The organism is Fibrisoma montanum (assembly GCF_003583365.1).
Taxonomy (GTDB): domain Bacteria; phylum Bacteroidota; class Bacteroidia; order Cytophagales; family Spirosomataceae; genus Fibrisoma; species Fibrisoma montanum.
The window spans coordinates 1,153,238-1,210,908 of record NZ_QXED01000001.1 but is presented as its reverse complement, the minus strand read 5'-3'; the positions used below and the strand labels follow the sequence as shown (position 1 = coordinate 1,210,908).

At 52.3% G+C, this 57,671-nt stretch carries 54 protein-coding genes and 1 tRNA gene (1 of these 55 cut by a window edge); 32 read left to right on the top strand and 23 right to left on the bottom strand.

Going from position 1 to position 57,671, the window contains the following annotated elements; genetic code table 11:
- Positions 1–197, bottom strand: partial view of an MlaE family ABC transporter permease gene (locus DYU11_RS05235; RefSeq protein WP_119666544.1) — the beginning only. 532 nt of this gene lie to the left of the window's left edge; only the first 197 of its 729 coding nucleotides appear in the window; it begins with the start codon at positions 195–197; the stop codon falls past the left edge of the window.
- Between the two features lie 153 nt (positions 198–350).
- Here DYU11_RS05235 and DYU11_RS05230 point away from each other — a divergent pair, with 153 nt between their 5' ends.
- Positions 351–1,025 (top strand): SDR family oxidoreductase, encoded by a 675-nt coding sequence (locus DYU11_RS05230; RefSeq protein WP_119666718.1) that lies wholly within the window; start codon positions 351–353, stop codon positions 1,023–1,025.
- Between the two features lie 128 nt (positions 1,026–1,153).
- Positions 1,154–2,068, top strand: a complete 915-nt coding sequence (locus DYU11_RS05225) for an ROK family protein (RefSeq protein ID WP_119666543.1) — start codon at positions 1,154–1,156, stop codon at positions 2,066–2,068.
- Positions 2,069–2,141: 73 nt separating this feature from the next.
- Here DYU11_RS05225 and murB read toward each other — a convergent pair whose 3' ends face one another.
- A complete protein-coding gene (gene murB / locus DYU11_RS05220) occupies positions 2,142–3,167 on the bottom strand; it encodes a UDP-N-acetylmuramate dehydrogenase (RefSeq protein WP_119666542.1) in 1,026 nt (341 codons plus the stop codon).
- A 111-nt stretch (positions 3,168–3,278) separates the two neighbouring features.
- Here murB and DYU11_RS33440 point away from each other — a divergent pair, with 111 nt between their 5' ends.
- Together DYU11_RS33440 and gmd are read left to right on the top strand one after the other, a co-directional pair.
- Entirely contained in the window at positions 3,279–3,851 is a 573-nt protein-coding gene (locus DYU11_RS33440) for an SPOR domain-containing protein (protein ID WP_199736667.1), read from the top strand.
- A gap of 88 nt (positions 3,852–3,939) precedes the next feature.
- A complete protein-coding gene (gene gmd / locus DYU11_RS05210; RefSeq protein ID WP_119666541.1) occupies positions 3,940–5,052 on the top strand; it encodes a GDP-mannose 4,6-dehydratase in 1,113 nt (370 codons plus the stop codon).
- A gap of 106 nt (positions 5,053–5,158) precedes the next feature.
- Here gmd and DYU11_RS05205 read toward each other — a convergent pair whose 3' ends face one another.
- From DYU11_RS05205 to DYU11_RS05185, 5 genes are all read right to left on the bottom strand, one after another.
- On the bottom strand, positions 5,159–6,685 hold the full coding sequence (locus tag DYU11_RS05205) for a Do family serine endopeptidase (RefSeq protein WP_119666540.1): 1,527 nt from the start codon (positions 6,683–6,685) through the stop codon (positions 5,159–5,161).
- A gap of 204 nt (positions 6,686–6,889) precedes the next feature.
- Positions 6,890–7,336: an Hsp20/alpha crystallin family protein gene (locus tag DYU11_RS05200; RefSeq protein ID WP_119666539.1), complete on the bottom strand. Its 447-nt coding sequence runs from the start codon at positions 7,334–7,336 to the stop codon at positions 6,890–6,892.
- A gap of 260 nt (positions 7,337–7,596) precedes the next feature.
- Positions 7,597–8,361 (bottom strand): ribonuclease III, encoded by a 765-nt coding sequence (gene rnc, locus DYU11_RS05195; RefSeq protein ID WP_199736666.1) that lies wholly within the window; start codon positions 8,359–8,361, stop codon positions 7,597–7,599.
- 3 nt (positions 8,362–8,364) lie between these two features.
- Positions 8,365–9,618 (bottom strand): beta-ketoacyl-ACP synthase II, encoded by a 1,254-nt coding sequence (gene fabF, locus DYU11_RS05190; protein WP_119666537.1) that lies wholly within the window; start codon positions 9,616–9,618, stop codon positions 8,365–8,367.
- A 57-nt stretch (positions 9,619–9,675) separates the two neighbouring features.
- The gene (locus tag DYU11_RS05185) at positions 9,676–9,915 is read right to left on the bottom strand and encodes an acyl carrier protein (protein ID WP_009284998.1); all 240 of its coding nucleotides are present in this window, start codon (positions 9,913–9,915) and stop codon (positions 9,676–9,678) included.
- A 452-nt stretch (positions 9,916–10,367) separates the two neighbouring features.
- Between DYU11_RS05185 and DYU11_RS05180 the strand changes: the two genes are divergently transcribed.
- The 4 genes from DYU11_RS05180 (at position 10,368) to DYU11_RS05165 (ending at position 13,424) form a co-directional block, all read left to right on the top strand.
- Positions 10,368–10,652, top strand: coding sequence for a hypothetical protein (locus DYU11_RS05180; RefSeq protein WP_119666536.1), 285 nt, complete (start codon positions 10,368–10,370; stop codon positions 10,650–10,652).
- Positions 10,653–10,709: 57 nt separating this feature from the next.
- A complete protein-coding gene (locus DYU11_RS05175; RefSeq protein ID WP_119666535.1) occupies positions 10,710–11,462 on the top strand; it encodes a hypothetical protein in 753 nt (250 codons plus the stop codon).
- A gap of 74 nt (positions 11,463–11,536) precedes the next feature.
- A complete protein-coding gene (locus DYU11_RS05170; protein ID WP_158600213.1) occupies positions 11,537–12,661 on the top strand; it encodes a sensor histidine kinase in 1,125 nt (374 codons plus the stop codon).
- Positions 12,662–12,740: 79 nt separating this feature from the next.
- The gene (locus DYU11_RS05165; protein ID WP_119666533.1) at positions 12,741–13,424 is read left to right on the top strand and encodes a LytR/AlgR family response regulator transcription factor; all 684 of its coding nucleotides are present in this window, start codon (positions 12,741–12,743) and stop codon (positions 13,422–13,424) included.
- Between the two features lie 9 nt (positions 13,425–13,433).
- Here DYU11_RS05165 and nadB read toward each other — a convergent pair whose 3' ends face one another.
- From nadB to nadA, 4 genes are read right to left on the bottom strand one after another with little or no spacing between them, the layout of a single operon-like run.
- Entirely contained in the window at positions 13,434–15,020 is a 1,587-nt protein-coding gene (nadB, locus tag DYU11_RS05160; RefSeq protein WP_119666532.1) for an L-aspartate oxidase, read from the bottom strand.
- A 3-nt stretch (positions 15,021–15,023) separates the two neighbouring features.
- The gene (locus DYU11_RS05155; protein ID WP_119666531.1) at positions 15,024–15,395 is read right to left on the bottom strand and encodes a type II toxin-antitoxin system VapC family toxin; all 372 of its coding nucleotides are present in this window, start codon (positions 15,393–15,395) and stop codon (positions 15,024–15,026) included.
- On the bottom strand, positions 15,389–15,613 hold the full coding sequence (locus DYU11_RS05150; RefSeq protein WP_119666530.1) for a DUF2281 domain-containing protein: 225 nt from the start codon (positions 15,611–15,613) through the stop codon (positions 15,389–15,391). The genes DYU11_RS05155 and DYU11_RS05150 overlap by 7 nt, the downstream gene beginning before the upstream one ends.
- A 10-nt stretch (positions 15,614–15,623) precedes the next feature.
- Positions 15,624–16,619 carry a quinolinate synthase NadA gene (gene nadA / locus DYU11_RS05145; protein WP_119666529.1) on the bottom strand — a complete coding sequence of 332 codons (996 nt, stop codon included), beginning with the start codon at positions 16,617–16,619 and terminating at the stop codon, positions 15,624–15,626.
- A 139-nt stretch (positions 16,620–16,758) separates the two neighbouring features.
- Between nadA and DYU11_RS05140 the strand changes: the two genes are divergently transcribed.
- Positions 16,759–17,802 carry a 2Fe-2S iron-sulfur cluster-binding protein gene (locus DYU11_RS05140; RefSeq protein WP_119666528.1) on the top strand — a complete coding sequence of 348 codons (1,044 nt, stop codon included), beginning with the start codon at positions 16,759–16,761 and terminating at the stop codon, positions 17,800–17,802.
- A gap of 126 nt (positions 17,803–17,928) precedes the next feature.
- Here DYU11_RS05140 and udk read toward each other — a convergent pair whose 3' ends face one another.
- Complete coding sequence (gene udk, locus DYU11_RS05135) at positions 17,929–18,549, bottom strand: uridine kinase (protein ID WP_119666527.1); 621 nt, start codon at positions 18,547–18,549, stop codon at positions 17,929–17,931.
- A gap of 360 nt (positions 18,550–18,909) precedes the next feature.
- On the opposite strand from udk, the gene DYU11_RS05130 reads away from it, so the two are divergent.
- The 9 genes from DYU11_RS05130 (at position 18,910) to DYU11_RS05090 (ending at position 31,027) form a co-directional block, all read left to right on the top strand.
- A complete protein-coding gene (locus DYU11_RS05130) occupies positions 18,910–20,892 on the top strand; it encodes a CHU_0125 family OmpA-like outer membrane integrity protein (protein WP_199736665.1) in 1,983 nt (660 codons plus the stop codon).
- Between the two features lie 71 nt (positions 20,893–20,963).
- On the top strand, positions 20,964–21,788 hold the full coding sequence (locus DYU11_RS05125; RefSeq protein WP_119666526.1) for a TspO/MBR family protein: 825 nt from the start codon (positions 20,964–20,966) through the stop codon (positions 21,786–21,788).
- A 117-nt stretch (positions 21,789–21,905) separates the two neighbouring features.
- Positions 21,906–22,832 carry an AraC family transcriptional regulator gene (locus DYU11_RS05120; RefSeq protein WP_119666525.1) on the top strand — a complete coding sequence of 309 codons (927 nt, stop codon included), beginning with the start codon at positions 21,906–21,908 and terminating at the stop codon, positions 22,830–22,832.
- A gap of 207 nt (positions 22,833–23,039) precedes the next feature.
- Positions 23,040–26,225, top strand: a complete 3,186-nt coding sequence (locus tag DYU11_RS05115) for an efflux RND transporter permease subunit (protein WP_119666524.1) — start codon at positions 23,040–23,042, stop codon at positions 26,223–26,225.
- 5 nt (positions 26,226–26,230) lie between these two features.
- On the top strand, positions 26,231–26,536 hold the full coding sequence (locus DYU11_RS05110; RefSeq protein ID WP_119666523.1) for a DUF952 domain-containing protein: 306 nt from the start codon (positions 26,231–26,233) through the stop codon (positions 26,534–26,536).
- 19 nt (positions 26,537–26,555) lie between these two features.
- On the top strand, positions 26,556–27,656 hold the full coding sequence (locus tag DYU11_RS05105) for an efflux RND transporter periplasmic adaptor subunit (protein WP_119666522.1): 1,101 nt from the start codon (positions 26,556–26,558) through the stop codon (positions 27,654–27,656).
- 102 nt (positions 27,657–27,758) lie between these two features.
- Positions 27,759–29,174 (top strand): TolC family protein, encoded by a 1,416-nt coding sequence (locus DYU11_RS05100; RefSeq protein ID WP_119666521.1) that lies wholly within the window; start codon positions 27,759–27,761, stop codon positions 29,172–29,174.
- A 182-nt stretch (positions 29,175–29,356) separates the two neighbouring features.
- Positions 29,357–30,427 (top strand): mannose-1-phosphate guanylyltransferase, encoded by a 1,071-nt coding sequence (locus DYU11_RS05095; RefSeq protein ID WP_119666520.1) that lies wholly within the window; start codon positions 29,357–29,359, stop codon positions 30,425–30,427.
- A 102-nt stretch (positions 30,428–30,529) separates the two neighbouring features.
- Positions 30,530–31,027 carry a hypothetical protein gene (locus DYU11_RS05090; protein ID WP_229365698.1) on the top strand — a complete coding sequence of 166 codons (498 nt, stop codon included), beginning with the start codon at positions 30,530–30,532 and terminating at the stop codon, positions 31,025–31,027.
- A 9-nt stretch (positions 31,028–31,036) separates the two neighbouring features.
- Here the strand turns inward: DYU11_RS05090 and thiL are convergent, their stop codons facing one another.
- Together thiL and DYU11_RS05080 are read right to left on the bottom strand one after the other, a co-directional pair.
- Positions 31,037–32,059 (bottom strand): thiamine-phosphate kinase, encoded by a 1,023-nt coding sequence (thiL, locus tag DYU11_RS05085; RefSeq protein WP_119666519.1) that lies wholly within the window; start codon positions 32,057–32,059, stop codon positions 31,037–31,039.
- Between the two features lie 126 nt (positions 32,060–32,185).
- Positions 32,186–32,638, bottom strand: coding sequence for a hypothetical protein (locus tag DYU11_RS05080; protein WP_119666518.1), 453 nt, complete (start codon positions 32,636–32,638; stop codon positions 32,186–32,188).
- A 104-nt stretch (positions 32,639–32,742) separates the two neighbouring features.
- Between DYU11_RS05080 and DYU11_RS05075 the strand changes: the two genes are divergently transcribed.
- From DYU11_RS05075 to DYU11_RS05065, 3 genes are all read left to right on the top strand, one after another.
- The gene (locus DYU11_RS05075; protein WP_199736663.1) at positions 32,743–32,994 is read left to right on the top strand and encodes a cytochrome b5 domain-containing protein; all 252 of its coding nucleotides are present in this window, start codon (positions 32,743–32,745) and stop codon (positions 32,992–32,994) included.
- Between the two features lie 63 nt (positions 32,995–33,057).
- Positions 33,058–33,900: an N-acetylglucosamine kinase gene (locus tag DYU11_RS05070; RefSeq protein ID WP_119666517.1), complete on the top strand. Its 843-nt coding sequence runs from the start codon at positions 33,058–33,060 to the stop codon at positions 33,898–33,900.
- A gap of 109 nt (positions 33,901–34,009) precedes the next feature.
- Positions 34,010–35,092 (top strand): ferredoxin--NADP reductase, encoded by a 1,083-nt coding sequence (locus DYU11_RS05065; RefSeq protein ID WP_119666516.1) that lies wholly within the window; start codon positions 34,010–34,012, stop codon positions 35,090–35,092.
- 67 nt (positions 35,093–35,159) lie between these two features.
- On the opposite strand, the gene DYU11_RS05060 is transcribed toward DYU11_RS05065, so the two are convergent.
- The gene (locus DYU11_RS05060) at positions 35,160–37,634 is read right to left on the bottom strand and encodes a M56 family metallopeptidase (RefSeq protein ID WP_119666515.1); all 2,475 of its coding nucleotides are present in this window, start codon (positions 37,632–37,634) and stop codon (positions 35,160–35,162) included.
- Positions 37,635–37,672: 38 nt separating this feature from the next.
- A complete protein-coding gene (locus DYU11_RS05055) occupies positions 37,673–38,056 on the bottom strand; it encodes a BlaI/MecI/CopY family transcriptional regulator (protein ID WP_119666514.1) in 384 nt (127 codons plus the stop codon).
- A 151-nt stretch (positions 38,057–38,207) separates the two neighbouring features.
- Here DYU11_RS05055 and DYU11_RS05050 point away from each other — a divergent pair, with 151 nt between their 5' ends.
- The 9 genes from DYU11_RS05050 (at position 38,208) to DYU11_RS05010 (ending at position 47,880) form a co-directional block, all read left to right on the top strand.
- A complete protein-coding gene (locus tag DYU11_RS05050; RefSeq protein WP_119666513.1) occupies positions 38,208–39,944 on the top strand; it encodes a M3 family oligoendopeptidase in 1,737 nt (578 codons plus the stop codon).
- Between the two features lie 98 nt (positions 39,945–40,042).
- Positions 40,043–40,294 (top strand): hypothetical protein, encoded by a 252-nt coding sequence (locus DYU11_RS05045; RefSeq protein WP_119666512.1) that lies wholly within the window; start codon positions 40,043–40,045, stop codon positions 40,292–40,294.
- 208 nt (positions 40,295–40,502) lie between these two features.
- The gene (locus tag DYU11_RS05040) at positions 40,503–41,576 is read left to right on the top strand and encodes an NAD-dependent epimerase/dehydratase family protein (protein WP_119666511.1); all 1,074 of its coding nucleotides are present in this window, start codon (positions 40,503–40,505) and stop codon (positions 41,574–41,576) included.
- A gap of 179 nt (positions 41,577–41,755) precedes the next feature.
- Complete coding sequence (locus DYU11_RS05035) at positions 41,756–43,315, top strand: hypothetical protein (RefSeq protein ID WP_229365697.1); 1,560 nt, start codon at positions 41,756–41,758, stop codon at positions 43,313–43,315.
- 21 nt (positions 43,316–43,336) lie between these two features.
- A complete protein-coding gene (locus tag DYU11_RS05030) occupies positions 43,337–44,005 on the top strand; it encodes a class I SAM-dependent methyltransferase (RefSeq protein ID WP_119666509.1) in 669 nt (222 codons plus the stop codon).
- Between the two features lie 66 nt (positions 44,006–44,071).
- Entirely contained in the window at positions 44,072–45,004 is a 933-nt protein-coding gene (locus DYU11_RS05025; protein WP_119666508.1) for a glycoside hydrolase family protein, read from the top strand.
- 143 nt (positions 45,005–45,147) lie between these two features.
- Positions 45,148–45,972, top strand: coding sequence for a hypothetical protein (locus DYU11_RS05020; protein ID WP_119666507.1), 825 nt, complete (start codon positions 45,148–45,150; stop codon positions 45,970–45,972).
- 105 nt (positions 45,973–46,077) lie between these two features.
- The gene (locus tag DYU11_RS05015; protein WP_119666506.1) at positions 46,078–47,037 is read left to right on the top strand and encodes a glycosyltransferase family 2 protein; all 960 of its coding nucleotides are present in this window, start codon (positions 46,078–46,080) and stop codon (positions 47,035–47,037) included.
- A gap of 72 nt (positions 47,038–47,109) precedes the next feature.
- Positions 47,110–47,880 (top strand): glycosyltransferase family 2 protein, encoded by a 771-nt coding sequence (locus DYU11_RS05010; protein WP_119666505.1) that lies wholly within the window; start codon positions 47,110–47,112, stop codon positions 47,878–47,880.
- 7 nt (positions 47,881–47,887) lie between these two features.
- On the opposite strand, the gene DYU11_RS05005 is transcribed toward DYU11_RS05010, so the two are convergent.
- Positions 47,888–48,331, bottom strand: coding sequence for a hypothetical protein (locus DYU11_RS05005; protein ID WP_119666504.1), 444 nt, complete (start codon positions 48,329–48,331; stop codon positions 47,888–47,890).
- 111 nt (positions 48,332–48,442) lie between these two features.
- On the opposite strand from DYU11_RS05005, the gene DYU11_RS05000 reads away from it, so the two are divergent.
- Both DYU11_RS05000 and DYU11_RS04995 read left to right on the top strand, forming a co-directional pair.
- Positions 48,443–49,411: a YheT family hydrolase gene (locus DYU11_RS05000; protein ID WP_119666503.1), complete on the top strand. Its 969-nt coding sequence runs from the start codon at positions 48,443–48,445 to the stop codon at positions 49,409–49,411.
- A gap of 54 nt (positions 49,412–49,465) precedes the next feature.
- Complete coding sequence (locus tag DYU11_RS04995) at positions 49,466–50,419, top strand: D-2-hydroxyacid dehydrogenase (RefSeq protein WP_119666502.1); 954 nt, start codon at positions 49,466–49,468, stop codon at positions 50,417–50,419.
- Positions 50,420–50,437: 18 nt separating this feature from the next.
- On the opposite strand, the gene DYU11_RS04990 is transcribed toward DYU11_RS04995, so the two are convergent.
- The 6 genes from DYU11_RS04990 to DYU11_RS04965 form a co-directional block, all read right to left on the bottom strand.
- Entirely contained in the window at positions 50,438–51,316 is an 879-nt protein-coding gene (locus DYU11_RS04990) for a MerR family transcriptional regulator (RefSeq protein ID WP_119666501.1), read from the bottom strand.
- Between the two features lie 205 nt (positions 51,317–51,521).
- The gene (locus tag DYU11_RS04985; RefSeq protein ID WP_119666500.1) at positions 51,522–52,184 is read right to left on the bottom strand and encodes a carotenoid biosynthesis protein; all 663 of its coding nucleotides are present in this window, start codon (positions 52,182–52,184) and stop codon (positions 51,522–51,524) included.
- Between the two features lie 79 nt (positions 52,185–52,263).
- A tRNA-His gene (locus tag DYU11_RS04980) sits at positions 52,264–52,337 on the bottom strand.
- Positions 52,338–52,448: 111 nt separating this feature from the next.
- Complete coding sequence (locus DYU11_RS04975) at positions 52,449–53,063, bottom strand: superoxide dismutase (RefSeq protein ID WP_119666499.1); 615 nt, start codon at positions 53,061–53,063, stop codon at positions 52,449–52,451.
- Between the two features lie 58 nt (positions 53,064–53,121).
- Entirely contained in the window at positions 53,122–53,559 is a 438-nt protein-coding gene (locus tag DYU11_RS04970; protein ID WP_119666498.1) for a nucleoside deaminase, read from the bottom strand.
- Positions 53,559–57,488 (bottom strand): T9SS type A sorting domain-containing protein, encoded by a 3,930-nt coding sequence (locus DYU11_RS04965; protein ID WP_119666497.1) that lies wholly within the window; start codon positions 57,486–57,488, stop codon positions 53,559–53,561. Before DYU11_RS04965 ends, DYU11_RS04970 begins: the two co-directional genes overlap by 1 nt.
- Positions 57,489–57,671 lie beyond the last annotated feature (183 nt).

Here is a 57,671-nt window from a genome sequence, read left to right as displayed (position 1 = left end):
AGCGGGCTAACGAGGTTGTAGGCCGTCTGTACGCAGGTTACCGCACCGATAAAGGTCGAAACAATGGAAACGATAAAGATTGACCGGATGCCAATGGATATACATTCGTCCATAACCAGTCGGTAATAAACACCCGCTTTTTCCCGGTTGGTAAAAAGCGTACCCAGAAAAATGAAGTACTTGCCAATATGTGACATAAGCATGAAGCAGACCGAAATGCCGACGTACGGTCTTAAGCGGCACCGCTGGGCTGATAAAAACCCACCCGCACCAGTCAAAACCCAGGTAAAGGTAGAATGGTTCGGGGCGTAAACGTTGGCAAAAATCAAAACTTTGGCAAAGTTTGCCGGATGAATCCATTAATCGTAGTGACAGGTGGTACAAAAGGCATAGGCCAGGCCATCGTGGACAAGTTTGTTGATGAGGGTTTCGACGCCGTTGTGTGCGCCCGGTCGGTTGATGGCGTCTCCGGCCCGAATCGATTACCGTTTGCCGCCGATCTGTCGACCCGCGCCGGGGTCGACGCGCTGGTGGCTTACATCCGGTCGCTGAACCGGCCTGTTGACGTACTGGTCAACAACACGGGTATTTTTCTGCCGGGGCAGATCCACAACGAAGCCGAGGGTACGTTCGAAGCGATGATGAACACCAACGTAGCGAGCGCTTATCACCTGACGCGCGGGCTGGTGGGCGAGATGATTGCCCGGCGGCAGGGACACATTTTCATGATGTGCTCAACGGCCAGTATTACTCCCTACACCAATGGCGGTTCGTATTGTATCTCCAAGTTCGCTTTACTGGGCATGAGCCGGGTGCTTCGCGAAGAACTTAAGCCGCATGGCGTAAAAGTGACGGCTATTCTGCCCGGCGCTACGCTGACGGCCAGTTGGGAGGGCACTGACCTGCCCGACGACCGCTTTATGCAGGCTGCCGATGTTGCTGCCAGTGCCTGGACCGCGTATACCTTGTCGAAAAGCGCCGTTGTCGAAGAGATTCTGCTACGGCCGCAACTGGGCGATATTTAACAGGAGCGATCCGATAAAAAACGGCCGAGTTGTTCACCGACAAGGTCGACTGCATTCTCTTTCGTATCTTGCGGCCACTTCATCCTAAGCAGCCGAGAACTAATCACTGTAAACTCTAAACTGATAGAATGTCTTCTGTTGAGTATCTGGGCATCGACGTTGGCGGTACGAACGTCAAAATGGGTATCGTTGAAGCCGACACTGGTAAAATTTCAAACTTCTATAGCCACGACACCATAAGCTGGCGGCAATCCGGTCATTTTGTTGAACGCTTCGGCGATGCTATTGCGCTTCAGCTATACGCAAACAAAAGCGTTAAGAAAGTAGGTATCGGCCTGCCGGGTATGTTGAATCGCGCACGTACTGTGCCGCTGGAAATCACGGCCATCCCCGAAATCAACAACGTACCGATGGTCGATATGCTGACCAAACGCTTTCCGGGCGTTGACTTCTTTCTGGAAAATGACGCCAACGCAGCGGCACTCGGCGAGTATTACTTCGCGGAAGAAAAAATCACGGAGAACTATATCTTCATTACGCTCGGGACGGGGGTTGGCGGAGCCGCGATCATCAACAAAAAGATTTTTACCGGGGGGGATGGCAATGCCATGGAGCCAGGACACATTCCGTCTAGAAATGGCCGGGTGCTTGAGCGAAACATCGGGAAAAAAGAACTGCTCGAACTGGCTACCGAACGGCGTGCCGAATACACGGGCGAAACACAGCTTCCCAGCGACGACAGTATGTCGACCACCGGCCTGGTAGCCGCAGCGGCTGAAGGCGACGAACTGGCGCTTCAAATCTGGAATGAGGTCGGCGAGATGCTGGGCGAAGGCCTGGCCGCGCTGATTAAAATTCTGGACATCAAGCAGGTACTGATCGGCGGAGGGCTATCGGCTTCGTATGACTACATTTTGCCGGCCGTAAACAAAACGCTGGATTACTGGCTCAATCCGTATTATAAAAACGGCCTGCTCATTAAACGCGCAACGCTCGGGAACGATGCCGGGCTGCTGGGAGCCGCGTCGCTTTGCTTTGATTAAACAGAAGGGAGGAGAGGAGAAAAGAGATAGCAAGTTTTCCTTTTCTCCTTTCTTCCCTTTCTCCTTTCCTCCTCTAAATCACATTCACTTCCGGGGTTATCGAAACGCCAAATTTCTCGGCGACAGATGCCTGCACCCGGTGGGCAAGGCTCAGTATCTGGTCACCCGTAGCGTTTCCGTAATTGACCAGCACCAGCGCCTGTCTGGCATGAACACCGGCATCGCCTTCCCGATAGCCTTTCCAGCCGGCCTGCTCAATCAGCCATCCCGCCGGAAGTTTTACGGTCGTGTCGCCAATCGGATAGCCGGGCATAGCCGGATACTGTTCTTTCAGGTTTTCAAATTGTGTTTTCGGAATCTCCGGGTTCTTAAAGAAACTGCCGGCATTTCCGATCTCAGCCGGGTCAGGTAGTTTACTCCGTCGGATTTTGATGACGGCGTCGCTGACTGCCTTGATAGACAAACTGTTTTCGTCAACACCCATGTCGGACAGAGTCTCCTGGATGGCTCCGTAGCTCGTATGAAACGTCGGCTGCTTATCGAGCCGAAACGTAACGCTGGTAATGATGTATTGCCCTTTGCACTCCCGCTTGAAAACGCTTTCGCGGTAGCCGAAACCACAGTCGGCGTGGGTGAATGTCCGGGTTTCGCCCGTGGGCATATGTACCGCTGTCAGGGAGTCAAATACCTGCTCAATCTCAACGCCATAAGCACCAATGTTCTGCATGGGAGCAGCCCCAACCGTTCCCGGAATGAGCGACAGGTTTTCGAGCCCGGCGAAGCCATGATTGACACTATACATAACCAGTTCGTGCCAATTAACGCCGGCTCCTGCTTTTACGTATACGTGCCGGTCGTCCTCTCTGATTACGTCGATACCCTGGATACTAATTTTGACAACCAGCCCGTCGAAGCTACGTGTGAGCAGCAGATTACTGCCTCCGCCCAGGATCAATTTCGGAAAACCGGTGTAGTCGGTTAATTGGAGCAGCGTCTGTAAATCGTCTTCCGCATTAATTTCAACCCAGTACCGCGCGTTAGCCTCAATCCCAAATGTATTGTACGGCTTGAGCGACACGTGGCTTTGTATGTTCAGCATGTTATCGCAAAATGGAAGCGTAAAATTAACCAAATTCCAGCATGGGGTGTTACCCTACGGTCGTGTTTCCGTCTGGATAATTACCTAATTTTGCCTGTTGATTTTTTGGTTATGCGCTTTACCGACGGTTGGATTTGTTTCGTTGTAAGTCTTTTGATAGCCGGCTGTGCATCGCGTCGCCCGGCTACCAACCGTACTGTATCGTCGGATTATAACGCCTACAATGATGATCTGGCAGTCACCAGGCCATCCTACGCACCCGCTACGTCTGCGCCGACAGCCCGCCCGGCAGCACCTTCACCGGCAAACCCAACTACGCGCCCTGAAACCCGTCGGCCGTCGAAGCCAGTGGAAGCAATGCATGTAAACCGCCAGCTGGATTTAGTCCTCGATACGATTGCGGCTACCAACCGGTCGGTACGGTATGCGCCCGGTTTTCGTATCCAGGTGTACGTGGGAAATCAGCGGCAGCAGGCTGAATCGGCAAAATTGTTGATTTACCAGAATTTTCCCGAACTTAGTGCATACCTAACTTATAACCAGCCAACCTACCGACTTAAAGTAGGTGATTTTATGCGTCGTCTGGATGCCGAACGGTACTACTCATCAATTCGGCAACTGATTCCTTCGGCTCAACTACAGTCCGACAAGGTAGAAATCCGAAGAAGCCTATTAATAAAATAATGAAATTAGTAACAATTTTTGTCAACTATGCTGTAGCTTTGATAAGCTTTAAGCGATTTATGCTCAGCCTTTTCCAATTATAAGCAATATGAAGAAAGCGTTGATTACCGGTATTACCGGCCAGGACGGTGCCTACTTGGCGGAACTTCTTTTAGAAAAAGGATACGAAGTTCATGGCATTAAGCGCCGGAGTTCGTTGTTTAACACGCAGCGGATCGACCACATGTATGAAGACCCGCACGAAAAAAATGTGCGCTTCAAACTTCACTACGGAGACCTCTCAGATTCAACCAATATCATTCGTATTATCCAGGAAGTACAGCCTGACGAAATTTATAACCTCGGAGCCATGTCGCACGTTCGTGTGAGCTTCGATGAACCGGAATATACGGCGCAGGTTGACGGGATCGGTACGCTCCGCATTCTGGAAGCTGTTCGGCTGCTGGGCATGACGGAAAAAACCCGGATTTATCAGGCGTCAACGTCTGAATTATACGGTGGGGTTCAGGGTCACGCTCAGTCGGAAACGACTCCGTTCTACCCACGCTCACCGTATGCGGTTGCCAAGTTATATGGGTACTGGATTACGGTTAACTATCGCGAAGCGTACAACATGTATGCCTGCAACGGCATTCTTTTCAACCACGAGTCACCGCTACGTGGCGAAACGTTCGTTACCCGCAAGATTACCCGCGCAGTAGCCCGGATTGCATTAGGCCTCCAGGATAAAATATACCTCGGCAATCTTGATGCACAACGCGACTGGGGTCATGCTAAAGATTACGTAGAAGCCATGTGGCTGATTCTGCAGCAGGAGCAGGCCGAAGATTTCGTGATTGCGACCGGCACTACAACCCGCATCCGCGATTTTGTTCGTATGTCATTTGCCGAGGTGGGCGTTGAGCTGGAATTCAAAGGCGAAGGTGTAAAGGAAACCGGTTTCGTTGTTAGTTCATCAAACCCTGATTTCCCGGTACCGGTAGGTAAGGAAGTTGTTTGTATTGATGAGCGGTATTTCCGCCCGACTGAAGTTGATTTGCTGTTGGGCGACCCAACCAAGGCTATGACCAAACTCGGCTGGAAGCCTAAGTATGATCTGCAGGCACTGGTGAAAGACATGATGACGGCCGATATTGATCTGTTCCGTCGCGATCAATTCCTGGCGCAGAGTGGCCATCAGGTATTAAACTACTTTGAATAAAGCCTGCATCACCGGTTGCACAAACCGCTCCGTGATAGAAGTAAACAAGAAGGGCCGGATCATTGATCCGGCCCTTCTTGTTTACTTCTATCACTACTACAACCCCTTATACAGGAACAGCGTAGTAATACATCCGTGAACTATTCGGATACATGCCGATGAGCAGGAGACCTTCGCCTTCTTTCACATCGTTCATGATCGTTTGCAACTCTTTTGTTGACTTGATGTTCTTACCGTTGGCTTTTACAATAATAAAGCCTTCTTCGATGTCGGTTTCGGCCAGTTTACCATCGTATACTTTCTTCACCCGAACACCACCGCTGATACCGAGTTGTTTGGCATCGGCTGTGCTGATATCTTCGAAGTCAGCGCCCAGGGTTTTCAGCGACGTATTCGCTGTTGTTACGTCCGACTTCTTGATCACATCGCGGCCACCATTACGGTTGCGCAATTCAATTTTGAAATCGCGTTCGCTACCGCCACGGTTCACCGTTACAGTAATGGCATCACCCGGACGACGGCGACCGATGATCTCACGCATTTGCGCATCAGAGTCAATAGGCTGACCTTCCATTTTCACAATTACGTCGCCTTTTTGCAGACCGGCCGCTTTAGCAGCACCGTTATCAACAATATCATCGACGTAGATACCACGGCCAACTTTAGCGTTCTTCTCTTTGGCAACGGTGCTGTTCAGCTCAATCGGGATGATACCGAGGTAGCCACGCTGTACGTTGCCATATTTGAGAATGTCGGCAGTTACTTTCTTCACCAACGACACCGGCACGGCAAATCCATAGCCACTGTAGTAGCCCGTTGCCGAAGCAATAGCAGAGTTGATACCTACCAGTTCGCCCCGCAGATTGACGAGCGCACCACCTGAGTTACCCGGGTTGATAGCAGCATCCGTTTGAATGAAGGCCTCAATCGGTGTATCGGCTTTCGGATTGTTACGGTCAACATTCTGGTTCAGAATACCAATACCACGACCTTTTGCGCTCACGATACCAGCAGTTACGGTCGATTCAAGATCGAGAGGGTAACCTACTGCCAGAACCCATTCTCCCAGCTTCAGGGCGTCGGAGTCGCCGAGGGTAATGGCCGGCAGGTTGTTGGCTTCGATCTTAACAACGGCCAGGTCAGTCAGTGGATCAGTACCAATAACTTTAGCTTTCAGGCTGCGCTTGTCGGTTAAAATTACCTCTACCTCGTCAGCATCCTGTACTACGTGGTTGTTGGTAACAATGTAACCATCTTTGCTGATGATCACTCCTGAGCCAGACGCTTGGCCTTGCTGACGGCGCGGACGGCCGCTGCCACCACCACCAAACTCATCACCAAAGAAATCCCGGAAGATATCAGGGACCTGCTGTTGGCGTACGGTCCGGGTAATGGTAGTCCGGATGTGTACAACGGTAGGCGTTACCGACTCGGCCGCATACGAGAAATCGCCCGGGGCACCTGCGCCGTCATTGCCAGTTAAAGCTGCCAGCCGACCCGTAATGGTTGGAGCCGGAGCCGATTCGTTAAAAATTACGTCCCGCTTATTAAATCCTAAAATATTGTAAGCGGCTAACGTTACCGCGCTCGAAAGGAGGGCAATCAACGCTAAAATTTTCCAGTTGCTTTTCATGTTCAAATGGGATAATCTGATTGCTGTCTTGTGTGTTAGACGGGTAAATTGTGTTCACTAATATAACGGAAAGACACTGCTGAAAAATTCGGTATTGTATGGTGCTTAACAAATTTTAACAGGGCTTTGTTAAGTCTTGCAAAAAAAGTAAAAAACCCGCGGGAAATGGTCCCGCGGGCCACTTTTAGTCACATTGCAAAGGGGTTAACCGCCAATCTCAATCTGACGGGGCGGTTTTACTTTGGCTTCTTCCCGCTTAGGTATTTCAATCTTCAACACGCCATCTGTATAAGTTGCCTGAATCGAGTCGGCATCCACTGAATTGGGTAACATGAATGTACGCTGAAAAGAGGAATAGCTGAATTCCCGACGCGTATATTTTTCGTTTTCGTTCCCCTTGTCTTCTTTCTGAGTTTCCTGATAGGACGAGATCGTCAGGTTGTTGTGGTTTAAGTGAAGCTTGAAGTCTTCTTTCTTTAGACCCGGAGCAGCCACCTCAATGCGAAATCCGTCATTGTGCTCAACTACGTTAACAGCTGGTACGCTGTTCATAGAAGGCATGCCAGCACCAAAGAAGTCGTTCATGTCACGACCAAAAAAATTCTCGATCAAAGATGGAAAACTGTTGTTCGAACGCATTAACGAATTCATACTCGTTTTTGGTTTAAGATTACTAGTATCTGAGTGCTATCTGTCTAGTACAAACCTTGTACCATAGAGTTAATGACCGGTTTTGTGAACAATTTGTCAGTAAATTACGTCTAAAAAGGCGTTGCAGCTGACAAATTGGCCTACCTAAACAGTAGAAAAGGCATTAACGTACTAGCCAGCTACGTATTAATACAAGAAAGTAAGCCCTACAATTGTTTGGGTATGGTAAAGAAAAAGTCTATAAAAGTAGTAGGAGAAAATTAGGTGGACTGCAGTAGCTCAAGGGCTTTTTCGGCCGCCGATTGCTCGGCTTTCTTTTTACTGTAGCCGCTGCCGGTCGCGAAGGGCTCTTCATTGACAATCACCTGCGCAATGAATTCGCGATAATGGCTATTCCCTTTTTCGGAAATGATTTCGAACCGAATCTCCTTGCCCTCCCGCTGAGCCCATTCGATGAGCCGGCTTTTGAAGTTTGCATTGTTCTGGACTACCAGATCAATATCGTAATGGGAGAGAAGCTTCTTTAAAATAAAACGCCGGGTAAACGGAAACCCTTTGTCCAGATAAACGGCGCCTACCAATGCTTCCAGAGCATCGCCGTACATAGACGTACGGGCTGGCAGACTACGGGTCCGGCTACCGTCGAACTCAATGAGCCGGTCAAGACCAATTTTGCGTGAAATGCCGTTCAGCGTTTCGCGGTTGACAATCCGGGAGCGGATTTCGGTCAGGAAGCCTTCGTCTTTGTAAGGATATCGCTTGAAAAGGTACTCGGCAATCACCATCCCCAGCACTGCATCACCTAAATACTCCAGCCGTTCGTTCGATTCACGAAACCCTTCAATGGCTGTTGCTTTAGATGCAGACGTATGGCGAAGGGCTAACTGATACAAGCCTACGTTCAATGGGCGAGCTCCAATTATATGGCCAATAGAACGCCTGAGATTCTTCCGCGGATCGGCGTCGCCGGGGCGGAACAAACTCAAAATAGGACTTAATACATTGCGAGGCAAAGCGAGTTGCACGACTTATGCGTCCAGTTTCCTGAATATTACCGAAACATTGTGCCCACCAAAACCGAACGTGTTGCTTAAAGCCACATTGACCGGTCGTTGCTGAGCCGTATTAAAGGTAAAATTTAATTGCGGATTAAATTCCTCGTCGTCCGTAAAATGATTAATTGTCGGCGGAACAGTATCGTGCTGCATCGCCATGAGGCAGGCAATGGCCTCAACGGCCCCCGCAGCACCCAGCAAGTGACCAGTCATCGATTTAGTTGAGCTGATGTTCAACTTGTAAGCATGGTCGCCGAAAACCTTCTCAATGGCCATCGCTTCACTAACATCACCCAGCGGGGTCGAAGTTCCGTGTACATTGATGTAGTCTACCGATTCAGGGGAGATTCCAGCATCATCCAGCGCATCTTTCATTACGCTGATAGCACCGGCTCCCTCCGGATGAGGGGCTGTGATGTGGTAAGCATCGGACGACATGCCGCCACCAATGAGTTCGGCGTAAATTTTAGCACCACGGGCTTTGGCATGCTCGTATTCTTCAAGAATAATAGCGCCGGCTCCTTCGCCAAGCACAAAGCCATCGCGGTCCTTGTCAAATGGACGGGAGGCTGTTTCGGGCGAGTCGTTCCGTTCAGAAAGCGCCCGGAGGGCGTTAAAGCCGCCAATACCAGCTTCTGTTACGGCGGCTTCCGACCCGCCCGTAATAGCGAGTTTCAGGCGACCAAGACGGATGTAGTTAAACGCATCGACCATTGCGTTGGTTGCCGACGCGCAGGCGGATACCGTCACGTAGTTGACCCCTCGGAAACCATAGCGAATCGAGAGTATTCCCGATGCGCTGTCAGCAATCATCTTCGGAATAAAGAATGGATTGATGCGGGGGGTACCATCGCCACGGGCGTAATTTTTAACCTCGTCTTCAAATGTTTTGAGACCCCCGATACCTGACCCCCAGATGACTCCGGCCCGGTCCAGGTCGATTGATTCGAGGTTCAACCCGGAATCTTTGATGGCTTCGTCGGCTACGACAACGGCGTACTGCGCGAAGGGGTCCATCTTGCGGGCTTCCTGACGGGGAATGAATTCATTGACATCCAAGCCCTTAACCTCACAGGCAAACTGTGTACGGAATTTTGAGGCATCGAACTTCGTGATAGGACCGGCACCACTCACACCGGCGGCTAAGTTGGTCCAATAGGTAGATACGTTATTACCGATCGGTGTCAGGGCACCGAGGCCTGTCACTACTACTCGTTTGAATGTCATACAGATGAACTGCGGGGTAATAAAAGAAGGGAAGCGGTAAACGCTAAGGCGTTGCTGTTATTTGCCGGCGTTTTCTTCCAGATAGGTAATTGCCTGACCTACCGTACCAATGTTTTCGGCCTGATCGTCCGGAATAGAAATGTTAAACTCTTTTTCAAACTCCATGATGAGTTCAACGGTGTCTAGTGAGTCGGCGCCCAGGTCGTTCGTGAAGCTGGCCTCCGGAGTAACCTCTGACTCTTCTACACCCAGTTTCTCAACAATGATGTTTTTGACCTTTTGTGCAATTTCTGACATTTTAGTAGCCCTTTGTAGTTAAAAAACTGCGCAAAGAAACGGATTTCCCATTGCATTGTCAAACAATTTTTTGAGAGCACTTTCGTTACTTTTATTGCGTTTTTTGTAAATAACTTACAGATAATCAGTTTTTTATAAGTGGTTTGAAGGCTTGTTCATTTAAGTTGGCAGAATTGCTGCTGGCTGCAACGTGGCCTGATCCGCTAAACGAGCTGCGTGGGCTGCTGTGTCAACCGTGATGCGTTTAACGCAGAAGTCAGCCTTGGACAAGGCTTTTTTAAAGGCAAAGCTTTCCTCTGATCGAATCCCGAAAAATCACAAACTTCCGGCGTTTGATCCCAGATACTGGTCACTTCGTCCCATCAATTTTAAAGCTAGTCGGCGAGGTGTTTGTTTTGAATCGTTCATCACGCAGATCCGCTGCTGAACAGTAACCAACAACATACATCGCCATGAAAGCTATCAACCGCATTGCTGCTTTTTTTCTGACTGCTCTAGTCTTTACCGCCTGTACCGGCAACGACATCAAGCCTGCCAAAGCTGTGCTGACAGACACGTCGGTTCGTTCTGATACGTTGGTTGAGCCGACCCGCACCATCGATGGTTTTGAGCCCACTACTGATCAGCCGGTCAGGCCCACCAGTGAAAACCCTGCCAGGGGGAAACACCAGCCCGCTGCAACTGATGGCGCAGCGCCGGATGTGCTGTCGCGGCCTGCGGATGTAACGGCTTTTTGACAAGGATTGTATCTGTCAGCGTTTTCAAAAACCAATTCCCAAACTGACTACGTACCCATGAAACCGATCTCACTTCATACAGCCGACTTCCGAAAATTTGTCTGGCAACCGGCATACATTTGGCCACAGGATGGAACGCTGAGCCAACGTAAACAGGAGCCTGCCGGCTTGCTCCGGTCTGAGCTTCCGCTGTTTCTAAGCATTACGGCGCTTACGATCGTTCTGTTACAGCTGGTTAGCTACCTGACTGGCCAGCAGGTGGGGTGGCTTTTAACCCGATCGCATTCGAATCCGTTGGCCATAGTCATTACGGTATGTGTATTGGTTCCACTGGTGTCGGAAACGATCTTTCGGTCGGTGCTGAAGATTACCCCCGGTCGACTGGCTAATCTGGTGGCTTTTCTGCTGCTTCTGCTCCTGGGTAACTACTACAACGACATCAAAGCCATAGCGCATGTTTATACCGGCCTGTGGCTTTTTCTGCTCTGGGTTGGCCTGGCCCATGTTGTCAGGCAATTTCTGAAGCGGCCGAGAATATTTGCGCAGGTTGAGTTATTTTGGCGCGTTAATTTCCGGGGTATATTCTACGCACTTGTCGTAGCTTATGCCTTATTCTGGGCCGACGGAATTTTGTCGTTGACAACAACAAAGGGCTTTGGGTTAATAGTCCTGCTGGCGCCTGGTATATTGTTGGGAACGTACTTAGGGTATATTCGAATAAAATACGGGTTCTGGGCCGCCGTACGTGCTCACATCCTGATGATGAGCCTGCCAATGGGTTTTGAACTTATACGATTCCTGTATTTTTAATGGTGGTTCTAGACAGCACTTTGAAAAAGGATACGGCAGTGACCGGCACCAGACCACAACCGGCAAGACGACTGTTGCCCAGGCTGACAATTTCACCGTTGTGGCAGCGTGTTGCCTTGTGGGCCGCTATCGCCGGAAGTGCAGCTCTGTTGGGTTGGTTTACTGATTTCAGTGCGATTGAGAAAGGCTTCAACGACGGCTATGCCGATGGCCGGGGGATACCGCAGAAGACCACTGGTTTGCCCTTAAGCATTTACGTCGGGGTGGTGCTGGTTGCCGCAATCATTGTTGGCGTATTGACTGGCGTTGCGCATTTGTATTACGTCATCTTTCATAAGCGGGTTTTTAAAAGCAACCAGATTGCCTACATCGTCCTGTACGTTATCTGGCTTTTCATCCTGTACATAGGCATGTCCAAACTGTTTACTGACGCGTTTGGGTTTGACGGCAATACGTATCGGATGCACCAGGCGACCAATGGGACAATCAAAGTGAGCGACTACCACCGGGAGGTTTCCTCAACTATGGCCCTGATTATACTGATCTATATGGTGGTATATGGCTTCATTACGGATTATCGTAAAGGGCATAAAGTTCAGCTTGCGCTTATCCAGCAAAAAGCGCAGGCTGAACTCGATGCGCTGAAGGCGCAGGTTAATCCACATTTCCTGTTCAATTCGCTGAACAACATCTACGGCACAGCCCTCATGGAGCAAAGCCCGCGTACGGCCGAAAGTATTCAGCAGCTCTCGGGTATTGTGCGCTACGTAATGGAAGAGTCCAGGTTGCAGACGACCACAATTCAGCGGGAGCTTCGGTTTATTGATGATTACGTAGAACTGCAGCGCATTCGAATTCCTGATAAGGCGCATATCCGGATTGAGGTCGACATGGACTGGGATGAGAAACCGGCCCAGATCGTACCTCTGCTGCTGAATCCATTGATCGAGAATGCCTTTAAATACGGTATTAGTATTCAAAACCCCTGTTTTGTGCGGATTCAGTTACGGGTGCAGGATGGTACGCTTTATCTGCTGACCGAAAACAGTATTCTGCCCCGGACCGATCTGGAGAAGGGGACTGGACTGGGCCTGGCCAATGTTCGCAAGCGGCTTGAACTGGCTTATCCTGATCGGCATCTGCTGGTCGCTGGCGAGGACGGTGACGTATTCAGGGTCTCATTAACGATCAGGTTGTAGCTCCGATGATTTATGCAGAACTAGTCAGCGCTGACACGTACCGCCTTATTGCTTTTGAACGTAACTGCCCTGAAATCGTATGCCCACCACCCTCCGTTGCATCGCCATTGACGACGAGCCGATTGCGCTCGATGTAATTAGTGCGCACGCCGGTAAAGTGCCGTTTTTGGACCTTCGTCGCACGTTTGTCAACGCCATTGAAGCACTGGCTTTTTTGAGGACTGAGCCGGTTGATTTGATCTTCCTCGACATTAACATGCCTGATCTGACCGGGCTGGATTTTGCGCAGGTAGTGGGAAATAAATCGCTGGTGATCTTCACAACGGCCTATCCGGAATATGCTTTGCAGGGCTTTGAATTAAGTGCGCTGGATTATCTGCTCAAACCAATTGCATTCGGGCGCTTCCTGCAGGCGGCTAACAAGGCCTTTGAGCGACTGGCCGGATCCGATAAGAAGTCGCCCTACGTATTTGTTAAAGATGGCTACGACTGGGTACGTATCAATCTGGATGAGTTGCTCTTCGTGGAGTCAGAAGGAAACTACCTGACGTTTCAGGAGATCGGTAAGAAAACCCTGACACGGATGACCATCGGCGAAGCAGTGGAGATGCTGCCCGCCGATGAATTCATGCGGATTCATAAGTCGTATATCGTTGCGCTGAACCGGATTGAAAAAATTGAGCGGCACCAGCTAACCATTGGTAAAGTGCAGGTGCCGCTCAGCGGAAGCTACCGCGACGAGTTGCTCGAACGGGTGAAGTAGCCGGATAAGTTATTTGAGGTTATCCAGGTTAAAATGCAGCCCCCGGTTGTCGCGCCGGGACATGGCCGCTTTGATAACCAGATAAGCGATCTCAATCATATTGCGTAGTTCACAGATTCGTACCGATACCTTCGACTGCCGATACAGTTCTTCGTGCTCCAGGTACAGCAGTTCGAGCCGATCCATTGCCCGCTTTAGTCGCCGGTTCGAGCGCACGATACCGACGTAGTTGGACATAATCGCTTCGAGTTCGCGTTGGATTTCTGTTACCAGAATGAGTTCTTCGGGATGTGATGTACCAGCATCGTTCCAGTCGGGAATCTCGGTGGGCACTACAACCTGATCGAAATCTTCGAGCGTTTTCAGATACGCCCGGTGACCAAATACAACCGCTTCGAGCAGGGAGTTGGAAGCCAGCCGGTTGGCTCCGTGCAGGCCGGTGCAGGCGCATTCGCCGACGGCGTAGAGGTAGTTGATATTGGTCTGCCCCCACTCGTTGACCCGGATACCCCCGCACATGTAATGCTGGGCCGGCACAACCGGAATGTAATCCTTTCGCAGGTCAAGCCCATAATTGTCGCGGCAATAGGCCGTGATGTTGGGGAAGTGTTCGACGAACCGCTCGTAGTCGACGTGGGTCACATCAATATAGACGTGCGGATCGCCGGTCTTTTTCATTTCGGAGTCAATGGCCCGGGCCACAATGTCGCGGGGAGCCAGCGAAAGCCGGGAGTCATAATGCTCCATAAAGGTTTCTCCCTTCATGTTTTTCAACACTCCCCCAAAGCCTCGTACAGCCTCCGAAATCAGAAAATTTGGTTTCTTTTCGGGCTCATATAGCGCCGTGGGGTGGAATTGGATAAACTCCATGTCCTTGCAGATGCCCTTGGCGCGGTAGGCCATGGCAATACCGTCGCCGGTCGCAATGCTGGGATTCGTTGTGTTTTGATACACATTCCCAATTCCGCCGGTAGCCAGCAAGGTGGTTTTAGCCAGAAATTTCTCGACCTGGCCGGTCTGGGTGTTCAGCACGTAAGCACCAAAGCACACATTGTCGGTATCGTAGCGATGAACCGTTTCGCCAAGGTGGTGGCGGGTAATCAGTTCGACGGCGTAGTAGTGCGTGAAAATTTCAATGCTCGACAGCGAATGGGCTTTTTCCAGCAGGGCCCGCTCAATTTCCGCGCCGGTAATGTCCTTGAAATGTAGAATCCGGTAGTCGGAGTGGCCGCCTTCCTTGGCCAGATCATAGTCGGTGCCGTTATGTTCCTTGTCAAATCGGGTGCCGTAGCTGATCAGTTCACGGATTCGTTCCGGTGCTTCTCGTACCACCGTTTCAACGATATGCCGGTCGCTGAGGTAGTCCCCGGCAATCATTGTATCTTCAATGTGCTTCTCAAAGGAATCCTCTTCCGACCACACGGCCGCGATACCGCCCTGGGCGTATTTGGTATTGGTCTCGTCGGCCTGCACCTTCGTAATAACGGCGATGCGGATGGGAGTCTGCGTCTGTTCGTAATGCAGGGCCAGTTTGGTGGCGTAGCTCAGCCCGGCAATTCCGGAACCGATGACTAAGAAATCATATTGGTGGGGCATATTTTATAAAATAATAAGCCCGTCAACCCGTCCGAAGTGACTTATGTTGAGCGTCTTAACGGGCAGATTATGAACCAGTGCCGTGGCCGCAATCAGAATATCAAGCGGGCCAACCAATTGGTTCCGGCGCTTTAGATTAATGAACAATTCCGCGGCCTTTATGGCTACTAATCGGTCAAATGATAACTCAACGAAATCACTTAACAGGACAGCTAACTCTGCCGCTTTTCCAGCTGAAGTAGCGCCACAGTACAACTCGTATATGGTTGCCGACGACACATATTTATCTTGTACAGAGGCTATTGAAGTAAGGCTTGTACTGGCTTTGTCTTTCGCACGAATATGCTCTATAAATACACTAGTGTCGACTACCATTCCAAGGCTTTCCAGTTATTGAAGTGTTGCTGAGCTTCTTCAATTGGTTTAATGTCTTGATCAGACCATACGGAAATACTCTGCAATTTTCTCTTGTACTCTTCCGGATCGTAAGGTTTCCGGCGCCCTTTTTTTTCCAGCAGGAAGTCTACAAAATCGACAACTTCCTGTTGAGCCTGCTCATCAAGCGCCTGGAATTTTGCGATAAGTTCGCTCATAATCGATTAGTTATAAACTCTTGCTCATTTCCAGCATCCGCAGTACCGAGGCTTCGGCCTTAACCCGTACCTCTTCCGGTACCAGAATCTCCGGCTGCTCGTACAGCATGCAATTATAAAGCTTTTCCAGCGTGTTCATCTTCATGTACGGGCACTCCGAGCAGGCGCAGGTGTTGTTCTCATTGGCCGGTGCCGGAATGATTTTCTTATGCGGAGCCGCCTGCCGCATCTTGTGCAGAATTCCCGCTTCGGTTCCAACGATGAAGGTCTGTTCCGGACTGTCCACTACGTACTTCAGCAGCGCCGTTGTTGACCCAACATAGTCGGCGTGGACCAGAATATGCTCCTGGCATTCGGGGTGGGCGATGAACTTGGCATCGGGGTACTTCTCGCGCAAAGCCTGCAGTTTCTCCAGCGAAATATCGATATGGACAATGCAGGCACCATCCCACAGCACCATGTCGCGGCCCGTCTTCTTCTCAATAAAGCGGCCCAGGTTCGCGTCGGGCGCAAAAATGATTTTTTGATCCTTCGGCAGGCTCTCAACAATCTTGAGCGCATTCGACGACGTAACGATGATGTCGGACAGTGCCTTGATATCGGCCGAGCAGTTGATGTACGACAGCACAATGTGGTCGGGGTACTGCGCTTTGAAGGCCGCAAACTTATCGGCAGGAGCCGAATCAGCCAGTGAGCAACCGGCGTTCAGATCCGGAATGACCACTTTCTTGTCCGGCGACAGAATTTTGGCGGTTTCACCCATGAAGTGCACCCCGCAGAACACGATCATATCTGCGTCGGTGCTGGCGGCCTGCTGCGACAGGCCCAGGCTATCGCCGATGTAGTCGGCCAGGTCCTGAATGGCGCCGTCTACGTAGTAATGAGCCAGAATAACTGCGTTTTTCTCTTTCCTGAGCCGGTTGATTTCGGCTACTAAATCTATATTGTCGGCCACGGGCTCGTTCACATAACCCACGCGCTTTACTTCTTCCAGAATTGCTTCCATGTGGTTGGCTGTTTGTAACATCTAAACAATCAGACGCCAAAAAATGTCTCAACCGGCGAATTTGCGCAAAGGTTTTCGGCTTTCAAACATCTAACCCTATTTACCCGGTTGTAGCAAAAACAGCAGGCCTGTGCTCACTATGAACGACGAGTTTCTGTTCTTACGGATCACCGAGATAAAATCTGAAACCCTGGATGCGAGAAGCTACTGGCTCGAACCGGTTGACGGTCGGCCGGTTTCGTACCGGGCCGGGCAGTTTCTGACCCTGATTATCGAGCATGGGGGCCATGAGGTTCGGCGGTCCTATTCGCTCAGTTCGGCGCCCGGCGTTGACCAGCAGCTACGCCTGACCATCAAGCGAATTACCAACGGCGAAATATCACGCTACCTGCTGGATACGCTTGAGGTGGGGGATGTACTGACGTGTTTACCTCCTGCCGGGCGGTTTACCCTCGACCCCGACCATTCGGGCGACGTGTTGCTGCTTGGCGCTGGCAGCGGTATCACGCCTTTGTTTTCGATTCTGAAACATACCTTACAAACAGAGCCCGACCGACGCATAACGTTGCTGTACAGCAGCTCCAATGAACGTGATATCATCTTCCGCGACGAACTGGACCATCTGCAGGGGCTATTCTCCGATCGCTTTCGGCTCCTGTATCTGCTTAGTAGCCCATCCGACAACTGGCAGGGGCTGATCGGGCGGTTGAACAACATGATGCTGGAGCGCCTGCTGCCAACTTTGATCGGGTCCGATTTCAATACGGTTCGGTGCTACGTGTGTGGACCCGCTGATTATATGCGGATGGTACGGTTTACACTGGTTTTCAGCGGCCTCGGTCCGGAGCAGATCCGGCAGGAAAACTTTGTAATCAATCCGGTCGTCCGAACCCCGCCCCCGGCGCTGGCCGTCGATCGAACGGTGCTGCTCCGGTTTCGGGGGCGGGAGATCAACATTCAGGTTCCGGCTTACAAGTCCATCCTGCAGGCGGCTTTGGACGAAGGGGTTTCCCTGCCGTATAGTTGCAAAGGCGGGCGGTGTTCGACCTGCACGGCCCGATGCCTGTCTGGAAGTGTTCACATGACTATCAACGACGTACTAACTGATAAAGACCTCCGCGACGGCTGGGTGCTGACCTGCACCGGCTACCCGGAAAGCGACGGGGTTGTGCTGGAAATTTAGGAGGAAAGGAGAAAGGGAAACGCCAATTGCCGACAAGGTCTGACGGTACGTCTGACCGTTTGTATATTACCAGTGCGGTCAGACGTACCGTCAGACCTTATTCCTCCATCTCCTCTTCCATTCCTCTTACACTATCTTCGTTTTCAGGAACGCGATGACTACATCCAGGCCTTTCTGGTACTGAACGTTATTGGGAATCACAATGTCCGCTTCGGCGCGGTAGGGTTTGATATACCGCTTGTAAGTTGGCTTAACGTGGTATTTCCACCGGTACATTACGTCGTCGAGGTCATAACCACGTTCTTCGGCATCCCGCTTGACGCGCCGTTCGAGCTTGATGCTGTTCTTGGCATCGATGAAGATTTTCAAATCCATCTGATCGGCCAGCTCGCGGAAGTGAAACACGAAAATCCCCTCTACAACAATGATTGGGGCAGGGTGAAAGGTCAGAATCTCGGGAACAACATTCGGATTATTGAACGTGTATTCGATCTGTTCCACAACGTGGCCTTCCCGCAACTGACGAATGTGTTCGGCGTAGCGATGATGGTCAATCGTTTCGGGTAAATCAAAATTATGTATACCCTGATCATCGACAGCGATCTCGTGAAGCGGGCGGTAATAGTTATCCTGAGAAATCAAGCAAACGTCGTTGGCCGAAAACGCACTGAGCAACCCACGCAGGAACGACGTTTTGCCGGAGGCACTGCCGCCGGTGATGCCGACGATAAATGGTTTTATGGTCATAATGAGTGCGAATTTACGGCAAAAAGACGGTTGGAAAGGAAAACCCAGGCCGCGGATGCGTTTATTCGTGCGATTGGTGAAGTGGAGGCTTTTTACGACTTTACCTGCTGAAGGCACCACACCCGCAGCACCTGAAGCCCCGGCGAAATTCAGACCAGATTACAACCCTTTCGGGCCATAGCCGGTCGATTATAAAATGTTGGCGTTATGGAGGAATGGGTGGTGTCGAAAAAGCAGGTACATTGATCGATTACGCCCAAACATTCACCAATAAAATTAGATTGTATTCGTTAAAAGTAAGACCCGTCAGGATTTGCTTATCTTGCCGGCAAAGTACTGTTTACCCTTCACGCAAGTTATATGAGGATCAATACGTCGTCTGTGCTGCTGGTGGCGTTAGGCTTAGCCACCGGGCTGTCGGGCTGTAACTCAGCCATGCAGGCGTATAAAAAAGGTGTCCGGCACTATGACGCCGGGGAGTATAACCTGGCAATTCCGCAGTTTGAAAAGGCCCGCAAGGGAAACATTGATGCGGCCAAGCTGAATTACTACGAAGCCGAAGCCTACCGCCAGTCGAACCGTTTTGCCGAAGCCGCTCCGTTTTACCAGAAAGCCATCGAAGCCGGGACGCAGGAGCCAAACGCCCGGTTCAACTACGCCTACGCCCTGAAAACGCAGGGAAATTATGCCGGTGCGCTGGAGCAACTCCAGCAGTTTGTGGCAAAAGCGCCCAAAACAATCGGTAAAGCCACGCTCGAAAAAGCCAAACGGGAGGTCGAAACCTTGCGGGCTATGGATATTCTCGCCCGGAAAAAGACCCAGATCAATCTGAAGAATATGGGCAACCTCAACTCGCCGGGGGCAGAGTTTGCGCCCATTGTGCGGGGTGAAGAGCTGATTTTTACGGCTTCTCGAAAAGACAAAGTCTATAAAAACAACGGCCAGCAGATGCTGGGCCTGTACAAGACTAAACTCAACCAGAAGCTTGACGAAACGGGTAACGCTCCTGAACGGTTCAGCGCCAATATTTTCAAGGAAGACGTTAACGAAGGAACGCCTGCTTTTTCGAAAGACGGCAAGACCATGATTCTGGCGCGGGGAAACAACGGTAAGCGGAAGGGTGGTCTGGACGTAGATCTGTTCATTAGCCGACTGGGCGAAGGAAACACCTGGAGCGAACCGCAGCGGCTGCCGATCAGCGACTCAACGGCCTGGGACGGCTCACCGGCTTTCTCCGTCGACGGTAAAACGCTGTACTTTGCCTCTAACCGGGCCGGTGGACAGGGCGGAATTGACCTGTACCGCACCAGCATCGATGCATCGGGCCGCTTCAGCCGTCCGGTAAACATGGGTCGGGATATTAATACCCCCGGCGACGAAATGTTCCCGTACGTCAGCGCTGATGCTAAATTATACTTTGCTTCGGATGGGCATCCGGGCCTTGGCAAGCTCGACGTTTTTGTAGCAACCCGATCGGGGGGCGTAACGCGGGTTGAAAACATGGGACAGCCCATCAATTCGCCCGCCGATGATTTTGGTTTGATCTTCACCGAGCCGGAAAAAGGGTTCCTGGCCTCGAACCGGGAAGGCGGCAAGGGCGACGATGATATTTATTTCTTCGAGGAAGGTACAACAACCACCGAAGCTCCGCCGACCATTGCCCAGAATGCGCCCAAGACCGTTCGCTACTTCCTGGCCGGAACTGTGTCGGCTAATGAGCAACCCGTAGCGCCACTTGATTCGGCGCGGGTTCGCATCATCGACGATGCCACGGGTCAGCCGATCGCCGAGGTGGTGACGGGTCAGCCGGGTACGTTCGGTAAGTATCCACTGCAGGAAGGTAAGGATTATACCATTCTGGCCGAGCGCAAAGGGTATCTGACCCGCCGGGAGCCGTTCACGATGCAAGGCAAGAGCATTCCGGAGGTGTTTTTGACCAAGCCGCAGACCGATACGACCTTTAACGTAGCGATCCTGCTGGATAAGGCAACCCTAAACCGGACGTTCGTACTGGAGAATATCTATTATGACCTCGACAAGTTTAATATCCGTCCGGATGCGGCCGAAGAACTCGATAAGCTGGTTACGATCCTGAAAGACAACCCGACGCTGAAAATTGAATTGAGCTCACATACGGACGTACGGGCTCCGGATGCCTACAACATGCGCCTGTCGCAGAACCGGGCTAAATCGGCTGTCGACTACATCGTATCAAAAGGCGTGGACGCCGACCGTATGGTAGCCAAAGGCTATGGTGAAACGCAGTTGGTGGTGAAAAACGCCAAGACTGAGGAGGAACATCAGCGAAACCGCCGGACTGAGTTCAAGATTCTGTCGCTGTAAGGCCGATACCATCGGCAGCAAACATTACCTGAAACCCGTTTGTTGATAACGTATCAATAAACGGGTTTTTTATGGGTAATGATCGACTCAGACAGTTCCTCGTCGTCTTCAGCATCGTGTCGCTGATTGTGATGAACTACCTGTCCAACGCCGGGGTATTTGGTGGCCAGACCAACGGCGAGGTATCCGATAAGTACCATACACTAATTACTCCCGCCGGTTATGCTTTTGCCATCTGGGGGCTTATCTTCCTAGGTTTACTGGCCTTCGCGGTGTACCAGGCGTTGCCGTCGCAGCGAACAAACCCGCGTTTTCGGGCCGTCGGACCGTGGGTGATCCTGAATGCCTTCTGCAACGCTATCTGGAGCCCTTTGTTCAACAACGAGCAGATTGGCCTTGCACTGCTGGTTATTCTGGTTATGCTAGTATCGCTCATCATCATTGAGCAGAAACTCCTGGCTCGCCACCACGTACCGGTTGTCGCACCGGACCTGGATGCATCGCTGCCCGAGTCATACGTATCAGCCACGGAAACCTGGCTGGCGCGGGTTCCTTTTTCGATTTACTTTGGCTGGCTTACCGTAGCAACCATCCTGAACGTAGCGGTGTATCTGGAAGCAACCGAGTTTGATCTGTTCGGACTCAACGAAGCCGAATGGGCAATAGGTATTCTGATCGTAGGGCTGGTTATTGGCGCGTTTGTGTTTAACCGGTTCCGCAGCCTGTCCTACATACTCGTGTTTGCCTGGGCTTATGTGGCTATTGCAGTAGAGCAGGAAGGCAACGAACGTGTGCCGTTGTTCGCCGTAGCGGGGGCCGTCGGAGCCGTGCTGCTGGCCATCTCCGGCATCATCACCCGCAAACCGCCGGTGATGGAACTGGAAGTTCGGCATTGACAAGGCGAGCTATCAGCTCTCTTTGCCAAACATCTTACTGGCTTTCGTGCGCACATAAGCAAATTGTTTGGTAACTTTCACGGTTGTATTGGTATTCATTGCCTGTGCTCAATCGCCGTGGAGACTCAAGCCATCCCGTATTACGACAGCCTGCCCGATTTTCTGAAGGTAGTTAAGTCCATTGACGCTACAAACCGTTGCTTTGTCATCTACCCGTTCGAGCAGTTTGGCGGGCCGGGAGAAGTGATACCGCCGTTTCGTAGCAATACGTACGTAGCGGCTTTGGTCACCGAAGGCAACGGAACCATTCATCTGGATGGGCTGCCTTACGCCGTTTCTTCGAGCACATTGTACTTTCTGCGGCCCTGGACCCTCCGGTCGCTGCGCAAAGATGACCAGTGGCATGGCTACATCCTGATGTTTACCCCCGAGTTCGTGGCCAGGCGGTCGGTGCTGAGCGATCCTATGCGAGAACACCCGTTCTACCGGCGAGGGGCACATCCGCTCATTCAGATCAGTCAGGTCGATACGCACCAGTTAGCCCTTCTATTCGAACAGCTCCGTACGGAATTCACCAATCCTGATCTGCAAAAAACGGAACGCCATGAGCTGCTATATCACCTGCTTCAGGTGCTGTTGATCAAGAGCCGTGCAATCTACCAGCAGGCTCTTTCGGCTACCAGCCATACGCACCCGGTATCATTAGTCGAAAGCTTCCAGACACTGATTCAGACGTATTATATGGAGAATGGCTGTACGTTGCCTACGGTACACACCATAGCGCAGCAGCTCCATATTCATCCGCATTATCTGAGCGACATTTTAAAAAAGTACACTGGTAAAACGGCCCTGCAGCATATTCGCGAACGAACGGTTCTGGAAGCCCAGACCCTGTTACGTAACACGAACCTGACTGTGGCCGAAATTGGCTACCAGCTCCAGTTCGATGATCCTTCCAACTTTACCAAATTCTTTAAACACCTGACGGGTGTAACGCCCCGGGCGTACCGGGAGCAGGAGCAAGGCGTTTTCGTAACCCAGTGAGGTTGAGCTGATGAGCACAACTTTATCTACCAATAATGGTATTTTTAATCACGGGTAAGTGAGGCATCTGCATTTTTTACCAGTGAAACTGCGAAACGTACCTGTTTTGGCGGTTGGCGTCCGGTTATTTTTGTTTGTTAAATACGGCATTGTCTGACGTCGCCCTAACTGGTCAGCCTCGGCTTTGCTGAAACGCTTTCGGCGAGTATGTGGATAGTACGTTTAGCTCTTGAGAAGAAATACACCATTGCGGTAATGGCCCTGCTGATCCTGATCATGGGGGGCGTGTCGGTTACGCAGATGCCGACCGACATTTTTCCGCGGATTAATATTCCGGTTGTTTCGGTCCTCTGGGGGTATAACGGCTTGTCGACCAACGAGATGGAGAAGATGGTTACCAACTTCTCCGAAACGTCGCTGATCAACAACGTTGCCGATATTCAGCGGGTTGAATCCCAAACGTACAACGGTACGGCTTCCATCCGGATTTACTTTCATCCGACCGTTCGGATTGAGGAGGCCATTGCCCAGGTAACCGCCATCTCGCAGACCATTCTGGTGCGGATGCCACCCGGAACGCAGCCTCCCCTGATCGTTCGCTACAACGCTACCGACGTACCCGTGCTTCAATTGGGCCTTTCGTCCGACAGCCTGACCGAACCACAGATCACCGACTACGCTACTACGCGCATCCGGCCTCAGATCTCGACCGTACCCGGCAGCCGGCTGTCGCAGGCATTTGGGGGAAAAACCCGCCAGATCATGGTCGACCTGGAGCCGGATCAGTTGGTGGCTTATGGCGTAACGCCGGAAGAAGTCCTCAATGCTGTGTCGGCCCAGAACCTGACCCTGCCCACTGGTAGCCTGCGCGTAGCCGAACGGGAATACAACGTCCGGCTGAACAGCAAACCCGACGTCATCACGACGTTGAACGACATTCCCATTAAAAACGTAGGAGGGACCGTTGTCCACATGCGCGACGTAGCCAATGTGCACGATGGAGCCGCCGTGCAGGCCAATGTGGTGAAGCAGGACGGCAGCCGTGGTGTTCTGCTGAGTATCGTAAAAACCGGAAGTGCGTCTACGACTCAGATTGTTGATAAAATCCGTAATCAGATCTTACCGACCATCCGGGCGGCTGCTCCCTCGAATCTCCGGATTCAGGAGTTGTTCGACCAGTCGGTGTTTGTGCGGGCGTCGATTCAGGGCGTACTGGTCGAAGGCCTGATTGCAGCCCTGCTTACAGCCGCCATGATTCTGCTTTTTCTGGGCAGCTGGCGTAGTACGGTGATTGTTGCCGTTTCCATTCCGCTGTCGATCCTGACGTCGATCTGTGTCCTGTATTTTATGGGCGAAACGCTCAACATCATGACTTTGGGCGGACTGGCGCTGGCCATTGGAATTCTGGTCGACGATGCAACGGTAACCATCGAAAACATTCACCGGAATGAGGAGCTGGGCATGCCGCTGCGGACGGCTATTCTGGAAGGTGCTCACCAGATCGCTACGCCTACGCTGGTGTCGACGCTGACCATTTGTATTGTGTTTACGTCGGTCTTGTTCCTCGAAGGCCCTGCCCGTTTCCTGTTTGGGCCACTGGCGCTGTCGGTGGTATTTGCCATGCTGGCGTCGTATGTGCTGTCGCGGACGCTGGTGCCGATGATGGCCGACCTGATGCTTCGTAATGAAGGGCATGGGGCAAAGAGCGGGGGGAACAATGCCCTTCATCAAACCCCGCGTCCTACGTTTTATGATCGGTTCAACGCCGGATTTGAGCGTTTCCAGGCCCGATACATGCGGGCGCTTCACTGGACTTTAGCCAACCGGAAGCTCGTTTTTGTCATTTTTATCGGCGTACTGGCATTCACGAGCGCCATGCTGCCGTTTATTGGCCGCGATTTTTTCCCGAAAGTCGATGCTGGTCAGATTAAGCTGCATCTGCGGGCACCGGCCGGATCGCGTCTGGAAGAAACCGAACGCATCGCGGCCTTGACGTCGGAGGTCGTTCGGAATGTGATTCCGGTCGAGGAAGTCGGTTCGGTGATCAGTAACATCGGTCTTACGTCGGAGCGATACAACTTCATCTTTACGGACAACTCCACTGCGGGTGTGGCGGATGCTGAATTGTTGATCTCTCTGACCGAAGAACGTTCGCGCCCCACCAACGACTACATTCGGGAACTGCGCAGTCGGCTACAGGAAGAAATGCCCGAAGTAACGTACTTCTTTCTGCCTGCCGACATCGTCAGCCAGATTCTGAATTTTGGCCTGACTTCGTCCATCGACGTGCAAGTCAGCGGTTTCGATCGGGCCAATAATCTGCGGGTAGCACGGGAACTGCGGCAGCGGATTGCCCAGATACCGGGCGCGGTCGACGTACACCTGCATCAGGTACTCGATGCGCCGGAACTTTTTCTGGACGTCGACCGGGAGCGGGCGAATCAGTTTGGCCTGACCGAACAGCGCGTCGCGACGAACATGAACATTTCGCTCAGCGGAACCGGACAAACACGGCCGAACTTCTGGCCCGATCCGGTAACGGGCTTCCCGTATCTGATCGTTGTGCAGACGCCACCGTACAAGCTAGACTCGTATGATAAGCTGCTGCGTATACCCGTAGCGGCCAACCAACAGGCGGTGCCGCAACTGCTGAGCAACGTAACAACCATCAAGCGCACCACCGCGCCGGTGATCATTAACCGAGTGAATACGCAACCGGCCTACGATGTGTACGCAGCCGTTGAGGGCACGGACCTGGGCTCGGTGGCTAATGAACTGAACAAACTGGTTAAAGAATACGAAAGCCAATTGAAGCCCGGTAACAAAATCGCCATTCGGGGGCAGGTCGAAAGCATGGAAAGCGCCTTCAGCCGACTGGGTATCGGTATTGTCTTTGCGGCCGTGCTGGTGTATCTGCTGATGGTGGTCAACTTTCAGTCGTTCCGCTATCCATTCATAATCATCACGGCGTTGCCCGGTGCCCTCTGCGGCATGGTCTGGATGCTGTTCCTGACGCATACTACGTTCAGCATTCCATCGTTGATGGGAGCTATCATGAGCGTAGGGGTTGCTACGGCCAACAGCATTCTGATGGTAAGTTTTGCCAAGGATCACCTGCCCGAGGTAGGCGGAAATGCCATGGAAGCCGCTCTGGAGGCAGGACGTACCCGCCTGCGGCCCATTCTGATGACGGCAATCGCGATGGTGATTGGTATGCTGCCGATGTCGCTGGGTCTGGGCGAAGGAGGGGAGCAGAACGCGCCCCTGGGTCGGGCGGTGATCGGTGGGTTGCTCCTGGCTACCTTCACAACTCTGTTGTTTGTACCGGTAGTATTCAGTTACCTGGCTAAGTATAAAGGAGAGCAGCCAACAAACCGGTCGGCAAACGCATAAGAGCTATGTCAAACGAGTTCGTGTACCACGTCGTTACGGCGACCGATTGGGCCCGCTGGCAAGACAAGCCGACGTACGAAGCGGGAAGTCTGGCGTCAGAAGGGTTCATTCACCTGTCGACGGAGGAGCAGGTAGCCGGCGTACTGGAACGGTATTATCAGGGTGTTCCTGACTTATTACTGGTGCAGATTGACCCGGCCCGGCTGACGCATGAACTGAAATACGACGTATCGACAAACAACGACCGATTTCCACACCTCTACGGCCCATTGAACAAAGATGCCGTCGTAAGCGTGGCAACTATACGATAACTGGTTATCAAGCACCTGTATGAAATCGCTTAGAATACTTATTCCGGTAGCCCTGCTCATTGCGCTGTTTGTTTTTGTGGGCGTACTGCCCCGGATCAAAAACACGCAGGAGTTGAAGGCAGCCGCCGATCGCGAAGCCAACCGGGAGCCGGTGGTCAATGCCATACCCTTAAAGCAGGCTTCGGATACGACCGCGCTGACCCTGCCGGGCCAGATTCGACCGTACCGCGAAACGCCATTATATGCCCGTACCCAGGGGTTCCTGCGCCGGTGGTACGTAGACATTGGCACGAACGTTCGACAAGGGCAACTGCTGGCCACCATCGACGTACCGGAGCTTGACCAGGATATTGCCCGGGCACAGGCCGATCAGCAATTGGCCGAAGCCAACCTGAACCGGTTAGAAAGCGTTACGCTGCCGGGCGCGGTGGCCAAACAGGACATCGATACGCGCCGGTCGGCTGTGGCCGTTTCGCAGGCTAATCTGCGCCGGTTGCAGGCGTTGAAGGCATTGCAGCAGATTCATGCCCCGTTCAGTGGCGTTGTAACAAACCGGAACGTGGATATTGGCGCACTGGTGTCGCCGAGCAGTGGGCAGCCGCTGTTTACAATTGCGAAACTGGACACACTGCGGGTGTTTGTCGACGTACCACAGACGTACTTCCGCTACGTAAAAGTTGGTTTGCCGGCTCAGGTTACTATTCCCGAACTGCAGAACCAGACCCTGAAAGGCCGGGTGGTACGGACATCGGGTACGCTACGTAGCGAGTCAAGAACGCTGCTGGCCGAGGTCGCCATTCCCAACCGCGGGGGAGCGTTGCCGTCGGGGCTGTATGGACAGGTGAAATTCGACATGATTGCGGCAAACGCACCCGTCCTTGTTCCTGCCAATGCGTTGCAGATTACCCCTCAGGGGCCGCGTGTGGTGGTGGTCGATCCAAACCAGACCGTACGGTTTCAGCCGGTCACCCTTGGCCGTGACTACGGTACGACAATCGAAGTGATTAGCGGCCTGACCGGGCAGGAGCGGGTTGTAACCAATCCTAACGACCGGCTGCGCGACGGCCAACGGGTGCGGCTACGCAAGGCAGGCAGCGAAAAAACGATTGCGCAGCGATAAGTGAGGTTTCTGTAGGTCTGTATTCGGTTAATACACGTGCGAACAAGCTATCTATTTTGCTTAACGGCCTGTTTTATCGCTGGTGAACTATCGGCGCAAACGATGCCGCTAAACACCAGCGGGGGAGCGGCAACCCTTGGTAATAACCCATCGGTAGTAAATCCTTCGCCGGCACCGACTGGGGGAGTGACGTTGCCGGGACAAGCGCCGTCTGTAAGTGGGGCTAACCCGATGCCCTCGACGCCCGACCTGATTCAGGCTGGAATTAATCGCTTTGGTGACCCCACGCTGGAGTCGCTGGTGAGGCAGGGACTGGACAACAGCCCGAACCTGCGCACGGCCGTAAGCCGGATTGAAGAGGGGCGCATTCGTCTGCAGCTGGCTCAGTCGTTTCTGTTACCGTCGGTCCGGAGCAGTGCCCTAATTACAACCCAGAGCCTGTCCGAGCACCGGCCCATCGCCATTCCGACAGCCGCCGACCGCTTGCCCCGCTTCCAGTTAAATACGTTCCAGCTGCTGCCGATTGATGCCAGCTACGAAATTGACCTGTTCCGGCGAATTCGCAGCTCCATTGCCGTGGCTTCGCTGCAGATACAGGCATCGGAAACAGACTACCGAATCCTACGGCTGATTCTGGCGTCGGATGTAGCCCGGTTCTATTACCTGATCCGGGGCAATGATACGGAGCAGGCTGTTTTTCAACGCAACATCCGGTCGCGGGATACAACCATTGCCATCATTCGCGAACGCTTCCGGGCCGGGCTGATCAACCAGATCGATGTTCAGCGGGCCGAAACCGACTACGCCAATCTGCAGGTTCAGCTACGGGGGCTCCAACGGGTCCGGACCGAACTGGTAAACGGTCTGGCTCAGCTTTGTGCACAGGACCCCACTACGTTCCGGCTCGAACCGGGAACGCTCCCCGATGCGCTACCAACTCTGTCGTACAGCAGCATCCCCGCCGACCTGCTTCGTCGTCGGCCGGATTTACAACAGTTTGAAAAACAAACTGAAATTGCACAGGCTCAGGTACAGGTGCTGCAGGCCACTACGTTGCCCCGGGTGACGGTAGTTGGCTCGGGTGGATTGCTCTCGGGGCAGATCGGTCCGTGGGTTACGCCCAGCAGCGCTACGTATCTGGTGGGGGTCAATGCGTCGGTACCGCTCTACGAAGGGCACCGGAACCGTCAGAACGTGGCCTTATCCAGGCAGCAGGTACAAACCAATCAGCAGGCCTACCAGCAGGCGCTGCAGGTGGCGCAACGGGAAGCCGAAACGGCAGTGGATAACCTCACAATATTACGGCAGCAGATTGAGCAGCAGAGCCAGGCGTTGACGCTGGCTCGCCGGACGGAGCAGTACAATCGGGAGCTTTACGTGCGGGGACTAACGACGTACCTTGAGGTACTGGACGCACAACGGACGGTGCTTAGCAGCGAACTCCAGCTGGTACAGCTTCGAAGCCAGGAAGCGCAATACGTAGTTGCCTTGCTCAGGTCACTTGGTGGGGACTTCTGATTTATAAAATCTCTGTTACTATATACATTTTGTTTGTTGACCAGCCGCTGGCTGTGTAATTTGGCCACTGTGCTTTGCCTTGCCTAAGAAACCGGCAGAATTCTAAACTTTTGTGGTAACTTCGGGGTAGGAGTAATGCAACTCCAGTGCAACAATAACCCTTCAATCAAGTCAGTATATCAATGAACCATACGTATGTAGTTATTATGGCGGGTGGCGTAGGAACGCGCTTCTGGCCATTCAGCCGTTCAAACTATCCCAAGCAGTTCCATGATGTATTAGGCACCGGCCGGACCCTGCTCCAGCAAACAGCCGATCGGTTCGACGGTATATGCCCTCCCGAAAATATCTTTATCGTTACCAGCGATAAGTACCGGGAATTGTGCAAACAGCAGTTGCCGCAACTTTCGTACGACCAGATTCTCTGCGAACCGATTGCCCGAAATACCGCCCCGTGTATTGCTTATGCCTGCTATAAAATCGCCCAGCGCGATCCGGAGGCAAACGTCGTGGTGGCACCTGCCGACCACATTATTCTGAAACAGGAAGAGTTTCAGCGTACGATCCAAACGGCTTTGGACGCTACCCGGGGTCAGGACATTCTGGTAACCCTCGGTATCCAGCCGAGCCGGCCGGATACAGGATATGGCTATATTCAGTACGTGCCGGATACAGACAGCCCGATCAAGAAGGTAAAGACGTTCACCGAAAAACCGCACCTTGAACTGGCGCAGCAATTCATTGAAAGTGGTGAGTTTGTCTGGAATGCCGGTATCTTCGTCTGGAATGCACAAGCCATCATCAAAGCGTTTGAGGACCATTTGCCTGAGGTAGCCGAAATCTTCGCTGAGGGTAAAGATGTGTATTACTCTGATCAGGAGCAGCCTTTCGTCGATAAAGCGTACTCGCACTGCAAAAGCATTTCCATCGACAATGGCGTGATGGAGCGGGCTGATAACGTACACGTTGTGCTGAGTGATTTTGGCTGGTCTGATCTGGGCACCTGGAAGTCGTTATATGAGGTATCAACAAAAAATGATGATCTGAATGTAATCGACGGTCACATCATGCTGTATGACACCCGCAACTGCATCATCAAAACGCCAAAAGACCGGCTGGTGGTAGTAAACGGACTCGATGGGTTTATCGTGGCCGAATATGATAACGTGCTGATGATCTGCCGCAAGGAAGAAGAGCAGAAAGTGAAGGCGTTTGTGGCCGATGCGAAAGAACGCGGAGCTGAATTTGTGTAAGAAAAGTTCGCAAACGTCGTTTTGTTAGTCGATAGGCTGCGTCAGCACAGCGTGTTACGTAGCCTATCGACTCTTTCATTTGTAAACCTATCCTCATTGATCGTGCAAAGGCACCTTCTGGCCTGTAGCTGGCTGCTGGTAGTAGCCGGTTTCGTTATCGGTTGTAGCAGTGGCCCCACCGCCGGCTTCTCAACCGGCCCCGGCGACCCACGCGTGGTGGGTACGTGGCGATTGGCCGAGCGGGGCTTTTTTCAGGATTCCGTGTACACCATCCGGATAGATACGGTCAACTACAATCGGGATACTACCTTCTACGTCATCCGGCGATACGGCACAACGAATCCCCAGACCCTGACGTTTGAACACGATGGCAAGCTGACCACCGAGGGCAGCGAGGTTTCATACTATCGGCCAATCAACAATTACCGCGTTGATCCCGACGCTCTCCGGCCCGATTCGGATACGCTCCGGCTCAATCTGTTCATTTCGACCAACGGTGCAAACGTGCGTTTTCAGCAGGCCCTGCGCGTTCGGCAGGACTCGCTGCTGATCATTCCTCCCTGCAATGCCTGCTACATCAAGTTCGTACGGTCGCAGTGACAGCCCGGCTTACCCGTTTTGCCAGCCCTGGGCGCGGATAGGCGTTTGCTGACCGGCTTTTGTTGCCAGTACAATCTGCGACGGATCAGCCGTGATGTAGCCGATAGCCGTAATGCGGGAGTTGTTCTGCAACCGCTCGAATTCTTGCGGCCGTACCGTGAACAATAGCTCGTAGTCCTTCCCGCCGTTCAACGCCGACGTAACGGGACTTATCTTGAATTCGTCAGCCGCCAGATACGTCTGGTCGTCGATAGGGATGTTTTCGTCGAAGATAACTGCCCCTTTGTTCGACTGGCGGCACAGATGCAGCAGTTCCGAAGCCAGCCCGTCTGAGATATCGATCATGGCCGTGGGTACTATGTTCAGGTCCCGAAGTTCATGCACAACGTCGGTGCGGGCGTCGGGACGTAGCTGGCGCTGAATCAGGTACGACCGTTCTTCCGACAGGCTTGGCTGCATGTTCGGATCGGCCAGAAACACCTGTTTTTCACGCTCCAGCAGTTGCAGGCCCAGATAAGCTGCGCCCAGGTCTCCCGTTACGCAGATAACATCGTTAACCTGAGCCGTGCTGCGGTAGGTAATTCGATCTTTGGGTACCTTACCCAGCACGGAAATTGAGATGATCAGCCCCGACCGCGAAGTGGTGGTGTCGCCCCCAACCAGGTCTATGTTGTACGCTTCGCAGGCCGCCCGGATACCATCGTAGAGTTCATCGACAGCTTCGACCGGGAAACGGCTGCTTAGCCCTACGGATACCGTAATTTGCACCGGCAGGCCGTTCATAGCTGCGATGTCAGATACGTTTACAGCCACCGCTTTAAAGCCGAGGTGTTTCAGGGGAACGTAGGTCAGGTCAAAATGGACGCCCTCGACCAGCATGTCCGTCGACAGCAATCCGTAGGCATCTCCCCAGTCAAAAACGGCTGCGTCGTCGCCGATGCCCCGGATGGTTTCCGGGTGGGTTGGTGCGGCCGTGGCTTGTCGAATGCGGTCAATTAATCCTATTTCGCCAAGTGCATTCAGATCAGTCATGGTTAAATTAAGGCTGGACTACCAACCAGACAATAGAAAGGTGGCAGTCAGAACGATGAAATGGAACAAAAAAGCCGTTCCGTCTGATGAACGGAACGGCTTAAAGTAAGAATTGGTTTGCGGGCCTTACGGATTCGACAGGGTGTACTTATTAGTCGAGTTACCCGTTTTCTGGCTCTGCGACGACCGCGTCAGCACTAATTCGTTGTCGCTGATTGAGTTGATTGTAAACTCAATGGTACCCGTAGTACCGGTAGGCTGAGGGTTTAGGGAAGTCAGTGTCAGTTTTGAATCCGTTACCGTGTATTGGCCAACGAACGTATTGCCATCGAACTCGGTATAACGGGCCGTCGGTGCGTTAACCAGATCAAGTCTGAAGTTCGAATACGTAGGCCGAACGGGAGCAGGGTTGGTAACGCCCCGGCTATACACCACCACACTATTCTCTTCCACGATCCGGGCCGTCCAGATTTTGGCAATCCGCTCGGTGATAGGTGGCGTTTTTTCCTTGCTGCAACCTGTCAGCAGACCTACCAGCGCTACTATAGTGAATAATAAGGGGAGAGAAGTCTTTCTCATGGTTAATCGTTGCATGTAAACAGAAGTGGCTAAAGTTACGCTAAATTTGTGTTCACCCACAATCTAAAGTGAGCAATAATTATTCCGATTGACTAAACGGACGTATGCATTCTACTGATCTGCCGTTGCTGACTCCGTATACGCGGTCCCAACTGGCACTCCGCAACGGCAGCGACCGCGACGAAATCTGGTGCGCCTACCAGGGCATCATCTACGACGTATCGGCATCAAGGCTCTGGCGCAACGGCAAACACTACGAACACTGGGCCGGGCAGGACCTTACCGCCGAACTGACCGATGCCCCGCATGCCGACTGGGTTTTTGCCAAATTCAAAGCCGTAGGTCGGTTAATCTAATTCATTTTCGCGAATCGTAGCACGTCCACTGGATCGTGCCTGGCGCCACATAAATTAAATTATATGATGCTCATTGCCGATAGCGGCTCAACAAAAACAGACTGGCGGTTAGTAACTGCCAATGGTTCTGTTCAGACCCTGCATACCGACGGATTTAATCCGTACTACCAGAATACAGAGACCATAATTGACCGCCTACGGTTGCAATTGCTCCCTCAAATTAACCGAGCGGCTGTTCAAAACGTATTTTTTTACGGAGCCGGGTGTAGTGGTCCCAGCGTAAACATCATAGTAGCCGATGCGCTCAGGGCAGTGTTCCCAAACCTGGTAACCGTCGACGTCAACAGCGACATGCTGGGCGCGGCCCGGGGGGCGGCTGGTCGGGAGGCTGCCATCGTGTGTATTCTGGGAACCGGCGCCAATGCCTGCTGCTGCACCGATGGGCAAATCACACGCGGCATTCAGACGCTGGGTTTCTGGCTGGGCGATGAAGGCAGCGGAGGGTATCTGGGCAAAACGCTCGTTCGGGATTATTTTCAGGAGCGGCTGCCGGACGACCTGCGCAGCGCATTCGCTGAACGCTACGCCCTGGATCGGGCTACTCTGCTGGAAAATGCCTACCAGAAGCCGTTTCCCAATCGCTACTTCGCTTCGTTCACACCCTTTCTGACCGAACATCTGGCTCATCCGTATGTTAATACGCTGGTGAAAGAAGCCTTCCGGTCGTTTCTGACCATCTACGTTCGTCGGTTTCCGGAGGCAGGTGAGTGGCCGGTTCACTTTGTCGGGTCCATTGCCTACTACTTTGCCGATCAGCTGAGTCAGGTAACGGCTGAGGAGGACATGACCGTAGGGCATATTTTGAAAGCTCCGGCTGAACGGCTGGTCGAGTTTCACCGTTTATAAAGCGTATTAAACGGCGGTCTGCCGTACTTTTGCAGATGTCGGACGTGAGCCATTAACCGCTGATGGCGTTGAAGGCCAGGCTCCGAAGAGTAAAGCGCAACCTGAAACAATGGCAAATCGATATTTTCTAAAAGTTAAAGACGTCGTTCGTGAAACGCCGGACGCCGTTACGATTACTTTCTGGCACCCCATCAACGAAGAAGTACGTTACCAGCCCGGTCAGTTTCTGACATTCCTGCTGAATATCAACGGGCAGAAGGTCCGGCGGTCGTATTCAATGGCCAGTTCGCCCCATGTAGACGTATCGCTGGCCGTATCGGTAAAACGCGTGCCGGGCGGTCTGGCGTCGAACTACCTCTGTGACCGTATCAAATCCGGCGACATTATCGAAACGCTGGAACCGATGGGAACCTTCGTTCCTAAATTGGATTCGCAGAACCGGCGGCTGGTCGTGCTGATTGGAGCCGGTAGTGGCATCACCCCTTTGTTCTCGATGGCCAAGTCGATTCTGCACGTAGAACCGGCCAGTCGGGTGTGGCTGATTTATGGAAACCGTACTAAGGAATCCATTATTTACAAGGCGCACCTGGATGCGATGGAGCAGGCCCACGGTAAAAATCGTTTCCAGGTGACGCACGTATTGAGCCAGCCCGGTTTTGGCTGGAGTGGCCTCGAAGGGAGGCTCAACCAGCATTCGCTGACAAAGCTGCTGGGTGAGTTGGATTCGTATCAGTTGCAGAATGCTACGTTCTATCTGTGCGGCCCGGATGGCATGATGGCCGAAGCCCGTTCGGCCCTGTCGTTGTTAGGTGTGCCGTCCGAGCGTGTGTACAAGGAAAGCTACGTAACTGCACCCGTTCCCGTTGGTGAAGTGGTAGAAGAGGCTGGGGCTGGTGGCGGTATCGTTGATGAGGATGGCGATCCGGAGATCACGGTGCTCTATGAAGGCAGTGAATATAAGTTCACGGTAGCCCCCCATCAGACGATCCTCGAAGCAGCACTGGAACTGGACATTGATCTGCCTTACTCCTGCCAGGCGGGGATGTGTACCGCTTGTCTGGGCCGTTGTACGTCGGGCAAGGTGAAACTGGATGAAGAAGACGGCCTGACCGACGCCGAACTGAAAGCGGGTTACGTATTAACCTGCGTGGCACACCCGCTGACAAGTGATGTGGTGATTGAAATCGACTAATACAAACCAAATCGGGCCGGATATCAATCCGGCCCGATTTGGTTTGTGACAGAAGTACTGATGCTGACTATTGGTTCGTGGCCGTACCCACTACGTTTACTACGGGTACAGGGGCAGTAGCGGTTGGTGTGCTATGCTTTCTGAACATAGCTGCCTGTACCCGAACCCGCTGCTGAGGATTTGCTTTGAACGTGAACGTAGCCTGTTCAATAGCCGGATGCTGATCGACTACCTTACCTAATTCCGCCAATGAAACGGCTCCTTCGGTTGCGGGATAAACAACGCTCGACTCTTTTGCCGGCTTTGGTGAGGTTGCCGGTTTTGCGGCTTTCGGGGTTCTACCGGGTCTTGGCGTAAGTCCTGGTCTCGGGGGTGCAGGGGCCATAGCCGGGGCTGGTACGCCCGGCATAATAACGGCTGGTACGCTGGGGACCGGGCCTGGAGCAGTGGCCATACCGGGTACAACAGGAGCTACGGGCGACAAGGCGCCACGTACTGAGCCAGGACGGCGTACTCTTGGTGTCGTTGTAGCACGTAGCGCTCTGCCGTTCAGGTTGCGGTTCAGATCAACGTTTAGCGTACGGTTTAACTTAATATTCAAGTTATCGTTGTACCCAAGTCCGTTCATCGACACCTCCTGTTCCAGCCGTTCCATCTTCCGCTGTAGCTCTTCCAGAGGTTTCTCGGCCTCCCGCAACTGCTTCTGAGCGTCTTCGATCAGCTGGTTATAGCGCTCTACGTTGCTCTCGCTGTCCTTTATTTTCTGCTCAAATTCCTTGAAGCGTTTTTCAAGCTCTTCGTCCGTTTTTTGTTCTTCACGTTGCAACTGCTCGCGTTGTTTTTCGATCAGTTCCAGCCGCTGCTGCATCGCGTTGTTTTTCTGTAGATCTAGCAGCGACATCCGGCGTTGCATTTCCTCCGCCTGAAATTCAGCCTTCTCCAACTGCCGGTGCAGAGTTTCCATCTGCGCATGATGTTGCTCCATCATGCGCCCCAGGCTATCCAGATGCCGGCGCTGATCGCCGAAATAGGTCTCAGGTAGTGAATCCAGTGCGCTGAGGGTTGGCAGTTTAACTTCACGGAAGGCATTACCGATGATACGGTTGTAGTCCAGCTTTCCAATGTTAGTCAGTACGCCTGCCATGACGGCTTCGTCTGCCGGAAAGGCACCGGCCGCGTTAGCCGCTTCAAACGCACTTTTTATGATCGTGTTGTAGTCCAGTTCACTCCAGACCGGTGCCAGCGTATCAGGCCGACTCGAAACCTTGTTTCCCTTTCCGGCTTCCAGCATGTGTTCGAGGATGTCCCGGTCGGTTTCGTTGGTAATCTGACTCAGTTGCAATTTGCCTTCCTTAAGCCGAACCAATTGCTCCTTCAACTGGCCAATACGTTGCGTCGACAACCGTTTGCCATGCCAGATCACGTATTCAATGTTGCTGTTGTCCAGCATCCCGAATTCCGTTTTGCCTTTTGGCTTGTGGCGAATGGTAGGTTCGGGCCGCTTTTCCTGGTTCACATTCTGCTGTACGGCGTAAACCGACGCGCTCATAAGCAGCAGGGTAGCCAGGGTCAGACCGGCCAGACTGCCATTCGACACGAGCGGGCGCGTTGGTACGCCCAGCACCCGCCGAACCCGGTGCAGTAGCTCCTGGCGCTTTGAGGCAAACGCAACGGCCAGGGCAGGGGCCTGTGCCAGCCGTAGTTCTTCAACGCGGGCCAGAGCCTGTGCCAGTACACGGCCATCGCCACAAGTCTCAACGGCCAGATCATCGCAGCAATGTTCGCGTTCTTCCCGTACGCGTGCCGATAGCCACCACAGGGCCGGATGGAAAAAATACAGTACCTCAACAACTGATTGCAGCAGGTTAACGGCGTAATCGTGTCGTTTGACGTGTGCCAGTTCGTGGGCCAATACGACCTCAACCTCCTGCATGCTCAGACCAGTGGTCAAACCAATTGGGAGCAGGAGAACCGGTTTCAGCATACCCACTACCATTGGAACGGCGATCTGCGCCGATTCGCGGACCTGAATAACCGACCGGATGGCCAGGCGTTCACGGAGCCGTTCCGTTAAGGCAATCAGCTGGACCGTAGCCGGTCGGGTGGCCGCCCGACGGAGTTGCTGCAGGTAGAGCCAGCCGCCCGTCAGCCGCAGACCAAAAACGGCTACACCCGTCAGATAAAGCATGACAAACTGGGTAAGGTGGCCTTCCAGAAATAGCAAAACCGACTGGTACCATGGCAGTTGGGTAGTTGCTGGCTGCCAGTGAACCGGCAGAGAGGCTAACAGAGCCGGTGAGTTAGCTACCGTTGCCAGTGCCGACGGTTGATAATACCAGCCAAATGTTAAGGCTGACACGAGTAGTTGAGCAAACAAAGCGGCTACCCCGATATGATAGCGGAGGTTGCTTGACCGCCCACGTAAAACATGGAGTCCAACGGCGGTTGGTAGAACAATGGCAAATCCCTGCCAGAGCGCGTGAAGTAACGTCCAGCCAAGTGCGTGGGCTACGGGGCCAGACAGGAAGTGTGAAAACTGCATATACTGAATGAGTTATACGCTTTATTTACCCGTTAGATTCATTGTTTATCAGGACTAGTCTGATCGAGCTGCTTCAGCAGATTTTTGATCTCGTCCAGCTCTTCGCGCGATGCTTTATGGTGGCCCAGCACCTGCATAACCAGTTTGGAAGCTGAACCGCGAAACGTAGTTTCGACAAATCGATCGACCAGGCTCCGCTGCGTATCTTCTTCACTGACGGCGGCCGTATACACATGCGACCGGGCGTCTTCCGTGCGGGTCAGCAGGCCTTTATCATACATAATCTGCATCAGCTTCAGGGCGGTAGTGTACCCAATGTCACGGTTTCGGCTTAGCTCCTCATGAATCTGCCGGACTGTGCTGGGGCCGTTCACCCATAATACGTGCAGAATCTCTAGTTCGGAGTCAGTTGGTTTTACCATAAACGTACGAATGATTTCGTAGTAAACATATACGAAGCTTTTCGTAAATGCAAGGCTTTGAACAAAAAACTTTTACAGCGGATTATTGTAAGGCATCAATCAGTATGCTTTTTTGCAGCTTTTACGAAACAGGCCGACGCCTATGCAACACATGATTCAGGATACAACGCTGGAAATACCTACCCGCCCATCCCGGCCGTTCATTGGGGAGGAGATGGATCTGAAAAGCTGGGACGACGTCAGACCGTTTTACGATGATCTGCTAAACCGGCCTATTGAGAATGCCGACGACCTGCGGCAATGGTTGCTTGACCGGAGTGAGCTAGAGTCCTATTTATCCGAGAATTTTGCCTGGCGGTACATTCGCATGACCTGCGATACGTCGAGCGAAGACCTGATTAACAAACTGAATTTTTTCATTGCCGAAATTCAGCCGCAAATGACGGCGTATGGGAATGATCTAGATCTAAAAGCCGTCAATAGCCCGTTCCTGAGCCAGCTTACCGACGCCGGCTACGACGTAATGGTGCGGGGCATGAAGAAGGCCATCGAAATTTTCCGGGAAGAGAACATCCCGCTGCAAACCGAAATGCAGACCGAAGAGCGGAAATATGGGGCTATTGCCGGAGCCATGACGGTGGTTATTGACGGAAAGGAAGTCACTCTGCCGCAGGCCAGCGATTTGCTGCAATCGACCGACCGGGCGGTACGTGAGGAAGCGTGGCGTAAAATCTGGGAACGGCGGTATGAGGATCACGAGCCGCTCGATGAACTCTTCGATCGGCTGCGTACGCTACGTCATCAGGTGGCTGTGAATGCCGGTTTTGCCAACTTTCGTGATTATGCGTTCGCAGCACTGGGACGGTTTGATTACACCCCCGAAGACTGTGTCAACTTCCATGAGTCGGTGGCCGGGGCAGTGGTTCCTTTATTGGACACATTGGCCGATGAGCGTAAACAGAAACTGGGCGTTGATCCTTTGCGGCCTTGGGATTCGAAGGTTGACCCTGATGGACATCCGCCCCTGAAACCATTTACATCAGGCAGCGAGCTACTGGAAAAAACAATTGCCTGTTTTGATCGGCTCGATGTACAGCTTGGCAACTACCTGCGCATCATGCGGGCCATGGGTCATCTGGATCTCGAATCGCGGAAGGGTAAAGCCCCCGGCGGTTATAACTACCCACTCGAAGAGGTTGGCGTTCCGTTCATTTTTATGAATGCTACGTCGAGCCTGCGCGACCTGGTCACGATGGTACATGAAGGCGGGCACGCGGTCCATTCGTTCCTGACGCGGGAACTTCCGCTGAAGGCTTTCCGGAACCCGCCCATGGAAGTAGCCGAACTGGCTTCAATGAGCATGGAGTTGCTGTCGATGGACCACTGGGACGTATTTTTCGATAATCCGGACGAACTGCGCCGGGCCAAACTCCAGCATCTTGAATCGATTATTGAAACGTTGCCCTGGGTTGCTACGATCGACAAGTTCCAGCACTGGATTTACGAAAACCCTGGGCACTCAATAACGGAGCGACAGCAAAACTGGCTAAAGATCTACGACCAGTTCAGCGATAACGTAACCGACTGGTCTGGGCTGATGGCATTCAAGACCTATATCTGGCAACGGCAGCTGCACCTGTACGAAGTGCCGTTCTATTACATTGAATACGGCATTGCGCAGTTGGGAGCCATTGGTGTCTGGCGTAACTACCGGAAAGACCCGGTGTCAGGTCTGCAAGGCTACAAGGCGGCTCTGAGTCTGGGTTACAAAGCGCCGATCCGGACAATCTATGATGCGGCTCAGGTTCCGTTCGATTTTTCACGGGAGCACATTCAGGAACTAATCGGCTTTGTATGGCAGGAAATTGAGCAGTTAAAGAAGTCGTAGTGGGGATGTAATAACTCGTTGTAAAAAACTGCGAACGAATGACGGTTGACTGACGACTGTTTACTAATTTTGCGGAATCAATTCGTAACCAGCTTGCTATGAAAAGCGCATTAAGTAAAGGATTACTGGTCGTCGCGGTACTGTCGCTGGCGTCTTGTGATTACCAGAAATATAATACTATTCGGCAGTCTGACTATCGGGGCAACGACCCGTATGTATACGGTCCTAACAAAGATTCAGCTGCTATTCAGTCAAAATACAAGTACACGCCAAATCCAGCTCTGGAAGAGCGGACGCAGAAAATCCGCGAAAAACTGTTTGGTGCCGGTACAATCGGTGAAGGCGCGTAACAGCCCAGCCGTTACTGTACTGTTCGTATTGATGAACCTTGCAAAAAGCGATGTGTAAGCTGTTGTGGCTCATGCATCGCTTTTTTGTAGCTCCTCTTTTTAGGTAGCGGTTCTTTAAATATAATTTTTTTACGTTACTTTGGCCGCCTAATCAGTCTTTGATTGGACTTTTTGGGTAAAGAAGCTATAATAAAACCGCACAAAGGTTATGAATATCGCACTGGTTACAGGATCAGCCGGGTTAATTGGCAGCGAAGCCGTTGCTTTTTTCGCCGATAAGTTCGACGCTATCATTGGCATCGACAATAATATGCGCCAGTACTTCTTTGGCCCCGACGGCTCCACCGAGTGGAACCGCAACCGCCTGGCCGATTCCTACGCCACTTACAAACACTACACGGCCGACATCCGTGAGGTCCCTCAACTGGAGCCCATCTTCCGCGAGTACGGGGCTGACATCAAGCTCGTGCTGCACACGGCCGCCCAACCCAGCCACGACTGGGCCGCCCGCGAGCCCTTCACCGACTTTGGGGTCAACGCCGTCGGCACGCTGAACCTGCTGGAGATGACCCGCCAGTACTGCCCCGAAGCTGTTTTCATCTTCACCTCTACCAACAAGGTCTATGGCGACAACCCCAACTTCCTGCCCCTGATCGAGACCGAAACCCGCTGGGAGATCGACCAGACCCATCCCTACTTCGCCAACGGGATCGATGAGCACATGAGCCTGGACCACACCAAGCACTCCATCTTTGGAGCCTCGAAGGTGGCTGCCGACATCATGGTGCAGGAGTATGGCCGCTACTTTGGCATGAAGACGGGCGTGTTCCGGGGGGGCTGCCTGACGGGACCAAACCACTCGGGGGCTCAGCTGCACGGCTTTCTGTCGTACCTGATGAAATGCGCCATCACCGGCAACCAGTACACGATCTTCGGCTACAAGGGCAAACAGGTACGTGACAACATCCACAGCTGGGATCTGGTGAACATGTTCTGGCACTTCTACCAGAACCCACGTCCGGGCGAGGTGTACAACGCCGGCGGAGGTCGCTACGCCAACTGCTCGATGCTGGAGGCTATTGCCTTGTGTGAGGAGATTTCAGGCAACAAAATGAACTACACCTACTCAGAAACGAACCGGATTGGCGACCACATCTGGTACGTGAGTGACCTGAGTAAATTCAAGCAGCACTATCCGGGCTGGCACTGGACGTTCGACCTGAAAGAAACGATGGTACAGATCCATGACAGCATGGCCGCCCGGCTGGCTGTCGTTAAATAACATGTTGTAGATTATTAAAAATGTCAGTCGCAAAGGCTGACATTTTTAATTTTGCACTTATGCCAAGTTTTGACACATACCCAATTCTGTACTGGCTGCCTGTTTATGTACTGTGTTGGGGTGGTTTGTGGTTAGCTATTAATGCCAAAGTCAGCCAACGAACCTTTCTGGTAGCTGCAATGGCATTGCTGTTCTTGCTCCGGTTGCCCAGTATTGTCTATAACTACGAAATCAATCCGGACGAAAGTCAGATGATTACGCAGGCTATGACTCTGCGGCAGGATCCGGTTTATTTTAGATCAGTCGATGGAACCACCGGCGGACCGCTGGACAGTTATTTCTTGATTCTCCCGGGCCTGATTGGCTTCCCGTTCGATTATATTACAGCCCACCTGACGGCTTTTGGTCTTGTTGCCCTGAGCTTCTGGCTTTTGTTCCAGACCACCACGCACTGGTTTGGTTCAGCGGCTGCCCGGGTGGCGTTCTTGCCGTTTGTGTTTACGTTTGGCTTCACGCAGAACGGTGATTTTCTGCATTATAATAGCGAACTGGTGCCTTTGGCTCTGCTAAGTGGGTCCTACTATCTGTACGCAAAGCTTCTGGCGAAAACAAATCCTTCAATCTGGCTTATTGCCCTGATTGGGTTGCTCCTGGGGATGGTTCCGTTCGGTAAGCTGCAGGCCGTTCCGCTGGCTGGCGTAGTGGGCTTGTTTGTCGGGATAGACATTCTTACGCGCCGTGAGCAATCACCTATGGCCAAAGCGGTACAACTCGGCGCACTGGCCGGCGGAAGCGTATTCTTTCCGTTGCTATTTGTTGGTTTAGCCAGGCTGAACGGCGTGTATGATGACTTTGTGACGTTCTACATCATCGGAAATTTTAAATACGCCAACAATTCTGACCCAGTACAAAATCTGCTTCGCCTGCCCGAATTTTTCAAAAAAGGCAGCGAATTTGACTGGCTTGTAAAGGTAACGCTCGGCGTCTGGCTCGGCGGGATGATCTACAGTCTGCGGCAGGGAAGTAAAGCCCATACCGATACCTTGAAAGTAAGCGGGTTTATTGGGATTCTGCTGGCCGCTACGTTATATGCCATTACCCGAACCGGTTCCGAATACGTACACTATTTGTACTTACTGACCGGTCCGTTATTTTTTGTGCTGGGCTTGGGCTGGCAGCGGCTGGGTATCAATGAGGGGAAAAATCACTGGGTAAGTGTGGGAGTAACGGCGGTTTTTCTGTTGCTTTTCGGCATACAGGCGGGGTTGAATTATCGGCGAGGTATCGCCATCAATGCCTACCCGTCTGATCAGCAGCAGGGCTGGGTTGTGCAGCCCTCGCCGGTTTCCAAAGCAGTCCTATCGTATGCAAAACCGGGCGAGAAACTGGCCGTCTGGGGCTGGCGGTGTGACTATTACGTGCAAACGCAGATGCCGCAGGGTGTTGCTGAGAATCACACCATTCGAAGTGCGTTTGAGCATCCTTTACAGGCTATCTATCAGCGTCGGTACGTATCAGATTTCGTACGTTCGTTTCCACCGGTTTTTGTGGATGCGGTTGGTAGTCAAAACCTGTGGATGACCGACCGCCGGACGCATGGGCACGAAATGATAAAGCCCTTAAAACAATTTGTAGATGCTCATTATCGATACATCGGTCTGGTGAATGATACCCGTATTTATGTTCGGGAGGATCGGGTAAAAGCCGTAAAACAAGATACCCTTGCGCACCAATATTAATGTACCCACTACTTTATTTTAATGAACTACGACCGTATTTATCAATACCGATTCCAGCAGGTCTCGCACGATAAGAAGAAAGTTATCTGGAAAATCATTGCTAACTATTTCTACGAAGAACTAGACCGTCCGGTCCGGATTCTGGATTCGGCTGGTGGCATGTGTGAGTTTATCAACGCTGTACCCAGTGAAGAGCGCTGGACAGTCGATATTGTCGATGAAGTCCGCAAGTTTGCTGCTCCGGAGGTGAAACTGGTCATAGGAGACGTATTAAAAGTAGAACTTCCCGAAAACTATTTCGATGCGGTTTTTATCTCCAACTTTCTGGAACACCTGCGTAGCCAGGAAGAGGTCGCTTTTTTTCTCGAGCGGATGTACCGCTGCCTCAAGCCAGGTGGAAAGCTGGGGGTAATCGGTCCAAATTTCAAATACTGCTATCGGGAGTATTTCGACTTTGCAGATCATACGGTTGTGTTGTCAGAGCTGGGCGTAGCCGAGCACCTCTACGGGGCCGGCTTTAAAATCAATAAGTCGTTTGCCCGTTTCCTGCCGTTGTCATTCAGGGGGGGCTTGCCCGTCCATCCATTTTTGGTAAATCTATACATGCGCATGCCGTTTGTATGGTGGGTACTGGGCAAACAGTTTTTATTTATTGCGGAGAAAGTGCCCTTTGAAAATGCAAAAAATTAATTGAGGTGAAAAAGGAGGAAAGGGATGCTAACGTCTCTTTCTCCTCTCTTTCCTCTTTCTCATACCATGTGGACTAAACAAGGACTGATTTACAAACCGGACGGTTCTAAACCGTTCAGCCGGACCCACGCTCAGGTTCCCTTCGGCTTTCCGATCGAGAACAAGCTGCGGGTCTATTTTGCTACCCGCGACGAAAAAAGCCAGTCATCGACATCGTTTGTTGAACTGAATCCAGATGACCTGAGCGAAGTCGTATACATTCACGACAAACCTTGCCTGACGAACGGAGCCGTGGGTATGTTCGACGAATCCGGGGCAATGCCGTCGTGGTTTTTACCGGTCGGCGACGAAATCTGGTTGTATTATACCGGTTGGAATCGTAGTGAAACGGCCAGTTATCGACTTGGCATCGGGTTGGCGGTCAGTCGTGACGGAGGTCTTACGTTCGAGCGAAAGTATACAGGGCCGTTACTCGATCGGTCTATTTATGATCAGGTCTGGGTAGCGCAGCCATGCGTTGTCCGCGAAGGTGATCGCTGGCGGATGTGGTACCTGTCCTGCACGAAAATCGACGTAATTAACGGCCATCCGGAGCCATTCTACGATGTTAAATACGCCGAGTCTGAAGACGGGGTTCGGTGGGAGCGTACGGGGCAGGTATGCGTCGGTTATGACGAATTTACGGACGCCATCGGTCGACCAACGGTGTATAAAGACGGGGATATGTACAAAATGTATTTTTCCTATCGTAACGCGACGAACTACCGTACCGATGTGCAGCGGAGCTACCGAATTGGCTATGCTGAATCAAAAGACGGCATCAACTGGAACCGGAAAGATAACCTCGCCGGCATCGAACGGTCGGCCGATGGCTGGGATTCATTGATGATGGACTACTGCCATATCTTCCCCCATCGTGACCAGTGGATAATGTTTTATAATGGAAATGGCTTCGGGGCGTCAGGATTCGGGTATGCAACGCAACCAATTAACGGCTAAAAATCGTTCTTACACCAGCTTTTCCCGGTTAGTTACGGACTAAGGAGTAAAGTCACCGGAATGACTGACATTCATCAGCTTCCAGCGTTTGTATTCTAAAAAGTTACTATCCTACTTTTGCACTAAATCTGCAGTGATAGACTATGAAAGAACTGTCGAAGTACTTATTACAGGTTAACGCCGAGTTTAAGAATGGCGAGATCGTAACTGAGATTCCGTATGAGGAGGTGATGCGCTTGGTCAACGAGCCGAATATCGTCATCGTCAGAACGAATATTCCCGAAGAAACACTCCAGAAAGCCGTTGACGCGACGCGTGCCTGGGCCGAGAAAACCCCGCTTGCCGAAGGACCTGATACGTTTGTGAACAACCAGCATAAGCGTCGTCTGCACATTGCCAAGATCCAGCAGGCTCCGCAGCTCTTTCACGACCATACGTTCGATGATGTGGCTAATCTGGAGGAAGAGTATAAAAAAGACTTGCTGGCCATTTTTGACCCGATGCGCAAGTTCTGGAATGCGCTGACGGGCAATCAGGAAGCGTTTGGTTTTAAGGAAGGCGATGCTTACTTCCACCCGCAGGTTACCCACTATCCTATGGGTGGAAGCTTTTTCGGGCGGCACTGGCACCCGCTGAACCCGCAGAAAGTTGGCCAGATTCTGGCGCTTAATCAATACGGCCGCGACTACCACTCGGGTGGTACCGGCTACGTGATCAATGACACCGTCATTGAAACGGAAGGCTTCCAGGATATGGGCGATTTGCTGCTGTTCCGCTATGATCTGCCGCACTGGGTGAGCCCGTCGAGCTTTGCCGACCGGTTCAGCTGGGACGATCCGCGTGGGCGTTGGGTAGCAATTCTGCCGTTCTACAATCCATGGGGAACTCCGGCCGAATACAAAGAGCCTCAGGGCTGGAAAGAGCAGATTCAGGCTGCCAAGAAAGCAACTACGGAAGCTACCGTATAATCGAGAAATAAGGATAGGCAGGTGACGTTCACTCGCCTATTCGTTTTTATCTTTGTAACCAACTGTGAACCCGGTTCGAGCTTCAGCCGGGTTTCCGTTTTATACATGATTAAAGTCAGCGTTCTGATCATTACGTACAACCAGCGGAAATTTATTCGTAAAGCCATCGACAGTGCGCTTGCGCAGCAAACGACGTTTCCTGTCGAGATTCTGGTTGGCGACGATTTTTCGAGTGATGGTACGCGGGAAATTATTCAGGAGTACGAACGGCTGTATCCCAATCAGGTTATTGGTGTGCTGCATCCGCGGAATATGGGCAAAAACGGGGGAATCAACTTCCTGGAAACGCTCAGGCTGGCAAAAGGGGAGTACTACGCCCTGATGGATGGTGATGACTACTGGACCGATTCGCTCAAATTGCAGAAACAGGTTGACTTTCTGGACGCTCATCCCGAGTGCTCGACGGTGTTTCATAATGCGCTCATTACCTACGAAGACGGCACGCCTTCCCATCTGGTGAACGGCGACGATATGAAACCGTTCTACACCGTCGATGACCTGATCGGCGAAGACGAAATCTGGTTCATGGCTACGTCAAGCACCATGTACCGGAACAACATTAAAGAGTATCCGGCCTGGTTCCGGGAGTCATCAAGTGGCGACATTCCGCGCCTGATACTCAAGGCTAAACTGGGGAAAATCGGTTACATTCCGGACGTTATGTCGGTATACCGCAAAAACCGGGGAGGGGCCAGCTACGCTGATAATTACTACGATGAAACCTTCCTGCGAAACCGGATTCAGATGTACCGCGATATTAATCGTGAACTTGATTTTAAATACGACCGGGTGCTCCGCAGAAACATTGCGCGGTATTACCGGATGATGCTGGACGCGAAGCAGTATAAGAAGAGCTATTTCCGCCGGGCTTATTACGCCCTGAAATATCTGCACTTGGGCCGGCCGCAGTGGGATAAAACAAAAGTGGTTATCCGCGATTACTTATTGCCCGCTCCAATCAGTAAACTATACAGTAAGATCCGGCTGCTGCCGTACCAGCAGTGACAACTGAGTTATTTTCGCCCTGTCGAAAATCCATTAACTTTATCAGTCAAACTCCTCATTAGTAGATTATCTATGAAATTAAGCGTCGTCATACCGGCTTATAACGAAGAAGAGTCGCTGCCGCCTACCCTGCGCACGCTCTACCAGACGCTGGCCAAACACGGAATTCCGCACGAGATCTGCGTTACGAACGATAACTCAAAAGACGGTACCCTGCGTGTGTTGCAGCAACTGGCCGAAACCGAAATACCGACGCTGGTTTACTACACTAACCCGGGGCCTAATGGCTTTGGATATGCCGTGCGATACGGCCTGGAGCGATTTACGGGCGATTGCGTAGCCGTGTTTATGGCCGATATGTCTGACGATCCTGAAGACCTGGTCAGGTTTTACAACAAGATGCTGGAAACCAATGTCGACGCTGTATTTGGCTCGCGTTGGGGAAAAGGCGGCAAAGTGATCGATTATCCGCAGGTTAAAAAGTACATAAACCGCCTGGCCAACTTCATAATCAGAATGGTTGTCGGGATCAAGTACAACGATACCACGAATGCGTTTAAGCTCTATAAGCGGGAAACGATGGAAGGGCTAAAGCCGTTTTTATCGCCCCACTTTAACCTCACCGTCGAACTGCCCTTGAAGGCAATCGTTCGTGGCTACAGCTACGCGGTTGTGCCGAATAGCTGGACGAACCGAAAGTATGGTGAGTCAAAACTGAAGATCAAGGAAATGGGGAGCCGTTACTTTTTCATCCTCATGTATTGCCTGATTGAGAAGTACTTCTCCAGGGGCGATTTCCGGAAAAAATCGCCCGCACCCGTCAGTCAGTCGGTTAGCCGGTAAGTACAGGCTAACTAAAAAAGCCTTTCAGCACTGGAAGCTGGTAAATAGCCAGCGTTTGAATTATAGCCCAGAAAGTGGCGCTGATGAGCATATACAGCAAAATCTGGCCTTTGTGTACTTTGAACGATACGGCCAGTACAGTCCCTCCGATTGGGGTGAGCACAAGAGGAGTCAGTAAAGCAATGCCTGCCAGCCCCGATGCTTTCCAGACCCGAATCGCCAGGCGTGTCCGGCGCGAGAACCGCTTTGGGCGCTGTTTCTGATACCGGCGCTTTAGGGCTTCCAGCGCGGCTCCTGCAAACGTAATCGCCAGCACGCTGAGCATCATCCCGGTAACGGTACAGATAGCCGTTTCCAGCCATGATAACCCCAGTGCCATCCCGGCGAGTGGACCGCCGATGAATTTGATTGTACTGGCAATGATAACCGAGAAATACTTGGCGGCCTGCATAACGTATCAGAACAATACTGGGGTTAAAGGGGACATTTTAGCCGGTAGTCCTGTTATCACCCTACCCATGTCAACCATAGACAACGTTCAAAATTAGCCGTTGTTTATATTATGCCTGTTATAAAATCTGCGTATCCTGGTTCGCCCCCGTTTTTATACAATGGTCATCTCCAGACGATCTTCCCGAGTGTCGTGCGCAAGGTTACGGGAGTGGTCTACGAACGCGAACGAATTGACCTCAACGACGGTGATTTCCTGGATCTCGACTGGCTTGAACGGGGTCAGCGCCAACTGGTCATTTTAACGCACGGCCTCGAAGGCGATAGTAACCGACAGTACATTCGGGGAGCAGCGAAATTGTTCTTTCAGCATGGTTTCGACGTACTGGCGTGGAATTGTCGATCGTGTAGCGGGGAAATGAACCGGGCGTTCCGGCTTTACAACCACGGCGAAATCGGCGACATTGGCGACGTAATTAACCATGCGCTGAGAACCCGACCCTACGAACAGATTGTACTGGTCGGCTACAGTATGGGCGGTAATATCACGTTAAAATACCTGGGTGTTCACGGGCGTCACCTGCCCGATGCAGTGCGGTGTGGTATTGCCATTTCGTCGCCCACCGATCTGGGTGCCAGCGCTCGTTTGCTCGATAGCCCATCGAACCGGTTCTACCGCAATCGGTTCATGAAAAAGCTTGTGCTGAAACTGCAACAGAAAGCGGATCGCTTTCCGGGTTCGATTGACATGACCAAGCTGCAATTGGTTAAGCGGTGGCAGGATTTCGACGATTTTTTTTCCGCTCCAGTCAATGGCTACCGCGATGCCGACGATTTTTATGAACAGGCCTCGGCTGTAAATTTCATGTCTGGGATCACCGTGCCGACACTGGTACTCAACGCTCAGAACGATCCATTGCTGTCCACGGAATGCTCGCCCGCATGGCTGGCGCAGACGCACCCGCTCATCCATCTGGAAACGCCCCGTACTGGCGGCCATGTCGGGTTTGTCGTAGCCCGCGATCCGTATACATACGCCGAACGCCGGGCACTTCAGTTTGCAACAACTCAAGTTATGTAGTAGGTTTTGGCTAGCAAAGCAGTATAATCGCGAGAGAAACGCTCTTCTTTTTGTATGACCATTGTTTACCCCGACGCGTATACACTCAATCCCGGCGATCTTGACTGGGCTCCTCTGCAGGCTTTAGGCGACGTAGTTTTTTACAATCATACTCCGGCCGATAAACTGGCAGAACGCATTAATGAAGCCGACGCCATACTGGTCAATAAAACCCGCCTTGACCGCAGCCTGCTCCAACAACTACCCAGACTCAAATATATTGGCGTCACGGCCACCGGCTACGACATTATCGACGTAGCAGCCGCACGGGAGCAGGGTATCGTTGTCACCAACGTAAAAGGCTACAGCACCGATTCGGTAGCACAGCAAACCTTTGCGCTATTGCTGGAATTGACCAACCACGCTGGATTGCACAATGAAAGTGTTCATGCCGGCGAGTGGGTTAAGTCGCCGGATTTTTGTTACTGGCGCACCCCTCTGGTGGAGTTGTCAGGAAAAACGCTGGGATTAGTTGGATACGGAGATATTGGCCGGAAAGTAGCTGAAATTGGCCGTGCGTTCGGGATGAACGTACTGGTGAACCGACGCCACCCAACTCAGGCGTCGGCGGATGGCGTCAGATTTGTTGACATTGAGACTGTGTTCTCCGAGAGCGACGTTGTGTCTCTGCACTGCCCGGCCACACCCGAAACAATTGGCCTGGTGAATTACCACCTGATGGCGAAAATGAAGCCGACTGCCTACCTGATTAATACCAGTCGGGGCAGTCTGTTTAATGAACCTGAAGTTGCTGACGCGCTGAATCAGGGATTGATTGCAGGTGCTGGAATCGACGTTTTATCAGTGGAGCCTCCCAAAGCAGATAACCCGTTACTGACGGCTAAAAATTGCCTGATTACTCCCCACGTATCGTGGGCAACTTTTGAAGCCCGGCAGCGTCTGCTGGCGCGGGTTGTTCAGAACTTGCAGGCGTTTCTGGATGGTAGCCCTATCAACGTAGTGAGCTAACTATACTCAATTAACGCACTACGTACTGGAAAGACGAATCAAGTCTTCGATCTGGTTAATAACGGTAGCGTTTTCAGGCATGTTGATGTCCTGCCCAACAATCTGGTAGCCCGTAAACAACATGTGCGATTCCGGAAAGCTTTTCGCCATACGGTCGACGTATGGTTGCACCTCATTATTGGAAGGAACCGACGTTATAGCCGTGAAAATGTAGTCCGGCCGGTGCACGTTATAAGCAAACACCAATTCGTTGAACGGCAGACTTTGTCCCAGGTAAATGACCTTGTTATAGCGGGCGCGAATGATATAATTGGCAAAAAGCAGGCTGATTTCGTGTAATTCACCTTCCGGTAAAAACAGCATATATTTCTTCCCGTTGGGTCGTTGCTTGCTCACCTGGCCGTCGATAGCCACGATGATTTTTTGCCGAATCAGGTTCGTGATGAAATGCTCCTGAGCCGGCCCAATCGACCCCGTCACCCACAGCGTACCAATTCGGCTCAGGAACGGATACACAATGTGAATCATCGTGTTTTCGAAGCCAAACTGGAGAATATTCGTACTGACAATCTTTTCAAAGCGCTCCTCATCCAGATCGATCATGGATATGGTAAGGGCGTGAATCTGATCCGGATAATTCAGCTGCTTGTCGGATATTTTGATAACCTCGCGGTACATCTCCTCAACCGACAACTTCGAAATCTCGGAAATTTTATATCCGTGATCTTTCAGCAGCGAAATATTCAACACCAGTTTCAGATCCTGATCGTCGTACGTTCGGATGTTTGTATCTGTCCGTTTGGGCGTAATGATATTGTAACGCTGTTCCCAGATCCGCAACGTATGGGCTTTGATGCCCGAAAGCTGTTCTAAGTCTTTTATTGAGTAATTACTCATGGAACAAGGTTGTTTCGATTTGGATGGTATCCGAAGGGTACGTACATATCAGTCCCAAAGACTGAACAGACACACGGCATGAAAAATAGTGACCAATCTACAAGTAACGAATCACTTAAACAAACATTCAGCCATTAAAAATAGCTACTTTTGTTTAATAAATCCGGGTTGATTGTTAAACAAGATAACTGTGCGTTTTGTTCACCTAGCCGTTTAATCGGAAAATCAGGCCGTGAAATAGGAAGAAGAAAAACTGCAGCAAGAGGAGCCAACCCGCCATTCGGTTGTCTTTTCGGAAGGGTAGTGCGAACCAGATACTGAGCAGAGCGAATGAAACCAACCACCAACCAACGTAATTCCGGAGCGGAACAGGCTGACCAAACCAGGTCCAGAAGTCGAGTTGTACAGCCACCGGTTCAATAAAAAAATCCAGCCCAACCATCAATGTAGCGGCCAGAACCACTTTCAGAAAAGTTGGAATACGGAGTCGGTTGCACAGCGAGCCGCAGCAGTACGACAAGGTAAGCCAGTTGATACCAATGACCGGTGGCACAGACCAAAGCTTAAAGCCTAATCCTGAACCATACGCATACTGACCAAAAATCAAGCCTGTCTGCACACCAAGTACCTCAATGAAATAGCCCGTCGCGATTGCTAAGAAAATATAGACATAAAAGGCTGGTTTCCAGTCGGTGTGGTACGCCAGCAGAACGGCTAGGGAGGCTACGAGCGTAATAGGGCTGAGGGGGCGAAAATAAGTAGCCAGATGAGGTACCTGTAACCCGATAATACCCGCCAGATACGCCAGAACCAGGATGGTAAGCACCTTAGCATGTTGGCGATCTGAAATGGAGAGACTCGTTGGCATGCAGTACAAACTACAAGTTTAGCCAGAAGGTTGCCCGTGGTCCACGAAAAAGCCCTGGTTTGGCCAGGGCTTTTTGAAGGGTGGATGATGGGGCTCGAACCCACGACCTTCGGAACCACAATCCGACGCTCTAACCGACTGAGCTACAACCACCGTTTTGGGACTGCAAAGATAATGATGAATTATTAATTTTGAATGGCTCTGAAGCGTTCCGTTTAAAAAAATCTTCGCCATTCTGATTAATAATTCATCATCAGTATTCAATTATTGCTGTTTTCCTTGCTGAAAACGCTTTTCAGCAGCGTTCCAGTCTACTACGTTCCAGTAAGCGGCAATGTAGTCGGGCCGACGATTCTGATACTTCAGATAGTAAGCGTGTTCCCATACGTCAAGACCAATGATGGGGAAGCCTTTTTGATCAGCTACGTCCATCAGCGGGTTATCCTGGTTAGGCGTTGAAACTACTGCCAGTTCGCCACCCTCTTTAACGATCAGCCAGGCCCAGCCAGAGCCAAACCGAGTAGTAGCCGCTTTCGTAAACTCTTCCTTAAAAGCGTCGAACGAACCGAACTTCTGGTTGATTGCATCAGCCAGTTCGCCTGTGGGCTGGCCACCGCCTTTGCCCGACAAGGTGTTCCAGAACAGCGTATGATTATAGTGGCCACCTCCGTTGTTACGCACGGCCGCCGGGGCCGTGCTGACGTTTGTCAACAGATCCTCGATGGATTTATTTTCCAAGTCAGTACCAGCAACAGCGTTGTTGAGGTTCGTCACGTACGCATTGTGGTGCTTGTCGTGGTGAATCTCCATGGTCTGTTTGTCAATGTGCGGTTCGAGCGAGTCGCTCGGGTAGGGTAGCGGTTCTAATACAAAAGCCATTGGACTAAGATAGTTAAAATGGAAGTTTGTTCGGTTGGGTTAACAAGCCTCTTTCCGTTTATGTTCTTAACTGCCGAAAAAACTTCGTGAGCAGTGCCCGGCTTTCATCGGCCATCACGCCTGTTTCCACGCGGGTCTTGGGGTGAAGTATCGGCGCTGAGTGGCGGCTGTAGCCCCGTTTAGGGTCGTCGGCAGCAATGACCAGCCGACTGATCTGAGCCCAGTACAAAGCGCCTGCACACATGACGCAGGGCTCAAGCGTTACGTATAAGGTGCAATCAGTCAGGTATTTACCGCCAAGGTGCTGTGTGGCGGCTGTAATGGCAATCATCTCGGCATGAGCCGTTACGTCGTTGAGCTGCTCGGTCTGATTGCGGGCTTTTCCGATTATACGATTACGACATACTACGAGTGCCCCGACCGGAATCTCGCCCTCAGCAGCAGCTTCGTCGGCCAGGCCGAGGGCGATTTCCATAAAGTATTCGTCAGTAAGCATTATTGCTTCAAAATTTTCCGGACTGTCTGCCGATCGCCCACCTGTATGCGCAGCAGGTACGTTCCGGCCGGCTGGCTGGTCAGATTAAGGTCAGTCTGCCGGGTTCGGGTCGTTTGCTGAAGAAGACTCTGCCCACGCAGGTCCGTCAGGGTAAGCACGGCCGGCTGCCGGTTTAATGACACATCAACCGTTACGGTCAATGTCGTACCTGTGGGAACCGGATACACCTGAACCAGGGATGCCAGTGGGTCATCTTCAACCGATAACAGCGGCTGTACGGTAACAGTGGCTGTGCCCGAAACAGGACCAGAACCACAATTGTTGCTGACCGACGTAATGCGGTATGCGGTCGTGCGGGTTGGCCGAACTTCCAGCAGATACGGATTATTGTTGACTGGCGGAAGATTAACCGTACGGGCACTGTCGGCATAAGCGATTGTCCACGGGCCATCGCCACCAAACGAGATCGTTAGGTTAGCCGGTGAGCCCTCGTAAATACTTTGCGTGCCGGTTAGGGTTGCCGTCGGTTGTGGGCGCACGTTCAGTACGGTTGGGCTGCGGGTACCCATTACCGGGACGGACGGATTCGATGCCTTTACGCGTACGATGTACTGACCTCCCGCCAACGTGCGCGGTAAGGTTGCCGTGATGGGGCTGCTACCGGCAAACGCCGAAACTTCGGTGTAGGTCGAGGTATCGGACGTGCTGGCGATTTCAACCTTGAACTGATTGCCCGAGGTGAACGGTCCGGATGTGGTAAATGGTACCTGGAAGGTCGAACCGGCGCAAAGCGTCGTAACGGCCAGACTCGTGGTTGTTACGGTCGGTGCAATTACCGATATGACAGCAGTTGCCGGGTTGCCTGGTAAACCAACGCCACAACTGTTGGCAACGCTGGCGACCTGATACGTTGTGTTACGCCGGGGCAGTACGTTGATCGTCGTATCGTTGCGGTTGACTACCCCCGAGTAGCCCTCACTCAAGGTATAACTAAATGGCGGAGTGCCTGTAAACTGAAGCTGCAAGGGGGCTGTCAGGCCCAGATTCACCTGGCTTGAGCCCTGCAACGACAAAGTCGGCACCGTATTGACGATCAGTTTGATGGATACCCGAGGGCTGTAGCAACCCGTTGCGTTGTTGATCTGGTAAACAAAGAACGTCTCGCCACCGGGCCTGGTCGCATTAAGCGTGTAGGGGGTAGGTGCTTCATTCGTCACTATATTGTACGGGTCGATCCAGCGTAAACTGGCGCCGGTTGCGGGGGTCGCTTCCAGAGGGGTTGCCTGGTCGTCGCGGCAGTAGGTAACCAGCGTTTTGGTTACGGTTGGCGGGGCCGTCGTATTGACTGTTACCACCAGATTAGCTTTACCGCCTTCGCAGTTATTGACAGTCTGGCTGACCTGATACGTAAACGTACCCGCCTGTACGACAGACGGCGTCGGGGTATTGTTGATTGGACTGCCTTCTGCACTATACCATTTCAGATTCTGACCACTGGCTTGTAGCGGTACTACGGCCTGATCGGGCTGATCGGTCTGCGCCTGGCAGTATGATACGTTGCTGACACCCGGTGGAGCCGGGAGTGCGTTAATGGTCACGATTAGCGTCGCCTTTTGACTTTCGCAGCCTTCTCCCGACGTTTGCGACGCTTTGTACTCCTGGGTGCCTACAGTGCCTGTATTTGGTGTGGGCGTGTTCCCCAGCAGATTATTACCCGCATCGTACCATTTGATATTGGTTCCAGCGGCTGTTAAGGGTTGCGATGGTCCATTGTTACAAAAGCTTATCGGGCTGACACCCGGTGCACCGGGCGTAGCTTTCACCCGGACGTTTAGGGCGGCTCGTGGGCCTTCGCAACCATCCAGGGTCTGGCTGACGTAGTAAGCCGTGGTGCCAACAGTGGTGTTCTGCGGAGTTGGCGCAGTCGAAGACGCCGTGCCGCCGGTTGCGCTGGTACCATACCAGGACAATGTCGCGCCGGTTTGAGCCGCTGCCGCCAGTACCGGAGCCGTCGTGTTCTGGCAGAAATCAGTTGCCGTTACACCCGGCCGGTCAGGTGTATCTTTCACCAGAACGGGGATGGCCCGTCGCTCACTTTCGCAGCCGCTAACGGTTTGGCTAACGTAGTAATTTGTCGTTCCGACGAGGTTGGTACTGGGTGTCGATGGGGTTGATCCACCCGTGCCGCCGGTGGCGTTGGTCCCGTACCATTTCAGATTTTGGCCTGTCGCCGATAGAGGTTGGGCGGTAGAACCTTCGCAGTAGGGTGCTGGTGTTGCCGCTACGGGTGATAAGGGCACCGCATTGACCGTAACCACTATACTACCTCGAACGCCTTCGCAGCCATTTACCGTCTGGCTAACGTAATACGTGTTTGAACCAGTAGCGCTTGTTGGCGGAGTTGGCGCCGTAGCAGACGCCGTTCCACTGGTCGGGCTGGTCCCATACCAGTTCAGCGTACCATTGGCCAATGGTGTAGCGGTTAAAGGAGAAGCTGGACGATCCTGGCACAAACTCACCGGACTCGTTCCGGGGGCGGCCGGTCTTGGTCTGACCGTTACCGGAATGGCTGCTCTTGGGCCTTCACAGCCGTTCACCGTCTGACTAACGTAGTAGTTGACAATGCCGGCGGTAGTTGTGCCGGGGGTGGGCGCAACTGAAGACGCCGTGCCGCCGGTTGCGCTGGTACCATACCAGGTCAACGTGCCCCCGGTGGTTGCCGTTGCTGACAAGGGGCCAGCGGTCTGATTCTGGCAATAAGGTGGTACAGTGGCCGTAGTGGGGGCGCCGGGTTTCGGTTTGACCTCAACCGGAATGGCTCTCCGCGGGCTTTCGCACCCATTTACGGTTTGCGAGACGTAGTAGTTGGTGGTACCAACCACATCGGTACTTGGAACCGAAGGCGACGTTGACGCTGTGCCTCCAGTAGCGCTCGTACCGTACCATCTCAATTGCTGCCCACTGGCCGTAAGCGGACTCGCCGGGGCATCTTCACAATAAGGGGCTGGTGACGTAGCGGTTGGAGCCGGCGGCACTGCATTGACACTTACCAGCAGACTGGCCCGTGGGCTTTCGCAGCCATTGAGCGTCTGACTGACGTAGTAAGTAGACGAACCGGTTGAACTGGTGGGCGGAGTCGGTGCTACGGGCGAGGCTGTACCCCCGGTCGCATTCGTACCGTACCAGTTCAGGGTTGCCCCCGACACCGGTGAAGCCGAAAGCGGACTAGCCGTTTCGTTCTGGCAGTAGCTGACGGGGCTGGTGCCTGGCGCAGGCGGAGCATCCTTTACCGTGACTACAATACTCGCCCGGCTGCTTTCACAACCAGCGACGGTCTGGCTCACATAGTAGGTAGTCGTACCAATCGTGTTGGTGTTGGGGGTAGGGGCTACAAGGGAAGGTGTTCCGCCGGTCGGATTGGTCCCATACCAGTTTAAAACCCCGCCTGCTGAGGTTGTGGCTGATAACGGACTGGCCGTTGCGCCTTCGCAGTAGGGGGAAGGATTACTGGTTGTCGGCGGGTTTGGAACAGCGTTGATAATAAGCAGCTGCGTGTTGGTGCTGGTTCGGGCGGGAAGGCTCGAAACCACCCGGATCCGGTAGCTGATGCCAGGGGTTGCGTTTGCGGGGATTCGGGCCGCAATGCTGCTGTTCGACACCGTTGTTCCGCTCGATGGGTTGCCGATAGCCGTCCCGATTACCGTGGGATTGGCAGGGAACGTACCATTCGGGTCCGATAGCTGGGCAGAAAAGATATTACCGGCCGTGAACGTACCTGTTGTTGAAAAGGGTACGGTCAGGCTATTGCCCTGACAGAGCGAGTTGTCTGCTAACGTCCCGGTAACTATGGATTGTGCTGCACTTTCGCTTAGCGCGGCAACACTGAATAGCCATATAAGAAGATAAGAGTAAAGGATTCGACCATTCATACGTTCGAATAATAAATATATTGGCCTAAAGTTAATTCATTTGCCACAACTAAGCTCACTCTATGATTTAGGCACGGCTCTTGCTTCCCTATAGCAATAAGAATGCCACCTAATCAGATAGATAGGTGGCATTCCCAGAAGTCGTTTGCAGCGAGATAGGATGAGCAGCCGGTAAAATAGCGG

Coding starts and splice junctions, on each gene's coding strand:
- DYU11_RS05080 (WP_119666518.1), bottom strand. CDS start 32,638: ATGAGAAAGACTTCTCTCCCCTTATTATTCACTATAGTAGCGCTGGTA.
- udk (WP_119666527.1), bottom strand. CDS start 18,549: ATGACCATAAAACCATTTATCGTCGGCATCACCGGCGGCAGTGCCTCC.
- DYU11_RS05205 (WP_119666540.1), bottom strand. CDS start 6,685: ATGAAAAGCAACTGGAAAATTTTAGCGTTGATTGCCCTCCTTTCGAGC.
- DYU11_RS05035 (WP_229365697.1), top strand. CDS start 41,756: ATGGCATTGCTGTTCTTGCTCCGGTTGCCCAGTATTGTCTATAACTAC.
- DYU11_RS05185 (WP_009284998.1), bottom strand. CDS start 9,915: ATGTCAGAAATTGCACAAAAGGTCAAAAACATCATTGTTGAGAAACTG.
- DYU11_RS04975 (WP_119666499.1), bottom strand. CDS start 53,063: ATGGCTTTTGTATTAGAACCGCTACCCTACCCGAGCGACTCGCTCGAA.
- DYU11_RS05200 (WP_119666539.1), bottom strand. CDS start 7,336: ATGAATTCGTTAATGCGTTCGAACAACAGTTTTCCATCTTTGATCGAG.
- DYU11_RS04970 (WP_119666498.1), bottom strand. CDS start 53,559: ATGCTTACTGACGAATACTTTATGGAAATCGCCCTCGGCCTGGCCGAC.
- DYU11_RS05060 (WP_119666515.1), bottom strand. CDS start 37,634: ATGCAGTTTTCACACTTCCTGTCTGGCCCCGTAGCCCACGCACTTGGC.
- DYU11_RS05070 (WP_119666517.1), top strand. CDS start 33,058: ATGATGCTCATTGCCGATAGCGGCTCAACAAAAACAGACTGGCGGTTA.
- DYU11_RS05130 (WP_199736665.1), top strand. CDS start 18,910: ATGAGGATCAATACGTCGTCTGTGCTGCTGGTGGCGTTAGGCTTAGCC.
- DYU11_RS05125 (WP_119666526.1), top strand. CDS start 20,964: ATGGGTAATGATCGACTCAGACAGTTCCTCGTCGTCTTCAGCATCGTG.
- DYU11_RS05050 (WP_119666513.1), top strand. CDS start 38,208: ATGATTCAGGATACAACGCTGGAAATACCTACCCGCCCATCCCGGCCG.
- thiL (WP_119666519.1), bottom strand. CDS start 32,059: ATGACTGATCTGAATGCACTTGGCGAAATAGGATTAATTGACCGCATT.
- DYU11_RS04985 (WP_119666500.1), bottom strand. CDS start 52,184: ATGCCAACGAGTCTCTCCATTTCAGATCGCCAACATGCTAAGGTGCTT.
- nadB (WP_119666532.1), bottom strand. CDS start 15,020: ATGCCCCACCAATATGATTTCTTAGTCATCGGTTCCGGAATTGCCGGG.
- DYU11_RS05065 (WP_119666516.1), top strand. CDS start 34,010: ATGGCAAATCGATATTTTCTAAAAGTTAAAGACGTCGTTCGTGAAACG.
- DYU11_RS05095 (WP_119666520.1), top strand. CDS start 29,357: ATGAACCATACGTATGTAGTTATTATGGCGGGTGGCGTAGGAACGCGC.
- DYU11_RS05115 (WP_119666524.1), top strand. CDS start 23,040: ATGTGGATAGTACGTTTAGCTCTTGAGAAGAAATACACCATTGCGGTA.
- nadA (WP_119666529.1), bottom strand. CDS start 16,619: ATGGAAGCAATTCTGGAAGAAGTAAAGCGCGTGGGTTATGTGAACGAG.
- DYU11_RS05140 (WP_119666528.1), top strand. CDS start 16,759: ATGAACGACGAGTTTCTGTTCTTACGGATCACCGAGATAAAATCTGAA.
- DYU11_RS04995 (WP_119666502.1), top strand. CDS start 49,466: ATGACCATTGTTTACCCCGACGCGTATACACTCAATCCCGGCGATCTT.
- fabF (WP_119666537.1), bottom strand. CDS start 9,618: ATGACATTCAAACGAGTAGTAGTGACAGGCCTCGGTGCCCTGACACCG.
- DYU11_RS05155 (WP_119666531.1), bottom strand. CDS start 15,395: ATGGTAGTCGACACTAGTGTATTTATAGAGCATATTCGTGCGAAAGAC.
- murB (WP_119666542.1), bottom strand. CDS start 3,167: ATGCTGAACATACAAAGCCACGTGTCGCTCAAGCCGTACAATACATTT.
- DYU11_RS05175 (WP_119666535.1), top strand. CDS start 10,710: ATGAAACCGATCTCACTTCATACAGCCGACTTCCGAAAATTTGTCTGG.
- DYU11_RS05110 (WP_119666523.1), top strand. CDS start 26,231: ATGTCAAACGAGTTCGTGTACCACGTCGTTACGGCGACCGATTGGGCC.
- DYU11_RS05055 (WP_119666514.1), bottom strand. CDS start 38,056: ATGGTAAAACCAACTGACTCCGAACTAGAGATTCTGCACGTATTATGG.
- DYU11_RS05015 (WP_119666506.1), top strand. CDS start 46,078: ATGATTAAAGTCAGCGTTCTGATCATTACGTACAACCAGCGGAAATTT.
- DYU11_RS05010 (WP_119666505.1), top strand. CDS start 47,110: ATGAAATTAAGCGTCGTCATACCGGCTTATAACGAAGAAGAGTCGCTG.
- DYU11_RS05030 (WP_119666509.1), top strand. CDS start 43,337: ATGAACTACGACCGTATTTATCAATACCGATTCCAGCAGGTCTCGCAC.
- DYU11_RS04965 (WP_119666497.1), bottom strand. CDS start 57,488: ATGAATGGTCGAATCCTTTACTCTTATCTTCTTATATGGCTATTCAGT.
- DYU11_RS05020 (WP_119666507.1), top strand. CDS start 45,148: ATGAAAGAACTGTCGAAGTACTTATTACAGGTTAACGCCGAGTTTAAG.
- DYU11_RS04990 (WP_119666501.1), bottom strand. CDS start 51,316: ATGAGTAATTACTCAATAAAAGACTTAGAACAGCTTTCGGGCATCAAA.
- DYU11_RS05230 (WP_119666718.1), top strand. CDS start 351: ATGAATCCATTAATCGTAGTGACAGGTGGTACAAAAGGCATAGGCCAG.
- DYU11_RS05045 (WP_119666512.1), top strand. CDS start 40,043: ATGAAAAGCGCATTAAGTAAAGGATTACTGGTCGTCGCGGTACTGTCG.
- gmd (WP_119666541.1), top strand. CDS start 3,940: ATGAAGAAAGCGTTGATTACCGGTATTACCGGCCAGGACGGTGCCTAC.
- DYU11_RS05225 (WP_119666543.1), top strand. CDS start 1,154: ATGTCTTCTGTTGAGTATCTGGGCATCGACGTTGGCGGTACGAACGTC.
- DYU11_RS05150 (WP_119666530.1), bottom strand. CDS start 15,613: ATGAGCGAACTTATCGCAAAATTCCAGGCGCTTGATGAGCAGGCTCAA.
- DYU11_RS05165 (WP_119666533.1), top strand. CDS start 12,741: ATGCCCACCACCCTCCGTTGCATCGCCATTGACGACGAGCCGATTGCG.
- DYU11_RS05005 (WP_119666504.1), bottom strand. CDS start 48,331: ATGCAGGCCGCCAAGTATTTCTCGGTTATCATTGCCAGTACAATCAAA.
- DYU11_RS05100 (WP_119666521.1), top strand. CDS start 27,759: ATGCCGCTAAACACCAGCGGGGGAGCGGCAACCCTTGGTAATAACCCA.
- DYU11_RS33440 (WP_199736667.1), top strand. CDS start 3,279: ATGCGCTTTACCGACGGTTGGATTTGTTTCGTTGTAAGTCTTTTGATA.
- DYU11_RS05025 (WP_119666508.1), top strand. CDS start 44,072: ATGTGGACTAAACAAGGACTGATTTACAAACCGGACGGTTCTAAACCG.
- DYU11_RS05105 (WP_119666522.1), top strand. CDS start 26,556: ATGAAATCGCTTAGAATACTTATTCCGGTAGCCCTGCTCATTGCGCTG.
- DYU11_RS05040 (WP_119666511.1), top strand. CDS start 40,503: ATGAATATCGCACTGGTTACAGGATCAGCCGGGTTAATTGGCAGCGAA.
- DYU11_RS05075 (WP_199736663.1), top strand. CDS start 32,743: ATGCATTCTACTGATCTGCCGTTGCTGACTCCGTATACGCGGTCCCAA.
- DYU11_RS05180 (WP_119666536.1), top strand. CDS start 10,368: ATGAAAGCTATCAACCGCATTGCTGCTTTTTTTCTGACTGCTCTAGTC.
- DYU11_RS05000 (WP_119666503.1), top strand. CDS start 48,443: ATGCCTGTTATAAAATCTGCGTATCCTGGTTCGCCCCCGTTTTTATAC.